The organism is Kurthia sp. FSL E2-0154, assembly GCF_038003625.1.
Taxonomy (GTDB): domain Bacteria; phylum Bacillota; class Bacilli; order Bacillales_A; family Planococcaceae; genus Kurthia; species Kurthia gibsonii.
Genome location: NZ_JBBOPO010000001.1, coordinates 2,627,501 through 2,685,000 on the forward strand (window position 1 = coordinate 2,627,501; position 57,500 = coordinate 2,685,000).

Below are 57,500 nucleotides of genomic sequence, written 5' to 3' on the forward strand. Positions count from 1 at the left end.
AGGGGGAAACCCTTGAAAAGATTTAAGGAGGATTGCCAAAGAACACGACATCCTGTCGTAAAGGCAATCCGCATCGCATCCAGCGACGCGCCTGTGAGAGTAGGACGTTGCTATGCAAGCTAAGGTAATCACTCGTCTGAGTGGTTACTTTTTTTATGTTCTAAAAAGGGGGAAACCCTTGAAAAGATTTAAGGAGGATTGCCAAAGAACACGACATCCTGTCGTAAAGGCAATCCGCATCGCATCCAGCGACGCGCCTGTGAGAGATAGTAGTGTAATGAACAATTGCTTATCCAAATTGATAAAGGGTATTTTAAAAATCCTTATAATTACATTTTATTAACAGAAACGTTACAAAGGTTTTATTTTATGTTTAGTATGGTATTATATAAACAACCAAGTAAGGAGTTGAATGTACATGAGAAAAAATTATCGTTGGATTGCAATCGCTGTAACAGTCATCTTTACTTTATTAAAACGTGCTAGAAAAGCTAAATGAGATCATTTAGCTTTTCTTTTTTGTTATAATAGATATTATTCGCTACAGAGGAGTTTACATAATATGAGTAAATCATTATTTATTACATTTGAAGGTCCAGAAGGTGCTGGTAAAACAACAATTTTAAAAAAAATTGTTGAAAGGTTCCAAGAACAGGGGATAGATATACTAGCTACACGTGAACCGGGTGGTAGCTATATTGCAGAGCAAATTCGTCAAGTTATTTTAAATCCTAATCATACAGAAATGGATGCTAGAACAGAGGCCTTGCTATATGCAGCAGCTCGAAGTCAGCATTTTGCTGAAAAGATAGAACCAGCTTTAGCAGAGAGCAAAATTGTTTTATGTGATCGTTTTATTGACTCTTCCTTAGCTTATCAAGGTGTAGGTCGTTCTTTAGGTATTAATAAAGTATATGATATTAACGTATTCGCAATCGGTAATAAGATGCCAGATTGTACAATTTTATTTGATTTAGAGCCTGAAGTTGGTTTAGCACGTATTCATGCGCATTCAGAGCGTGAAATTAATCGTTTAGATGTTGAAAGTTTAACTTTCCATCAAAGTGTAAGAGATGCATACTTACAATTAGCAGAAAAATATTCAAATCGCATCCAAATCGTGGATGCAAACCGTCCAATTGAAGTGGTCGTTGAAGATGTATGGCGTATTTTACAAACATCTATAGCAAAGTAAAGGTCGTAAAATAATTCTTATGTTATAATTTAAAGAAAGAACCAATACCTAGTGAGGTGGATCCGAATGAAATTAGTGGTAGCAGTAGTGCAAGACCAAGATAGCAATCGACTTTCCAATGCTTTAACGAAATATGATTTTCGCGCAACGAAGTTAGCCAGTACAGGTGGATTTCTTCGTTCTGGAAATACAACATTTTTAATAGGTACAGAAGATTCATTAGTTCCAAAAGCTTTAGATGTCATTCGAGAAAATTGTCGTGCAAGAGATCAAATGGTTGCACCAATTTCTCCAATGGGTGGTAATGCAGATTCTTATATTCCTTACCCAGTAGAAGTAGAAGTTGGTGGAGCAACAGTATTCGTTCTACCAATTGAACAGTTCCATCATTTCTAGAGTGGAGGCGTTCGTCTTTGAAGATTAATCAAGATCTTCGAATCGGTAATAACCAAGCAAGAAAACCTTTGCCTATGCAGCAGCCTAATACCCGTTTTGGTGATATGGTTGTTTCACAAGGTCAAAAAATGCAAACTGAGCAAATTACAAGGTTATTAGGCGATATTTCAACAGCAGGAGATCGTATAGCAAAGTCGCGTAATTTAAGAGATTTAGCGAAATTTAAAATGCTTGTAAAACGTTTTTTGAAAGAAGCTGTATCTTATGGTATGGAATTAAAACAATCTCATACATGGAATCGCTTCGGAGAAGGAAGACGTTTGAAAATTGTTGATACAATTGATGGAAAATTAGTTGAATTAACAGAAGATATGTTAGATGAAGAAAAAAGTTCAGTTGATTTATTAGCTAAGATTGGTGAAATTAAAGGTTTATTAATTAACTTATACACGTAGCTCCCGTGTTTTTCGGTAGGACCGGAACACGGGTTTTTTTAAAAGAGGTGAAATGATGCAAGTCGATTTAACAATGTTGGAACAGACTCAACCATATGTTTTAAAACAACTTCAAACAATTTTTGACCATCAAAAAGTAGGGCATGCCTATATTTTTGAAGGAACTAGAGGTTCTTTAGTAGAGGAAATGATGTTCTATTTTACAGAATTGTTACTTTGTGAACATCCAAATGGTCATGTTCCATGTGAAACATGCAGAAGTTGTGTGCGACTGCACTCAGGAAACCATCTGAATTTTCATGAAGTTTTTCCAGAAGGGCAGTTTATTAAGGTAGATGCAATCGAACGTTTACTAGATGAATTAAGTAAAAAGGGTGTCGAAGAAGGCAGAAAAATTTATGTAATTCATGATGCAGAGCGTTTGAATGTAAAATCAGCTAATAAACTTTTAAAATATTTAGAAGAGCCGGATGGTACAGTTACAGCAATTTTTTTAACGAATAATATAAATGCGATTATTCCTACAATTCGTTCGCGCTGTCAGCAGATTAAATTCCAGCCAGCGTCTAAAAAACTTCTAGTAAAACAATTACAAGAACACCAAGTTACATATTCAAGTGCATCGACGTTAAGTATGATTACAGCTAATTTAGATGAGGCACTTCATTTATCAAATGATGATGCGTTTGCACATGCAAGAAAAACAGTGTTAAAATTGGTAGAGGCAGTTTCAAAAAATGTACATGAGTCATTGTTAGTTGTACATGAAGAATGGTTGCCTGCCTTTAAAGAAAAAGAGCAGATGGAATTGGCATTAGACCTACTATTATTTGCAATTCGTGATATAGTAGCAATAAAGGCAAACCCAGAGGCAGAGCTAACTTATCCAGATCAAAAACAGTTGTGGAGTATGCTAGCTTTACGTTCATCATATCAGCATTTATCTGTACAGTTGGAAGCCGTCCTACGTGCACGTCAACAGCTACAGAGTAATATGAATCGAACGTTGCTGATGGAGCAGTTAATGCTGAACCTTCAGGAGGGGAAATCCTTTGTATAAAGTTGTCGGTGTCCGCTTTAAGAAAGCGGGTAAAATATATTATTTTGACCCTGGTGCTTATCAAATCGAAAAAAATGATTATGTAATTGTAGAAACAGCAAGAGGCGTTGAGTATGGTAAGATTGTTGTGCCAATTCGCGAGGTAGGGGAAGATGATGTCGTACTTCCTTTAAAACAAGTGGTTCGACCAGCTGATGAACAAGATCGTTTTCAAGTAGAGGAGAACACAAGGGATTCAAGAAAAGCATTTGATTTAGCCACTGAAAAAATTGTGGAGCATCAATTAGATATGAAGCTTGTAGACGTTGAATATACCTTTGACCGCAATAAAATTATCTTTTATTTTACAGCGGAAGGTCGTGTTGATTTCCGTGAACTTGTAAAAGATTTAGCTGCTGTTTTCCGTACACGAATTGAATTAAGACAAATCGGTGTGCGTGATGAAGCAAAAATGTTGGGTGGTATCGGTCCATGTGGTCGTATGTTATGTTGCTCAACATTCTTAGGTGATTTTGAGCCTGTTTCAATTAAGATGGCAAAAGATCAAAATTTATCATTAAATCCAACAAAAATTTCAGGTTTATGTGGTCGTTTGATGTGTTGTTTAAAATATGAAAACGATGAATACGAAGAAGTTCGGGAAAAAATGCCTGATATCGGTTATACAGTAAATACACCCGATGGAAAAGGGAAAGTAGTTGGCTTAAATATTCTTGAGAGAATGTTACAAATTGAATTATTTGAGCATAAACGTGTTTTAGATTACACATTGGACGAAATTTTACAAAGTATGGGTAAGAGCGTTCAATAGATCAATAATGAGGTGGCTTGAGTGAAGGACCGTAATTTTTTAGATACTGTTATGGAGTTCGAACAGCAGCTTGAGTTGATGCAAAAGCAATTTGAGGTCTTGAAAAATTCAGTAGCATCGATGATGGAGGAACATCAAGCGCTCCAAATGGATAATCATCACCTACGTACAAGATTAGAAAAGGTTCTAGCGAGTAATGAATCAATTGGGATTCAAGAGAAGCCAGATCGTACAAAGAAAGAACTTTTTGATATTGGAGAGGGTTATGATAACTTAGCTCGTCTGTATCAAGAGGGTTATCATGTTTGTTCGTTAAATTTTGGAAGCTCAAGAAAAGGCGAAGAATGTTTATTCTGTCTTACGTTTTTTGATAAAAAAGGTGAGAAGCAAAACGGCTAAAAGACTGATTCCACATGTATGTGTGGCTCAGTCTTTTGCTATGTTGGAGGGATATTAAAGTATGGAAGAATGGTTAAAAGATGATGAGAGGTTAGATTATTTATTAGCAGAGGAATTGCGTATTATTCAGAGTCCATCTGTTTTTTCATTCTCTTTAGATGCAGTTTTACTATCGCAATTTGTGAATGTTCCACATCACAAAGGAAGTATAATTGATTTATGTGCTGGAAATGGAGCGATTCCTTTATTTTTAAGTAAACGAACAAAAGCACATATCACAGCAGTGGAATTACAAGAAAAACTAGTGGATATGGCGACGCGTAGTATTCAATATAACAAACTAGAAAATCAAATTAAAATCATGCAAGGTGATGTTAAAACGATTAGTAGTGTATTAGGAAACGAAAAACACGATATTGTGACATGCAATCCACCATATTTTTTAGCGCATGAAGCAAGTGATAAAAATTTAAAAGAGCATGTCGCAATCGCACGTCATGAAATTCATTTGAAATTAGAGGAGATGATTTATACAACGGGCAAGTTATTAAAGCAAGGTGGTAAGGCAGCATTTGTACATCGGCCAGGACGTCTATTAGATATTGTGACAGCTATGCGTGCAAATCGAATTGAGCCAAAGCGTATTCAGTTCGTCTATCCAAAACAAGGGAAAGAAGCCAATACACTTTTAATAGAAGGAATCAAAGATGGAAAACCAGATTTAAAAATTCTACCCCCTCTTTATGTATATGATGAGAATGGGGAATATACAAAAGAAGTACATGAGATGCTATATGGAAAAGAGTCTTAACCATTGTATGTATGTACTTCGTTGTGCAGATGGTACGTATTATACAGGTTATACAAATCATTTAGAGCAGAGAATTAAAACACATAATGCAGGAAAAGGGGCGAAGTATACGCGATGTCGCTTACCTGTGGAATGTATGTATTATGAAGTTTTTGAAACAAAGTCAGAAGCGATGTCTGCTGAGTATTATTTTAAAAAGAAAAGTAGATTAGAAAAAATAAAATATATGCGAGAAAGAGGTGTCGAATTTGATTCAGACACAGATGAGTAGCCAATACGAAAAAGGTCCATGTCTTTATTTAGTAGCTACCCCGATTGGAAATTTAGAAGATATTACAATGCGTGCAATTCGTATTTTAAAAGAAGCAGATTACATTGCGGCAGAAGATACACGTAATACGAAAAAGTTATGTAATTACTTTGAAATCGACACACCACTTATTAGTTACCACGATCATAATCAAGAAGTTGGTGGTGAAAAGTTATTAAAATTACTACGTGATGGAAAGACGATTGCACTTGTAAGTGATGCTGGTTTACCTGCAATTTCAGATCCAGGAGCAGATATTGCGATGAAAGCAATTCAAGAAGATTTTGCAGTTGTGCCACTTCCAGGTGCAAATGCAGCAATTACAGCGCTTATTGCTTCGGGATTACCAACACAACCTTTTTATTTTCATGGATTTTTAAGTCGTTATAAAAAAGAACGTCGTGAGGGGCTAGAGGCTTTACGTAATAAGCAAGAGACTATTTTGTTTTATGAAGCACCACATCGTTTAAAAGAGATGTTAAAAGATGTTCAACTCGTTTTAGGAAATCGTCAAATTGTATTAGCTCGTGAACTGACAAAGAAATTTGAAGAGTTTATTCGTGGAACAGTAGAAGAAGCACTTGAATGGACAAATACGAATGAAGTACGTGGTGAGTTTGTAGTTATAATAGAAGGAACTCAAGAAAAAATTGTAGAAGAAGCTGCAATTTGGGAAGCTTTATCGATTAAAGAACATGTACAACAATTAATGGATGAACAAGCAATAAGCTCAAAAGAGGCGATTAAAGAAGTATCAAAATTACGCAAGTTATCAAAGCGTGAAGTGTATCAAGAGTATCATATAGATGCATAAAGAAGAAAAGCCCTATGAAACGGCGAAATTTCATAAGGGCTTTTCTATATATTATAGATCACATATTAAAACAAGGTTAGGTTTATGGTTTAATAAATTGTTACTCTACACTACTAAAATGATTATTTTGAAATTTTAGATTGAATTTCTTTTACTAAAATTTGTGCGCCTTCTGGGCTAAGGATTAAATTACCGCCAGCAAGACGGAAGTTATCGTCTGATACTTCACCTGTTACCATGCAAGTCATGTTAGGCATATATTTTTTTAAGATGATTTTATCATCATCAACATAAATTTCTAAAGCGTCCTTCTCTGCAATACCTAATGTGCGGCGAAGTTCGATTGGAATAACCACGCGGCCTAGTTCATCAACTTTACGTACAATACCTGTAGATTTCATTAATAATCTACCTCCTAATTTAAATTTTATATATTATATATTTCGTCAAAATTCGACATTAATTCTTCATCTGTGAATTATCATACCAACTAATTACATATACGTCAATTATTTTACCTGATTATTTTAATTTTTTTTTGAAAAAAAATCCATTTTACAAGTGAAATAAGCATATATTTTTGATTGAAATAGCCAAAATGTGTTGAAAAATCCAGTTTTTACGTCTGTAATAGTGCTTTAAAGTTAAAATGTTTTTTTCGACAAAATAAGACAAAAAGACAAATTTCATTTTTACTGAGATTTGCAAAAATGTTGAATTACAGATAAATACCCTGAATTCAAGGGAATTAAGCTAGGTTCTTTTTCCATTAGAAAATAAGTCTTGTAGAGTTCACTTGAAAGGAGTAGGGTACTCCTATAAAATAAGGTTTAAACAAATTAGACAATGGAGGAAGTTTTCGTGAATAATGAAAAGAAAACGTTCTATATAACTACACCTATTTATTACCCGAGTGGCCGTTTCCATATTGGTACAGCTTATACAACAGTGGCAGCAGATACAATGGCTCGCTATAAAAGATTAAGAGGCTTTGATGTACGCTTCCAAACAGGAATGGATGAGCATGGTCAAAAGATTCAAGAAAAAGCACAAGAAGCAAATAAATCACCTAAAGATTATGTAGATGAAATTGCGGCATCTGCAAAAGAACTTTGGAAGATGATGGACATCTCGTATGATGACTTCATTCAAACAACAGAAAAACGTCATACTGAAGCGGTTGAGAAAATTTTCCAAAAGTTTTTAGATAATGGCGATATTTATAAAGGTGAATATGAAGGATGGTACTGTACGCCTTGTGAATCATTCTTTACAGAAATGCAATTAGTAGACGGCAACTGTCCAGATTGTGGTCGCCCAGTAAATAAAGTAAAAGAAGAGTCTTACTTCTTTAATATGAAGAAATATGCAGATCGATTATTACAATACTATGAAGCAAATCCAGAATTCATTGAGCCAGAATCACGCAAAAATGAAATGGTGAATAACTTCATCAAACCAGGATTAGAAGATTTATCTGTATCACGTGCTTCATTCGATTGGGGCATTCGTGTTCCTGGAGACCCACGTCACGTTATTTATGTATGGGTAGATGCACTAACAAACTATATTACAACTTTAGGATACCCAATGGATGATAATGGTGACTTCAGTAAATACTGGCCAGCAGACGTACATGTAGTAGGTAAGGATATCGTGCGATTCCACACAATTTACTGGCCAATCTTCTTGATGGCACTAGACTTACCATTACCGAAAAAAGTATTTGCGCATGGATTTATTATGATGAAAGACGGTAAAATGTCTAAATCAAAAGGAAATGTTGTGTATCCTGAAATGTTAATTGAGCGCTATGGACTTGATGCAACGCGTTACTTCTTATTGCGTGAGTTACCATTCGGTTCAGATGGCGTATTCTCTCCAGAATCATTCGTAGAGCGTACAAACTTTGATTTAGCAAATGACTTAGGAAACTTATTAAACCGTACAATTTCAATGATGAATAAATACTTTGATGGTGTGATTCCAACAGAAAATTTACAAGCAACTGAATTTGACGCGGCATTACAAGCACAAGCAGATGAAACGATTGCGAAGTACGAAAAAAATATGGATCAAATGCAATTTAGCGTCGTGTTATCGGATGTTTGGGCACTTGTATCACGTACAAACAAATATATTGATGAAACATCACCATGGGTTCTTGCAAAAGATGAGGCGTTAAAACCACAACTTGCAATGGTTATGTATAATTTAGCAGAAAATTTACGTCGTGTGGCAGTATTATTACAACCATTCATGACAAAATCACCTGTGGAAATTATTCGTCAATTAGGCTTATCAACAGATGTACTGGTTTGGGAGACATTAACACAAACGCATGTTATTCCAGCAGGTACAAAAGTGATTGAAAAAGGTGAACCAATCTTCCCACGTCTTGAACAAGAGGTAGAAGTAGAATATATTCGTGAACAAATGAGAGGTTCTGTTAAAACATTAGAAGTAACAGAAGAAGCAGATGTCTATGATGAAGAAGCACCTGAAATCTCAATTGATGACTTCATGAAAGTAGATTTACGTGTAGCAACAGTAACTGCAGCAGAAAAAATGCCAAAAGCAGACAAGTTAATGAAGTTACAAGTAGATTTAGGTTATGAACAACGTCAAGTTGTATCGGGGATTGCAAAATTCTATACAGCTGAAGAATTAGTTGGACGAAAAGTGATTGTTGTAGCAAATTTAAAACCTGTGAAACTTCGTGGTGAATTATCACAAGGAATGATCTTAGCAGGAAGTAAAGATGACGTACTTGTTTTAGCTAGTGTAGATGAAAAATTAGCAAATGGTGCAAAAGTAAAATAAGAAAATACAAAAACTGGAGATGATTTTATAACATTTCCAGTTTTTTTATAAAAAACATTCTTTTTGATTTGGTAATCAAAGAAAAAGTTAGAATTTCATGATAGTCAAATTTACTACTTAAACACTATTTAAACATTATTTAAAGAGGACTAATTCCAATTTAATATGTAATTAGTATTATATTAATAAATTTTAAATTGGAAAAATTAATTTATGTAATAAATTTGTAATATACAGGTTATATATGAAATATTAAAACGGATAAAATAAGTACAGTGAAGGAGGAAGCCATGATGTTAATGGATACACATGTGCACCTAAACGCAGAACAATATGACGAAGACATAACAGAAGTAATTCAACGAGCTTTGGATGCGAATGTTCAAAAAATGATTGTAGTCGGATTTGATCGTCCGACTATTACGCGCGCCATAGAGTTAGTTGAAGAATACGAATTTTTATACGCAGCAATTGGTTGGCATCCAGTCGATGCAATTGATTGCACAGACGAAGATTTGCAGTGGATTGAAACACTTGCCACGCATCCAAAAGTGGTTGCCATTGGTGAAACTGGACTGGATTATCATTGGGATAAATCACCGAAGGATATTCAAAAAGAGATTTTCCGAAAACAAATCGCTCTAGCAAAAAGAGTAAAACTACCGATTGTCATCCATAATCGGGATGCAACAGAAGATTGTATTTCAATCTTGGATGAAGAAAATGCGAAAGAAGTCGGTGGTGTTATGCATAGTTTTAGTGGAAGCGTGGAAACAGCCGAATTTTGTATTAATAAACTTAATTTTATTATCAGTTTAGGCGGTCCTGTTACATTTAAAAATGCGAAAACACCGAAAAAAGTTGCTGAAGAAATTCCGCTGAAATACATCATGTTAGAAACAGACGCGCCATATCTTACACCACATCCATATCGTGGCAAGAGAAATGAACCTTCTTACATCCCTCTCATTGCAGAACAAATCGCAGCATTGAAAGGCATTACAGTGGAAGAAGTAGCGGAAATTACAACAGAGAATGCACATCGTCTTTTTTATAAAATTAAGTAGAAAGCCCTAAATTCCTTATGAACTCAAATGATTGATTCTACAGGATTTGTTAAAAATAGGTATTTTTTCTACTGTTGACAGTCCAAAAAAGAGTCTTTATAATCCAACGAGTGAATAAGGAGGTATTTTCATGTCAAATCATCCCATGAAAAAACTGTTCCCGGAATCATTAAAAAATTCGAAAGTGAAAATTGTTTTTACAACTCTTTCACTGATGATTGCGTTTGTAGTAGCTGCAGTATTTGGCTCTACAACTAATGAACAGGTAAGTAACACAGAAGCGAAATTAACGACTTCAAATACATCAGTAGATGCAAATCGTTTTGCAGGTGAAAAAATTGCGACAGTCGCATCTAAGAAATACAGAACAACAGCAGCATTAAATATGCGTAAAGGTGCAAGTACAAAATTTAAGCACATTGCGGTATTACCAAAAGGTGCTACAGTCACATATGTAAGTAAAAAAGGTGGCTGGTATAAAGTTTCGTATAAAGGTAAAAAAGGTTATGTATCATCAAAATATTTAAGCCGTACGAAAAAAGCATCAGGTTCAAATTATAGTTCAGGTCGTACAATGTATGTAGAAGCAACAGCCTATACAGCATATTGCTACGGATGTTCAGGTATTACAGCAACAGGCATCAACCTGCGTAAAAATCCGAATAGGAAAGTAATCGCAGTTGATCCTCGTGTCATTCCTTTAGGTTCTAAAGTATATGTACAAGGTTATGGTGTAGCGATTGCAGGAGATACAGGTGGCGCAATTCGCGGTAACCGTATTGATGTATTCTTAAAATCAAAAACAGCGATGCGTAACTGGGGTCGCCGTACAGTGAAAATTACTGTATTATAAATAGTAAAGAGGGAAGCATAGATATAATATGCCCCCTCTTTTTTTTTGAGAAAAACGCATATTTTCACTATAGTTCAACTTCGTGTATAATAGGAATATTGCAAACTGAGATGAAAAGAGGATTTGAACGTACGTGAAAATCAAAGAAGTCATTGTAGTAGAAGGAAAAGACGACACAACAGCGATTCGGAAAGCAGTAGAGGCTGATACGATTGAAACAAATGGTTCAGCTATTTCAAAAGAATGTTTAGAAAGGATTCAACATGCGCATGAAGTAAGAGGCGTGATTGTTTTAACAGATCCAGACTATCCGGGGCGTCGTATTCGCGCTTTAATCGAACAACAGATTCCAAATGTTAAACACGCTTTTTTACCTAAAAAACAAACGATTGCGAAGAATGGCAAAGGGTTGGGGATTGAACATGCTAGTCCTGAAGATATCAGAACAGCTTTGCAAAATGTTTATACAGTTGCAGATGATAAGTTTGTTTCGACAATTACATCAGAAGATTTAATCGCAGCTCAATTATTATCACATCCAGCTGCCAAAAAGCGTCGTGAACGTTTAGGTGAACTTTTAAATATTGGTCCAACGAATGGAAAACAACTAGTAAAAAGACTAGAAATGTTCCAAATCACAGAAGAACAGTTTGGTGCAGCAATTGCACAAATGAATCAGGAGGAAAAACATGCATAAAGATATTGCGACACCCGTTCGCACACAGGAGATTTTAAAAAAGTACGGCTTTTCATTTAAAAAGAGTTTAGGGCAGAACTTTTTAATCGATCCAAATATTTTAAGAAACATTGTAGGACATGCAGATTTAACGAAGGATAGCGCCGCCATTGAGGTGGGCCCAGGGATCGGTGCTTTAACAGAACACTTAGCACGCCAAGCAGGTAAAGTGGTATCGTTTGAGATTGACCAACGTCTATTACCTGTATTAGAAGATACACTTTCTCCATACGATAATGTCGAAATCATTCATTCAGATGTTTTAAAAGCAAATGTAAAAGAAGTGATTGATACGCAATTAGCAGGTTATGAGGATATTATGGTTGTAGCAAACTTACCTTACTATGTAACAACACCAATTCTTATGAAATTATTATTGGAAGGTCTACCGTTACGCGGAATGGTTGTCATGATGCAAAAAGAAGTAGCAGACCGTATTTCTGCAAAACCAGGCACAAAAGCGTATGGTTCACTTTCAATCGCTGTACAGTACTATATGCAAGCTGAGATTGCGATGATTGTACCGAAAACTGTATTTATGCCACAACCGAATGTTGACTCGGCTGTATTGCGTCTGATTCGTCATGACACACCACCTGTACAAGTAAAGGACGAGGACTTCTTCTTTACAGTTACAAAAGCTGCATTTGCACAACGTCGTAAAACGCTGTTGAATAATTTACAATCGCAATTGCCAAATGGAAAAGCACGCAAAGAAGAAATTTTAGTTGCGCTTGAAGAAGCAGGTATTGAGCCGACAAGACGCGGTGAAACCTTATCAATAGAAGAATTTGGTAAGCTGTCAGACCATTTGTTACCAATTTTTCATTCTTAGAAAAAAATATAGAAAATCATATAAAAAAGAATTGACATAAGAATTGCTGCTTGATAAAATATTTATTTATGTATTGACAAACGTAGGTATTTTTGCTATGCTTGTATCTAGTGAGGTGTAAGCGAAATGCCAAAAACATTAGCCGACATTAAAAAGTCGTTAGATTGTCATTTGGGTAAACGTCTGCAATTAAGAGCAAACGGTGGACGCAAGAAGACCATTGAGCGCGTTGGAACATTACGTGAGACTTATCGCGCAGTATTTGTAGTGGACTTAGATCAAGATGAAAATGCGTTTGAACGCGTTTCATACAGCTATACAGATATTTTGACAGAGGCAGTAGAAATTACATTCGATGAAGAACCTAAAACTGCAGTAATTGATTAGTATTTATAATTTTTATGATTTTTTGAACACTTATCTTATAACTAGATAAGTGTTTTTGTTATGACAAATTTCTAACTCTCCTACTTATGTGGTAGTTATGATAAAATATAAAACAGTAATCAAATGAGCGAAATTCGCAACAAGGAAAGAAGTGGAGGATCTTTATATGCTTTATGTAAAAGCACCCGCTAAGATTAACTTAACATTAGATGTTTTAAATAAGCGTCCTGATGGCTATCATGAGGTAGAAATGATTATGACAACGGTAGATTTAGCCGATCGTATTGGACTAGAATTACGTGAAGATGATGCGATTCATATTTATTCTTCAAATAACTTTGTACCAAATGATCATCGTAATTTAGCTTATCAAGCAGCAGCTATTTTAAAAGAACGTTTTAAGATTCGAGAAGGCGTAAATATTACAATTGATAAACAAGTACCGATTGCAGCTGGTTTAGCAGGTGGTAGTAGTGACGCAGCAGCTACATTAAAGGGTTTAAATAATTTATGGAATTTACAGCTTACATTAGATGAAATTGCAGAAATCGGTTCAGAAATCGGCTCAGATGTTCCATATTGTGTATATGGGGGGACAGCTATTGCAAGAGGTCGTGGTGAAAAGATTGAGCGTATTGAGGCGCCACCGAATTGTTGGGTTGTATTAGCGAAGCCATCAATTGGCGTTTCAACAGGTTCAGTATATGGTGATTTACAATTAGATTCGATTGAGCATCCAGATACACAGAGAATGAGGGATGCGATTGCAAATGGTAGTTATGAAGAAATGTGCGCGAGTGTGGGGAATGTTTTAGAGAGCGTTACATTAAAGCTTCATCCAGAAGTATCGAGCATTAAGGAACAAATGAAGCGTTTTGGTGCAGATGCGGTATTGATGAGTGGAAGTGGCCCGACAGTATTTGGACTTGTATCAAATGAAACGCGTACAACACGCATTGTAAATGGTTTAAGAGGTTTTTGTGACGAAGTATATGCGATACGAATGTTAGGCGAACGCGAGTCGCTTGATTAAAGGCGTATGTTTATGGTAGATTTTGTATAGAATATTCGTGTTCAGGAGTGAATCACATGAAATGGAAGCGTAGTGAGCGTCTTGTAGATATGACGCATTATTTAATGGAGCATCCACAACAATTAATTCCACTTACTTTCTTTGCGGAATCATATCAATCGGCTAAATCTTCAATTAGTGAAGACTTAACGATTGTGAAAGAAACGTTTGAAGAAAGAGGAATTGGTTTATTGGTAACTGTTCCAGGAGCAGCTGGTGGCGTAAAGTATATTCCAAAAGTGCCAGATACAGCAGTAAAGAAGATTATTGAAGAATTAAAACAAGAATTAGGGCATTCGGATCGTTTATTACCGGGTGGCTATCTGTTTATGACAGATTTATTGGGCAATCCAGATTTGATGAATCGTGTAGGGAAAGTATTTGCATCTGCATTTTGTGACCAAAAAATCGATGTTATTATGACAGTAGCAACAAAAGGTATTTCGATTGCTCATGCAATTGCACGACACTTGAACGTACCTGTTGTTGTCGTACGACGCGATAATAAGGTAACAGAAGGTTCTACCGTAAGTATTAACTATGTGTCAGGGTCTTCTCGTCGTATTCAAACGATGGTATTATCAAAACGTAGTATGCAAAGCGGTCAACGCGTACTTATTACAGACGACTTCATGAAAGTTGGCGGTACGATGAATGGTATGAAGAATCTTTTAGAAGAATTCGACTGTACATTAGCAGGGTGTGCTGTGTTAGTTGAAGCAGAGCATCCGGATGAGCGTCTAGTCGACGATTACTATTCACTTGTGAAGCTAAAAGAAGTCAACGAAAAAGACCGTACAATTGTTTTAACAGAGGGAAATTACTTTACGAAAGGTGGAAATTAGGGTGAAAGAAGTTTCGACAACAAAGGCTCCAGCAGCGATTGGACCATATGTACAAGGTATGATTGTAAACAATATGTTTTACAGTTCAGGTCAAATTCCATTGACTGCAGAAGGTGTTATGGTTGAAGGTGATATTGTCGCACAAACACAACAAGTTTTTGAAAATTTAAAAGCTGTACTTGCAGAAGCGGGTACATCATTAGATCGTGTTGTAAAAACAACTGTTTTTATGGCAGATATGAATGATTTTGCAGAAATGAATGTGATTTATGCAAACTATTTTGGAGAGCATAAACCAGCACGTAGCGCAGTAGAAGTAGCACGCCTACCAAAAGATGCGCGTATTGAAATTGAAGTAATCGCATTAGTATAATCTTATAAAATAAAACACCTCTTAGTATTTTTGGAACTGACCTAAATTAATGAGACAAATAAAAACACCTTTCGTTGAAAAACGGGTATTAAACATAGTAAATCAACGTGGAGGTGTTTTTTGATTTAAAACACCAAATAAATGAACTTTTTGATATATATTTCTTTTATACATAAAAAATTCTAAAAATTTAAAAAAGTAAGAAGGGATTGGGTAATTTTTGAAGAATAAAGAAAGTGGATAGGATTAGCTATGCAACTAAGATGAGAGGTGGTGAAAAAATGGAAGTTACAGATGTGAGATTGCGCCGTGTTCAAACAGACGGCCGTATGAGAGCAATCGCTTCCATCACACTGGACAACGAATTCGTCGTACATGATATTCGTGTAATCGATGGGAATACAGGGTTATTCGTAGCAATGCCAAGTAAACGTACGCCAGATGGTGAGTTCCGAGATATTGCACATCCAATTAACTCTGGTACAAGAACAAAGATTCAAGAATCAGTGTTAAAAGCTTACGAGGAATCAAGCGAGGAAGAAGCTGTTGTACTAAATGAAGTCGAAGTTGAAGTATAAGACGTAAGCGCGGAGCCACCTAATTCACCATAGGCAGGCTCTTTTTTTATGGGGAAAATAATAAAGAGATTTCGGTCGTTTGACATACTATACCGAAATCTCTTTAATTTATGTGTTTTGTAACATTCGTTCTAGCGACTGTAAGGCATATTTCGTCGTTTCATCATCTACTGTAATTTGATGCATCGTCTCACCTGCAACGACTTGATCTAATTGCCAAAGTAGATGCGGTAAGTCGATTCGGTTCATTGTTAAACAAGGACACATATTTTCATTTAATGAGATGATGTGTCGCTCAGGATATTGTTTGATGATTCGTTTGACTAAATTCATCTCTGTTCCAATTGCGAAACTTATATGGGGATCAGCCTGTGCAATTGTATCAATAATATATTTTGTTGAACCAGCGTCATCAGAAGCTTGTACGACTTCATGGCTGCATTCTGGATGAACAATCACTTTCATGTCAGGATAATTTTTGCGTACTTGTTCAATGTGTTGAACAGTAAATCCTTCATGCACAGAGCAATGTCCTTTCCATAGGATGACAAGGATATCTTGTTTGTCGCCTTCAAAAATTAGATTACGTTTAATTGGATCCCAAATTGCCATTTGTTCTAGTGGGATCCCCAAGTCGAACGCAGTATTTCGACCAAGATGTTGATCTGGTAAAAAGAATAGACGTTGTTTTTGTGTAAATGCCCATTCGACCATTTTTTTAGCATTTGAAGAAGTCACACAAGCTCCACCGTGACGACCTGTAAATTCTTTAATGGCAGCAGTTGAGTTCACATATGTTAATGGGATAATCGTATCATCAAAAATCTCCTGTAAAATATCCCAAGCCTGTTCGGTTTGATGAATGTTTGCCATATCAGCCATTGAACATCCCGCACGTAAATCCGGTAGGTAAACACGCTGATGTGCTGACGTCAACATGTCAGCTGTTTCTGCCATAAAATGTACGCCGCAAAAGACAATATGCTCCGCTTCGGTATTTGCTGCACATATTTGAGCTAGTTGTAAAGAATCTCCTGTCACATCAGCAAACTGAATTACTTCATCTTTTTGATAATGATGCCCTGGAATTAAAAGCTTTGTACCAAGTTCTTTTTTAATGTTATGAATACGATTTTCAATTTCTACAGTTGATAAAGTTAAATATGTTTCCGGTATTTTTGAGATTTGTGTTAGTAAATTCACGTTTAAACTCCTTTCAATTGAACGAGTGCGCTCATATCTAATGAATGAATCGAATGTGTTAATGCTCCGAGTGAGATGTAATGTATTTCAGTAGCTGCATATTCAGGTAAGGTATCAAGCGTAATACTGCCAGAAGCTTCCGTTATGATGTGAGGTGGAATAAGTGGTAACCACGACTCAATTTCCTCTGGTGTACGATTATCAAGTAGTAGAAGATCGACACCTGCTTCAATCGCTTCAATTAATTGTTCCTTTGTTTCGACTTCGACTTCAATTTTGGTTGTGTGACCTAATTGTTGTTTCACATGGTTCACAGCTTTTGAAATGCTCCCGGCAAATTCAATATGGTTATCTTTTAACATGACACAGTCATACAGTCCGTTGCGATGGTTAAAGCCGCCTCCTACACGTACAGCATATTTTTCAAACATACGTAAGCCAGGTGTTGTTTTACGTGTGTCACAAATACGTGTACGCGAATTTGTAGTTGCGGCTACTGCTAGAGCTGTTTTGGTGGAAATCGCTGACATACGCTGAATTAGATTCAAAATGACGCGCTCTCCACTGAGAAGTGTTCGAATAGGTCCTTCAATACGTGCAATTAAATCACCTTTTTGAATTGCTGTACTATCTTGAATCAATTCATGAACTTGAATTGATTCATCGGTTAGTAATTGAAAACCGATTTGAATAATTTTTTCGCCACAAAAGATCCCATCTTCCTTTGCGTAAAGTGAAAATTCACCTCTCTGTTTCTCATCGAATAGTAATTCGGAAGATAGATCTGTATCACCGATGTCTTCATTGAAAAATTCCGTAAGTTGTTGCTTGAGTTTGAGTAAATTCATACCATGTCCCCCTATAAATTGGCTGGTCTTTTTGTTGAATAAATAATGTTTGTGTTAAAGAATTATCACTTTGTGGATAGTCACTTCGAATATGTCCCCCACGCGATTCTTTTCTTACAAGGGCAGCTTGTACAATTAATTGAGCAGTTATGTGCATAAAATAATGTTCTATATCTAGCTGCGTCAAGTGGCGAACATCTTGTAGAAGTGGTTGTTGTAACTGCGTGCTTAATTGATCTAAATCATGTTCATTTCGAATAATACCTACTGTATGCATCATATGTTGTTGCAATACACTCGGTGTCATGAGTGATGGAAGTTGCTTCTTCTGTGTTGTAATCGCATTTTCTGTGTAGTCAATCTCGCGTGATGTATGTAAGTGCTTCGCTAAACGTTTTCCAAAAGCTAACCCTTCTAATAGAGAATTACTAGCTAATCGATTTGCACCGTGGATGCCATTACAAGCAACTTCCCCAATTGCATACAATCCGGGCAACGATGTTTCACTGTTTACATTAGTCATAATTCCACCCATTAAAAAATGACTTCCTACAGTAATCGGAATACGTTGAGTTTCTAAAGAAATGCTCAAATCACTACATTTTTTAGCGATGCTCGGAAATCGAGTTGTGAAATTTTCAACGCATGAAATATCTAAAAAAACGGTATGCCCTTGTTTTATTTGATCGTAAACTGCTTTTGCTGTAATGTGTCGCGGTGCTAAATCACGTTGTGGATGATCTTCCATAAAATAATGTTGCTGTTCATTAACGAAACGTGCACCAGCACCTCTCACAGCTTCTGATACAAGACCATGCGTCTTTCCTTCATGGAAAAGTAACGTAGGATGAAATTGAATAAATTCTAAATCAGCTACAGTTGCACCAGCCAAGTAAGCCAAAGCAATCCCATCGCCAAAGCTATTTTCGCAATTTGAAGTTTGCGGGTACAGTGATCCAATGCCTCCTGTTGCTAGAATGACAGCTTCACCTGTGTAACGACATAATGCACCCTCCACATTCTTTGTATAAACACCGATTACACGTTGTTCTGGATTCTTAATTAATTGAATGGCACATTCTTGTTCATGCACGATGACGTTTGATGGGAGTGTTTTGTATAAAAATTCAATTGTATTTTTGCCTGTCGCATCACCGCCACTATGGATAATTCTGTGATGGGAATGGGCGCCTTCTAAACCAAGTGAAATCTCACCATTGCTTGTCCGGTCTACAGGTAAACCAGCTTGAATTAATTCTTTCGTAGCGATGTGACCTTCTCTTACGAGGAGTTGTACCATCTCATGATTCGTATGATTAACACCTGCTTCATGTGTATCTTGTTCATGTGAGGAGAAGGAGTCTTCGTGATGCCAAACCGTTGCAATGCCACCTTGTGCATAATAAGAACTGCTTTCATAAATTTCTCTTTTTGTAATGAGGTGAATTGTTTTATGAGAGGGTAATAGGCGAGCGCATTGAAGTGCGGCAATCCCACTACCGATAATCAAAATATGATTTTTCATTTTACTTAACCTTCTTTACAGTTGTCTTGTCACATATATTTACATAAAATATGAAATAAAACAAGTTTTGTTTATGGAAAGAGGTTTTCGTATGGTGTACCTAGATTATGCTGCTACAGCGCCTATGAGCGATGAAGCCATTCGTATGTACGGGGAAGTTGCAACTACTTATTATGGAAATGCGTCTAGTTTACATGAAGCGGGTTGGTATGCGGCACAAATTTTACAACTAACAAGAGAACAAATTGCTTCAATTTTATCAGTTTCTTCAGACGGTATTTATTTTACAGGTAGTGGTACGGAAGGGAACTTAATCGCAATCCTATCCATTGTGTTAGGGCAAAAAAAAAGGCAAATTATTACGACGATGGCAGAACACACTTCTGTTCATGCGGCGATGAATACATTGACAAGATGGGGCTATGAAGTTATCAAATTACCTTTAATGCCATGTGGACAAATTAATTTAGAAGAGTTAGAAATGCTGATTACAGAAGATACTGCACTTATTAGTGTGCAGCATATCAATGCAGAAATTGGTGTCATTCAACCGATTGAAGCAGTATGTGAAATTGCGAAAAAATATCAAATCCCTGTTCATACAGATTGCGTACAATCCTTTGGGAAAGTCCCTTTACATGATATTGCTAAAATAGTCGATAGTTTGACAATTTCAGCGCATAAAATTGGTGGCCCGAAAGGAATGGGGGCAATTTATATTCATCCTAAAAGAATCATTGAACCTTTATTTCCTGGTGTGACACATGAGAAAGGGGTGCGTGGTGGGACAGTAGATATTCCGTCTGTAGCAGCTTTTTCAGCGGCACTGAATCAGTTATTTACAAAACAAGACCTTGTAAAGTTAACACAGTTACGGTATTACATATTGTCAGAACTTCGTACATTACCGATTAAAGTAGTTGAATCGTCAAAGGAACAATACCCTGGAATTATTGGCATGATGGCGAAAGGGATGGAAGGTCAATTGATGATGTTGGAATTAAGTGAGAAAGGTTTTTATATTTCAACGGGAAGTGCATGTGATGTAGAGCAAGATGAAGGTACAAAAACAGTTCTCGCAATGGGTTATACACCATCACAAGCGCGTCAATTTTTCCGTGTATCATTACATCCTAAAAATACATTGGAAGAAATAGAAGAATTCGTAGGAGAAATGGGTAATATTATAAAAAAACATGAATTTTCTATGAACAAGTAAATGTGACTTTTCGAGCAGAATAAAGAGGAACTGTCTAAACAATAGCTTTTATGCGAATAAAAAAGGCAAAGATTTCTAATCATAAGTTGTATGACCTCTTTTTGTCAAGTCATGTACCCTTGAAAAATGCTTACATTTACTATATAGTCATAATAGAAAATCAGCTAAATGGAGGACTTGCGAAATGACAAAAATTTATGCGGTAGTTTTGGCTGCTGGTCAAGGAACGCGTATGAAGTCCAAATTATATAAAGTTCTTCATCCGGTTTGTGGGAAGCCAATGGTTGAGCACGTTGTCGATCATATTCGTGATTTAGACGTAACAAAGATTGTATCAATTGTTGGTCACGGCGCTGAGAAAGTAAAAGAGCAGTTAGGTGACAAAAGTGAGTATGTGTTACAAGAAGAACAACTTGGAACAGCTCATGCAGTTCAGCAAGCTGAAACTTTACTAGGCGACCTAGAAGGCACAACCATCGTTATTTGTGGAGATACACCATTAATCCGCCCTGAAACGATGAAGGCATTACTAGAGCACCACCAGCAACAAGCTGCAAAAGCAACTATCTTAACAGCTGTCGCTGAAAATCCTACAGGTTATGGTCGTATTCTTCGTAATGAAGAAGGACATGTTGAACAGATTGTAGAGCAAAAAGATGCAACAGTTGAACAACAAAAAGTAACCGAAATTAATACAGGCACATATTGTTTCGATAATAAAGCACTATTTGAAACATTAAAACTTGTTAAAAACGATAATGCACAGGGTGAATACTATTTACCAGATGTTATTGAAATTTTAAAACAACAAGGTGAAATCGTATCCGCGTATATTTCAGACGATTTCTCTGAAAATTTAGGAGTCAATGATCGTGTAGCTCTTTCTCAAGCAGAAGAAATTATGCGTGCGCGTATTAACGAAGCACATATGAGAAATGGTGTAACAATCATTAATCCAGCAAATACGTATATTGGTGCAGATGTTACAATTGGTAGCGATACAATTGTTTACCCAGGTACTTTACTTGAAGGTCAAACGGTGATTGGTGAGGATTGCTATATTGGCCCGAACAGTCATATTGTAGATAGCCAAATCGGTCATCGTACAAAAATTGATGCATCTGTTGTGGAAGAAAGTATGATTGGTGAAGATGTCACAGTCGGACCTTATGCACACATTCGTCCAGCTTCAAATGTTTTAAATCGCGCAAAAGTAGGCAACTTTGTTGAGTTGAAGAAAACAACTTTAGGTGAAGGAAGCAAAGCTTCACATTTAACTTACTTAGGTGACGCTGAAATCGGTGCAGACGTTAATATTGGCTGCGGGACGATCACAGTAAATTATGACGGTGTTAATAAATTTAAAACGACAATCGGTGATCGTTCATTCATCGGCTGTAACGCAAATTTAGTAGCACCTGTAACAATTCATTCAGACACATATGTAGCGGCTGGAACAACAGTTACAAAAGAAGTTCCGCCATTCGCACTTGCCATTGGACGTTCTCGTCAAGAGAACAAAGAGAATTACGTTAACAAATTAAATTCTAATAAATAATTAATATTTAACAGGAGGCCATCATGCCGTATCAATATGCTAACTCAAAATTAAAAATCTTTTCTCTGAATTCTAACGAACCACTTGCAGCTTCGATTGCAAAAGAAATGGGAGTAGAACTTGGTAAAAGTTCTGTAAAACACTTCAGTGATGGAGAAATTCAAATCAGTATTGAGGAAAGTATTCGTGGTTGTGACGTATTCATCGTGCAGTCAACTTCCGCTCCAGTAAACGAAAACTTAATGGAGTTATTAATTATGATCGATGCTGTTAAACGTGCTTCAGCTCGTACAGTAAACGTAGTAATGCCATACTATGGTTATGCTCGTCAAGATCGTAAAGCACGCTCACGTGAACCAATTACGGCTAAATTAGTGGCTAACCTACTAGAAACAGCAGGTGCAACACGCGTTGTACTTCTTGATTTGCATGCTCCACAAATTCAAGGTTTCTTTGATATCTTAATCGACCACCTTGTTGGTGTTCCATTAATCTCTGATTACTTCAGTCAAAAAGGTTGGAACCCAGAAGATATCGTCGTAGTATCACCAGACCACGGTGGTGTAACACGTGCACGTAAAATGGCAGAACGCTTGAAAGCACCAATCGCGATTATCGATAAGCGTCGTCCAAAACCAAACGTAGCAGAAGTTATGAACATCGTTGGTAATGTAGAAGGTAAAATTTGTATCTTAATCGATGATATCATTGATACAGCTGGTACAATTACAATCGGTGCGGATGCATTATTAAAATCAGGTGCAAAAGAAGTATATGCTTCTTGTACACACCCTGTATTATCAGGCCCAGCGATCGAGCGTATCGATAACTCTGTAATTAAAGAGTTAGTAATTACAGATTCAATCCAATTACCAGAAGAAAAGAAAATCGCGAAAATTACACAACTATCAGTTGCAAAATTGTTAGCAGATGCAATCGTTCGCATTTACGAAAACAAATCAGTATCAAAATTATTCGATTAATCATTCGAATGAGAGCAGGTGGGGTTCATCCTCATCTGTTCTTTTTTTATGCAACAAATTATCATGTGAAGCGTCCTAGTATTGTAAGAATGCCAAACGCATTCATTTGCTCCATGTTTATAGCACTTAAAACAGGGTATGTGTATTAGGTGTAACTATGAGACGGAAGGGGAAATGAAACATGCCAGAAACTTTACAAGTAAAGAAAAGACAAGCACATAAGAATTCAGTTTTAAGAGAATTAAGACAGGATGGTTTTGTGCCAGCAGTTGTGTACGGCTATCAAGTAAATACCACTCCAATCGCAGTAAACGAACGAGATCTTGAGAAGAAATTACGTGAAGAAGGCAGAAATGCAGTCTTATCTTTAGACTTAGATGGGAAACACGTAAATGCTATATTATCAGAAGTTCAAAAAGATCCATTAAAAGACACATTGATTCATTTAGACTTTTTAGCAGTTAATATGAATCGTAAAATTGAGATGGAAGTGCCAGTTCTGATTGTTGGTGAATCAGTTGGTGTAAAAGAGGGTGGCTCATTACAACAGCCAAATCGCGAAATTACTTTATTCGTTGAACCTTCAAATATTCCAGAATCAATCGAAGTAGATATTACAGAGCTTGGTATTGGTGATTCACTTGCTGTAGTAGATATTCGTGAACAAGTAGACTTTGATGTCCTACATGAAGATGATTTTGTACTTGCTACAGTTTTACCGCCAGTATCTGACAAAGACTTAGAACCTTCATTAGAAGAAGGAGAAGTAGAAGCAGATAATGGTAAGGAAGTTGAAAATCCATCACCACTAGAAAATTAAATAGATATGAATTAAATAAAAACAAAACGCAACGATTTTAGTAGAGTCGTTGCGTTTTGTTTCTGTTTAAACGTTCGAAGTATTCGTATTTTGTTTAAAAAGATGGGGTATGTTAAAATAACAAGGATTAGTACAGAAAAGGATGTAGTAGATATGAAATTAATCATTGGATTAGGGAATCCAGGTAAGCCATATGAACATACACATCATAACGTAGGTTTTGACACAATTGATGTATTGGCAGACCGCATGGGAATTACATTAAACCAAACGAAATTTAATGGTATCTATGGTACGGCACATCGTCCAGAGGGTAAAGTCATTTTATTAAAACCATTAACATATATGAATCTATCAGGAGAATGTGTACGACCACTGATGGATTATTTTGATATTGATATAGAAGACATTGTCGTAATATATGATGACCTTGATTTAGAAAAAGGTAAATTACGTTTACGTCAAAAAGGTAGTGCAGGTGGACATAATGGGATTAAGTCTTTAATTCAACATTTAGGAACACAGGAATTTAATCGCATTCGCATTGGCATTAATCGCCCACCACAAGGTATGAAGGTGTCAGACTATGTACTAGCACGTTTTTCAAAAGAAGATCAGCCATTAATGCAAGAGTCCTTTGAAAAAGCAGCCGATGCAAGCATGTATTGGTTAGAGAAGCCATTCGTAGAAGTCATGAATAAATTTAATCAAAAGTAAAAAGAATAGATGCGTGTAGCTTTGGTAAACAACTTACCAAAGCCTTTTTCTATATGAAGAATAGGAGGAAAACATGGAAATCTTACGTCGGTTATTGATGAAAGACATGGAAGTAGCAGCATTAATTGAAGATATAAGAAGAGAACAACCTGCACAACTTGTAACAGGATTATCCGGAAGCGCAAGATCGGCTTTCATCGCTACAATGTATGCAGAAACAAAAAAATCAATCTACATGATTGCACCGAATATGTTGCAAGCACAGTCTTTGTATGAGGACTTATCAAAATTAATTGGTAGTGATGAAGTACATTACTACCCAGCAGATGAGTTTATCGCGGCAGATATGGCTTTAGCAAGTCCCGAATTACGTGCACAGCGTATCGCAACACTGGATCATATGATTCATGATGTACAAGGAATCTATATTATCCCTGCTGCTGGTATGCGTAAAGTAATGACACCGAAAGAGCAGTGGTCATCATTACGTTATACGTTAAAACTCGGTGATGATTTAGATACACAAGAGCTACTGAAGCAATTAGTCATGATGGGCTATACGCGAAATGGTATGGTGACAACTCCCGGCGAGTTCGCTGTTCGAGGTGGAATTATCGATATTTATCCGCCATATGATGATCATCCTGTTCGAATTGAGCTGTTTGATACTGAGATTGATTCGATTCGTACGTTCTCAGCAGATGATCAGCGCTCAATTGCGAAATTACAAGAGATGGTGATTTTACCAGCGATGGAGTTTGTGTTATCAACAGATGAACGACATGCACTTGCAGAACGTTTAGAAGCTGGTTTAAGTGAAAGTTTAAAAAAGGTAAAAACAGATGCAGTAAAAACAGCACTTTATGAAAATGTACAAGCAGATATTGCGCTATTACAACAAGGTGAATTACCTGAGTACGTAAATCGCTATGGTTCTTTATTATATGAAAATCCAACTTTTTTAGGTGATTATTTCAAACGAGATGGCATTGTAATTTTTGATGAATTAACACGAATTCAAGAAACAATGGAAGCATGGGATTCTGAAGAAAAAGAATGGCTGCTTGAAATGATTGAGCTCGGTAAGATGTTGCACAGTGTGAAACCATCTTTCAGCTTTAAAGAATTACTTGCGAATATTGAGCAACAAAAAATCTTCTTTGCATTATTTGCGCGCGGATTTAAAGGAATGACGTTTACAACAACACGTAATTTTTCATGTAAACCGATGCAACATTTCCACGGACAGATTGCTCTGTTGAATAGTGAAATTGAACGTTGGGTGTCAAGTGACTTTACAACGCTATTTTTAACAGAAAATGAAGAACGAATTGATATATTGCAAAATCTATTGGCAGACCACGGCGTAGAAGTACAACTCGGTGAACCGAATGGACCGGGTGTCTTCATTATGTCTGGTGCTTTAACTAATGGTTTTGAGATGCCGATTCCGAAATTAGCAATCGTGACAGAAGATGAGCTGTTTAAGCAACAAAAGAAACGTAAAGCACGTCCTAAAACGATGACCAATGCTGAACGAATTAAAAGCTATACAGAGATTAAACCAGGGGATTATATCGTCCATGTACATCATGGTATTGGTAAATATATTGGCATTGAAACACTCGAAATTAACGGGAACTATAAAGATTATTTGCATATTCGTTATCGTGCAGATGATAAGTTATATGTACCAGTCGATCAAATTGACTTAGTTCAAAAATATGTAGGTTCAGAAGATAAAGAACCAAAGCTTCATAAATTAGGTGGAGCAGAGTGGAAAAAGACGAAAACGAAAGTATCAAAAGCAGTTCAAGATATTGCGGATGATTTAATTAAGCTATACGCTGAACGCGAAGCAGCAAAAGGTTTTGCCTTCTCTCCTGATGGTGATGAGATGCATCAATTTGAAGCTGCCTTCCCATATGAGGAAACAGAAGACCAACTACGTACAATTCAAGAAGTGAAAATGGATATGGAGCGTGAACGTCCAATGGATCGCCTTGTTTGTGGAGATGTAGGTTATGGAAAGACAGAAGTAGCCATTCGTGCAGCGTATAAAGCGATTTTAGATGGTAAACAAGTCGCTTTCTTAGTGCCAACAACGATTTTAGCACAGCAACATTACGAAACAATGCTTGACCGATTCCAAGACCTTCCGGTTAATATCGGTTTACTTAGCCGCTTCCGTACACGTAAACAACAAACGGAAACATTAAAAGCCTTGAAAGATGGACAAATAGACATTTTAATCGGGACACATCGTATTTTATCAAAAGATGTGATTTATAAAGATTTAGGGTTATTAATTGTTGATGAAGAGCAGCGTTTTGGTGTCACACATAAAGAGAAAATTAAGACATTGAAAACAAATATTGATGTGCTAACGTTAACCGCAACACCGATTCCACGTACGCTTCATATGTCGATGGTCGGTGTGCGTGATTTATCGGTTATTGAAACACCTCCTGCAAACCGTTTCCCAGTACAAACGTATGTCATGGAACATAATGGCGCACTTGTACGAGAAGCGATTGAGCGTGAGATGTCGCGTGGTGGACAAGTCTTCTACTTACACAATCGTGTAGAGGATATGGCAAAACAAGTCGATCAAATTCAAACACTCGTACCTGAAGCACGTGTTGCGTATGCGCATGGGAAGATGACGGAGAATGAGTTAGAATCAATCATCTTAGGCTTTTTAGAAGGCGAATTTGATGTATTAGTTACAACAACGATTATTGAGACAGGAATTGATATTCCAAATGTTAATACGCTCATTGTGAACAATGCAGACCGTATGGGGTTATCACAGCTCTATCAATTACGTGGACGTGTAGGGCGTTCTAATCGTGTTGCCTATGCATACTTCATGTATCAACGTGATAAGGTGTTAACAGAAGTTGCAGAACAACGTTTACAAGCCGTAAAAGAATTTACGGAACTTGGTTCTGGTTTTAAAATTGCGATGCGCGATTTATCCATTCGCGGTGCAGGTAATTTACTTGGTGCGCAGCAACATGGCTTTATTGATTCAGTTGGTTTTGACTTGTATTCACAAATGCTTGAAGATGCCGTAACTGAAAAACAAACAGGCGAGAAGAAGACAGAAGAAAAAGGAATCGAGATTCTTCTTCCGTATGATGCCTATTTACCGGATACGTATATTCCAGACGGTTATCAAAAAATTCAAATGTATAAGCGTATTAAAGCGATTGAAACAGAAGAAGCTTATCATGAAATTTCCGAAGAATTAGTAGACCGTTTTGGTGACTTGCCAATCGAAGTGGACCGCTTAATGCGTATTGCACGTATGAAAGCATGGGGATTAGAAGTTGGCTTAGAGTCCATCAAACTAAAAAATAAAATGTATCGTATTACACTATCAATGGAGGGTACACAACGAATTGATGGTAGTAAGATGGTTTCTGATTCAATGGTTTTAGGACGAGCAGTTGGTTTTACATTAGAAGATGGAAAACTTGTTTTAACAATTGATGAACGAAAGATGTCAAAAGATCAAGATGTTTTTGATTTGGTTGAAGCGGTTGTTCAATTATTACCAGCTTCACTAAAAGAAGAGAATCCTGCATAATTTTTGTGAAAGGAGGAACTAAAGAAGTAGTTTCTCCTTTTTACATAAGTATTCAAAAAAATGTAGTAATGGAAAGAGGATGCGAATGACAAAAGTAAAAGGCTATGCAAAAGGAGTTGCCCTTTTAACGATGGCAGCCCTTTTTGTAAAAGTATTAAGTATGGTCTATCGTGTCCCCTTTCAAAACTTAGTGGGGGACCAAGGATTCTTTATTTATCAACAAGTCTATCCGTTTGTGGCTGTTTTCATGACATGGACATCGAGTGGTCTAGCGATTGCTGTTTCGAAGATGATTGCAGATGAGCTTGGTCAACCGTTGAAAAGACAACAAGCGATATCGCAATTGTTATATCGCGCGCTATGGGTATTTTCAATTCTTTTATTTATTGGCATGTATAGTGCCTCAGATTTTTTTGCGCGTGCAATGGGTGATGAACAGCTCGGCTTTTTATTGAAAATTGGTTCACTTGTTATTTTTACAGTACCGACATTATCTATGTATAAAGGGAAGTTACAAGCACATGGTAATCTACAAACCGTCGCTGTGATGCAAGTGATTGAACAAGTTGTACGTGTAACCGTTATTTTAGGCGGTACAGCTTATGTTATGGCTACTTCGCAGTCATTATATACAGCTGGAGCAGTCGCTGTTCTAGGGACAGTTAGTGGCGAATGGATGGGTGTCCTACTTCTAATGTTATATATGAGAAAAAAGCGTCAGTCGATTTATTTACTTAACAAAGAAAATACAGTTGTTCGAAAGCGTGAATTTTTAAAGAAGATGCTCGTTGTGAGTGTCAGTGCGAGTATGAGTAGTCTGCTGTTGATTTTCTTTCAAATTGTCGATGCGTTTACCGTATTTGATACGCTCGTTCAGTATATTGAACAACCAATTGATGCGATGAAAGAGAAGGGGATTTATGATCGTGGTCAACCACTTGTACAAGTTGGATTAGTCATCGCTACATCATTCTCTATGGCCATTGTACCGATGATTGCAAGTGCAATGAAAAAAAGAAAAGGGGAGCAAATGCGCCAACTCATTCGTGTTACTTTTCAAGCAACACTTCTTTTTGGTGTAGCAGCAACAGTTGGTTTAATGCTCATTATGCCTTATTTGAATAAAGCTTTATTTGAAACAGCTGATTTATCAGATGTACTGTCGGTCTATGTTATTCAAATTATTATGCTTTCAATGATTATGGCAATTACAGCGATTTTACAAGGTTTAGGGTATCGTAAAGGTCCTACGTACATTTTAGCAATCGGCTTGTTGATCAAAATACTAATTACAAAACCATTCGTACACTATTTTGGAATAGTAGGTGCAGCATGGTCGAGTAATCTAGCTCTAATCGTAGGTGCGTGTAGTTTAGTGTATTATTTAAAAAAGAAACAAGATATTCAGTTAGCCAGTCGTCTGTTTTATCAAATCACCGGTTATGCAACAGTTTGTATGATCTTCGTTGTAGGCGGTATTCGCATATTTGACGAGATTTTAGCAATTGATAGTCGTTTATATGCAGCAATTATGATGCTTTTCTTAGTCATCATTGGTGGGAGTATCTTTATTTTATGTATTACACGTTATCGAATTTTTACAGTAAAAGAATGGTTGTTATTACCGCTTGGCAGTAAGATGGCGGCATTACAATTATTTTTAAATCGAAAATAGGTGGGTTAAAAATGAAAGAAATTACAGTTGTAGGTTTAGGTGCAGGTGACTTTGAACAGTTACCGATGGGTGTTTATCGAACATTAAAAAATGTAAAAAAAGTATATATGCGTACATTAGATCATCCTGTTGTCGCGGAATTGCAAAAAGAGGGTGTATCATTTATCAGTTTTGATGAAGTGTATGAAAAGCATGATGAATTTTTACCCGTATATCAAGAAATTGCTTCTACATTAATTGAAAAAGCTGAAAAGGAATCTGTTCTTTATGCAGTTCCAGGTCATCCACTTGTTGCGGAAATGACGATTCAACTATTAATTGAAGCGGAGAAAAAAGGCGAGATTCAGTTATCGATTGAAGGCGGGCAAAGCTTTTTAGATGCGATGTTTACAACGCTTAAAATTGATCCGATTGACGGTTTCCAAATGGTAGATGGTGCAACGTTCTCAGTTCATCACGTGCATATGCAAAATCATTTATTAATTGCACAAGTGTATGACCAAATTAGTGCTTCGCATGTAAAATTAACGTTGATGGAGAAATATCCAGATGATTATGAAGTAACGATTGTAACAGCAGCAGGTTCAAAAGAGGAAGTCATTAAAACGGTACCATTATATGAATTAGATCACGTTGCGGAAATTAATAATTTAACAACTGTCTATGTTCCACCTGTTCAAGATGCAAAAGAGGCATTAAAGGAGTTTTCAACATTGCGTGAAATCATTGCCACACTTCGTAGTCCAGAAGGGTGCGAATGGGACCGTGCGCAAACACATGAAAGTTTAACACGTTATTTACTTGAAGAAGCACATGAAGCAATCCAGGCAGTAAATGAACAAGATGATGATCATATGATTGAGGAATTTGGCGATTTGTTAATGCTTGTTTTAATGAATGCACAAATTGGTGAAGATGAAGGCTACTTCAACTTAGAAGATATTATTCAAGCGATTAATGAAAAAATGATTCGTCGTCATCCTCATGTTTTTGGTGATGTACAAGTTGAAAATGTTGCGGAAATTAATGCGAATTGGGAAAAAATTAAAAAAGAAGAACACCAGAACTATGAAGATGAATCTGTACTAAAAGGTGAGTATCGTACAGCTTCATCGTTACAAACTTCATATAATTATCAAAAAAAAGCAGCAAAATTAGGGTTTGAATGGGGTACAACTGAAGCTTTTTGGGGTAAAGTGGAAGAAGAGTTGGCTGAATTACGAGAAGCAATTGAAAAAGGAACAAAAGAGCAACAAGTTGAAGAGTTCGGTGATGTACTAACAACTCTTGTGAATGTAGCACGTCATTATAAGATTTCTGCTGAAGAAGCGATGGTATTAGCAAATGCAAAATTTGCAAAACGTTTCGGGTATGTAGAGCAGCAAGTGAAGAGTAAGTGGGAAGATTATTCAGTAGAGGCATTATTACAATTTTGGCAAGAAGCTAAAGATAAAGAAGGAGAATCATTATGAGATTAGATAAATTTTTGAAACTCTCACGTTTAATCAAGCGCCGTACATTAGCAAAAGAAGTAGCTGATCAAGGACGGATTGAAATCAACGGGAAAGTGGTAAAAGCAGCGAGTAAAGTAAAGGTGGGTGATGAATTAGCGATTCGCTTCGGGCAAAAGATTGTTACTGTAAAAGTAGAATTATTAAAGGACGTCGTTCGCAAAGAAGAAGCAAGTACAATGTATACAATCTTAAAAGAAGAAAGACTTGAAAAAATTGAGCCACAATTCATTGATGACGAAGAATAAGTAGAAAAAAGAACTATTTTTTGTTAATTTATTGAAAAAATATAGTTTACCAATACAATATTTATCGATTTTCCTTTATAATGAACAAATAGATTGGTCAAAAAAAGGAGGAGAGATTGTGTCTGAAAGAAAGCGTAATACAGTAAGTCGTATTCATACAGAATTTGCAAAACAAGAAGAGCTTCGTGAAAAAAGACTACATAATAAAAAAGTTTCACTGTATCGAAATCTCGCTATTATGGGTACAGTTTTCTTCTTAATTATGGGTACATTAGTATTTACAATTATAAATCAGCATCAAGTACTGAAAAAAGAACAGCAGGAACAAGTAGCATTAAAAAAAGAAAAGTTAGAACAAAAGCAATATAAGAAGGAATTAAATACGCAACTCGTAAAATTAGATGATGATGATTACATCGCTAAGATTGTACGAAAAGATTTATTTTTATCTAAAAAAGGTGAGAAAATATTCCATTTACCAGAAGACTCAGAAGACGACGAAGGAATAGATCTTACGGAAAATGAAAAGAAGTAGTGTTGTTGACACGTGTTTTTTCATCGTTATAATAAGAGTAAGTCATAAGCAAGTTTAAAGTCATTGGAACTTTAAATATGTTCATCTGACGCGTCTTATTGTAAAATAAGAATAAGCAATACAGATGAATGAGCGATTGCATATCATTCCCGTCGGACTACGGCTGAATTACTTGCAGTGGATATTCATATAGTGTATATGGGTAGAACAATGAAGTATTGAAGAAAAGTACCACACAATATGGTTATTGACTAGAGATAGTCGCTTAAATTCTAAGGAGGAGCATTTTTTTTATGGCAATTGAAGTAGGCAGCAAAGTGCAAGGTAAAGTAACAGGTATTACAAATTTTGGAGCATTCGTTGAATTACCAGATAACTCAACAGGTCTTGTGCATATTAGTGAAGTTGCTGATAACTATGTAAAAGATATTAACGATCATTTAAAAGTTGGAGAAATGGTTGAAGTTAAGGTAATGAATGTGGAAGCTGATGGTAAAATTGGACTTTCAATTCGTAAAGCAAAACCTCAAGCAGAACGTCCAGAGCGTCCAGAACGCCCGCAACGTCCTCGTCATAACAATAATCGTGGTGGCGGAAATCGTGGCGAGAGCCGTCAACCGCAAGAGAACTTCGAACAAAAAATGGCACGTTTCTTAAAAGACAGTGAAGACCGTCTAACAACATTAAAGCGTGCAACTGAATCAAAACGCGGTGGCCGTGGAGCAAAAAGAGGTTAATTTGCAAACTCTTTGGTCATAGAAAAAGTGTTTGAATAGATCTTAAAAGGTGAGAGAATTCTTGGTTAAGAATTCTCTCACCTTTTTATAGTTATCGAAAATAGCCATTTTAAAACGATTGTTTATAATAATTGCAATAAATTCCTTATATAGCATGATTCAATTAGTTTATTATTATCGTAAAAAAACAAAAAAAGAAACTTTCCTAATTGGAAAGCTTCTTTTAATATGACCCCTACGGGATTCGAACCCGTGTTACCGCCGTGAAAGGGCGGTGTCTTAACCGCTTGACCAAGGGGCCGATTATGGCGACCGAGGGGATCGAACCCCCGACCTTTCGGGTATGAACCGAACGCTCTAGCCAGCTGAGCTAGGTCGCCGTTAGTTGCTATCTTTTTGACAACATAGATTATATTACAAGAGGATTGTGATACCGTCAACCCATTTTTGAAAAAAAAATAATACTTTGCAAAAGTATTTGTTTTTCTACAATATTTATAGCATTTTTTAGAAAAAAATGGGTATTAAATAAAGAATGAAAAATAATACCATCTTATTTGGTATTGATTTATAAAATATTTGATAAGAAGAGGGATTTCAATACTTTATTCTATTACTTCTACCTCTGTAAAATGCTATGATAAAGCTAAGAGGTGAAAGAGATGGTCAAATTTGAGCAGGAAGTGAATGAATATATTCAAACTCATGTGTTGATTCAATCTGGAGATCGCATTTTAGTTGCATGTTCAGGTGGAATTGATTCGATTGTCCTTTTACACTTTCTACACACTTATCAAAAACATTATGCAATTGATTTAGCAGCTGTACATGTAAACCATATGTTACGCGGTGAAGCGTCGTATGAAGATCGACAGTTTGTAGAAGATTTTTGTAAGGAAAGAGAAATCCCTGTTTTCTCTACAGATATTCCAATTTCTGAAATTTTGAAAAGAGAGAATGGTAATTTACAAGACACTTGTAGAAGAGAACGGTATCACTATTTTGAACAAGTGATGAAGCAACATCATTACAATAAATTAGCTGTGGCACACCATGCTGATGACCAAATGGAGACGGTATTAATGGCTCTTATAAAAGGAGCTCATATCCAAGGGGTTCTAGGTATGTCTGCTGAGAAATCTTGGCGCTCATTTAAAATTATTCGTCCTTTTCTAAGTGTAACAAGAGAACAACTCGTCGCGTATTTAAATAGCCAATCTTTAATGTATAGAGAAGATGCAAGTAATGCAAAAGACGATTATTTACGAAATCGTATACGCCACCATGTCGTTCCTTTTATGAAGAAAGAGAATCCACAAGTTGCAGCAGCTTTTCAGTATTTTACCGAAAAAGAGCAAGCAGAAGATGTTTATTTAAACGAGCAAGCAGAAAGTGTTTTAAAACAGTGTGAAATACAAAAAAATGATGATGAGATTTATCTGCGAATTCTTCCGTTTCAAAAGCAGTCACTTGCTTTACAAAGAAGAGCCATTCTACTACTATTAAAATATCTTTACAAAGATACAATCGTTGCGCAAAGTCATGCACTGTGGACAGCTATTTTAGAGCTTATTCAAAAAACAGATGGACATAACGAAATTTCACTGCCTTTAGGAGGAAGAGCGATTCGCACATATGATGTTTTGGTTTTAACAAAACGTCCACAAGTACAGCAAGTCGTCCAACCACTTCAGCTGCAATTAGGTGAATGGGTCACCTTAATAAATGGTTGTAAAATAGGAGTGTTCCAAAAAAGTTCAGCGCCACAAGTAAGTAAATACGTTAAAAGTTACATACTGTCTACACAACAACTTCCTTTAACCATTCGAACAAAAGAAGTTGGTGATCGTATGTACTTACCAGGTGTGAATGGTTCTAAAAAGGTATCACGCATTTTAATTGATGCGAAAATACCGCAGTCAAAAAGAAGTACATGGCCTATTCTTGTGGATGCAAAGAATCAAATTTTAGCGATTCTAGATTTACGAGTGAGTCGTCTTTTACAAGAAGATATGCGTTCAATAGATGATGGTGTAGTATTAATGATAGATACCGCTCCAAAGCAGTAATCTATTTATATTTAAGGAGGATACAAATATGCTTCAAAAGGACATCGAAGAAGTATTAATTTCTGAAGAACAATTACAAGAAAAAATGAAAGAACTTGGTGCACAGTTAACAGCTGATTATCAAGACAAATTCCCATTATTAGTGGGTGTTTTAAAAGGTGCTATGCCTTTTATGGCAGATTTAATGAAGCGTATTGATGCATACATCGAAATTGATTTCATGGATGTAACAAGCTATGGTAACGCAACGGTATCTTCGGGTGAAGTAAAAATCGTAAAAGATTTGAATACAAGTGTTGAAGGTCGCGATATTATCATCATTGAAGATATTATCGATTCAGGTTTAACACTAAGCTATCTAGTAGATTTATTTAAATATCGTAAAGCAAAATCAATTAAAATCGTAACATTATTAGATAAGCCATCAGGACGTAAAGTGAAGCTAGAAGCAGACTATGTAGGCTTCGACGTACCAGATGCGTTCGTTGTTGGTTATGGTTTAGACTACGCAGAAAAATATCGTAACTTACCATATATTGGCGTGCTGAAAAAATCAGTTTATTCATTTTAAAATAATGTGACAAATTTCACTTGAAATTTGTTTAAAACAAAGCTTTTAAATTGTACGCGCAAATAGTCATATGATAAGATTTATTATAGTTTTTCTGTTTACCTTGTGAGGAGGCTGGGGATGAATCGAGTATTTCGATACGCCATATTGTATTTATTGATTTTCCTCGTGATTGTAGGGATTTTTGGCACATTCAATGGCAAAAATAAACCGACAAAAGAATTGAATTATCACGAGTTTGTAACAGCGTTAGAAGATGGACAAATTACAGAGGCGGATATTCAACCTGAAAGGTTAGTATTCGTTGTAAAAGGTAAGTTAGAAGGTTATAAACAAGATGAATCGTTTATTACGAATGTACCACAAGATGATCAGGAATTATTAAACTTAATTCGTAAAGCAGCGCAAGATAATAAGAACAATATTAATTTCTTACCTGCACAAGAATCAAATGGTTGGTTATCGTTATTAACAGGGATTATCCCATTCATCATTATTTTCATTCTCTTCTTCTTCTTATTAAATCAATCTCAGGGCGGTGGAAACCGTGTAATGAGTTTTGGTAAGAGTAAAGCAAAATTGTATGATGACCAAAAGAAACGTGTACGCTTCACAGATGTAGCTGGTGCTGATGAAGAAAAGCAAGAGCTTGTAGAAGTAGTAGACTTCTTGAAGGATCATACGAAATTTGAAGAGATTGGTGCACGCATTCCGAAGGGGATTCTATTAGTAGGTCCTCCTGGAACAGGTAAAACATTGTTAGCGCGTGCGGTAGCCGGTGAAGCAGGCGTACCATTCTTCTCGATTTCAGGTTCTGATTTCGTAGAGATGTTTGTCGGTGTCGGTGCATCACGTGTACGTGATTTATTTGAAAATGCGAAGAAAAATGCGCCATGTATCATTTTCATCGATGAAATTGATGCAGTAGGTCGTCAACGTGGAGCTGGTGTTGGTGGTGGTCACGATGAACGTGAACAAACATTAAACCAATTACTTGTTGAGATGGATGGTTTCGGAGCAAATGAAGGTATTATTATCATTGCTGCCACAAACCGCCCAGATATTTTAGACCCTGCATTGTTACGTCCAGGTCGTTTTGACCGTCAAATTACAGTAGGTCGTCCAGATGTTAGAGGTCGTGAAGCTGTATTAAAAGTTCATGCACGTAAAAAACCATTAGATGAATCAGTAGATTTAAAAGCAATCGCACAACGTACACCAGGATTCTCTGGTGCCGATTTAGAAAACTTATTAAATGAAGCTGCACTTGTTGCTGCTCGTTCAAATAAGAAGAAAATCGATATGGGTGATATTGATGAAGCAACAGACCGTGTAATCGCGGGTGTTGCGAAAACAAGCCGCGTAATCTCTGAGAAAGAACGTAACATCGTTGCTTACCATGAAGCAGGTCACGTTGTTGTTGGTTTAACACTTGATGAAGCTGAAAAGGTTCATAAAGTAACCATCGTACCACGTGGACAAGCAGGCGGTTATGCAGTAATGCTTCCAAAAGAAGATCGTTACTTTATGACAAAACCAGAACTTCTTGATAAAGTAGCGGGCTTACTTGGTGGACGTGTAGCAGAAGATGTCGTATTTGGCGAAGTATCAACAGGTGCGCATAATGACTTCCAACGTGTTACAAGTATTGTTCGTTCAATGGTTACAGAATACGGTATGAGTGATAAGTTAGGTCAATTACAATTCGGCGCAAATCAAGGTGGTAATGTATTCTTAGGGCGCGATATGTCTTCAGAACAAAACTACTCTGATAAAATCGCATATGAAATTGATCAAGAGATGCAATCAATGGTTGCAGAACAATATCAACGTACAAAAGATATTCTGACTGAACGTCGTGAATTATTAAATCTGATCGCACAAACGTTATTAGAAGTTGAAACACTAGATGCAGAACAAATCGAACACTTAGAGAAGTATGGTAAGTTACCGGAACGCTCATATGAAAAGAAAAAAGTAGACGATGATTCAGAAGCACTTGTGTTAGATGAAACATTTGGAGGAGACCCTGATCCATCGACAGCGGATCTTCCAAAACCAGATTCATTAAGTAAAAATAAAGACGGTATTCAAGAAGAACGTGAATAAAAAAGTTTGACCGACTCTCCGAGTCGGTCAACTTTTTTTTATAGGAGTACCTGTGTTATGATGTCGAAAGATGTTTTAATTATGCTTATAAAGAAAAGAGGATATAATACATGTCAGATTATTTAGTAAGAGCAATTGGTTTTAACGGAAGTGTGCGTGCATTCGCTGTAAGCTCAACAGAAACAGTAGGTGAAGCACAACGTCGACATGATACATGGCCAACAGCTTCAGCAGCACTTGGGCGTACAATGACTGCTGGTGTCATGATGGGTGCTATGCAAAAAGGTGACGACCAATTAACGATTAAAGTTCAAGGTGACGGTCCTATTGGTGCGATTATCGTTGACGCAAACGCAAAAGGTGAAGTACGTGGTTATGCAATGAATCCGCACGTGGATTTTGAATTAAATCAATTCGGTAAATTAGATGTACGCCGTGCTGTAGGTACACAAGGTTCGTTATCTGTTGTAAAAGATGCTGGATTACGTGATTACTTCACAGGACAAGTTGAATTAGTATCAGGTGAACTAGGCGAAGATTTCGCATATTACTTCACAAAATCGGAACAAACACCGTCAGCAGTTGGTTTAGGAGTACTAGTTAATCCAGATTATACAATTAAAGCAGCAGGTGGTTTTATTGTCCAAGTTATGCCAGGTGTAGATGATGAGACCATTACACAAATCGAAGAAGCACTATCTAAAATCGAACCTGTTTCAAAAATGATTGAAAAAGGTTTCACACCAGAAGAAATTTTAGAAGCAGTATTAGGTAAAGAACATGTCGAAATTTTAGACCGTCAAGATGTTACATTCTCATGTAACTGTTCAAAAGATCGTTTTTCAAATGCTTTAATTGGACTAGGTGAAGACGAATTACAAGCGATGATTGAGGAAGATCATGGTGCAGAAGCTGAATGTCATTTCTGTATGGAAAAATACAGTTATTCAGAAGACGAACTACGTGATATTATCGAAGAAGTACGCGCTCAAAAATAGTACAAAAAAGCTTTCCGCTCAGGTTTGGAGTGGAAAGCTTTTTTATTTAAGTCATTTAACGATTTAAAATATTTTTTAATTTTTTCACTGCATATGGGATTTCATGCAATTGTAAACTAGCAAACCCTAGAATAAAATAATGCTCATCATCCTCTACAGGCGTAAGGTAAAATCGTTCTAAACTAAAAATTTCAAGACTTTCATTTTTGGCACATTCTAAGATCTCTGCATAAGATTTTTCTGTATTGTAATGAATAATAAAATGCAGTCCAGCTGGCACATCGATAATATTTAAGTCCTCGTCAAAAGTCTCTTCTAGTGTATGAATTAAGCATTTTCGTACTTCTTCAAAATGTTCAGTCATGGTTGATAAATGTTTTTGGTAATAACCATCTTTCATAAAAAAATGTAAAGTATATAAGTTTAATGTATTACAAGACGGAATTAAGTGATTGAATTTTTCTTTATACTTTTTTAAGAGGTTAGGTGGCAGCACCATATAACTAATACGAATACCAGGAAACAATGTTTTGGAGAATGTACCCATGTAGATAGTACGTTGACTACGATCCAAACTTTGTAGAGAGGGAATATGCGCTGTTTCATATTTATATTCACTATCATAATCATCTTCAATGATATAACGCTCTTGCGGAACGTTCACCCAGTTTAATAATTCAAATCTTCTAGAGATAGGCATAATCATCCCCATAGGAAATTGATGTGCAGGTGTGACACATACGAGTTGGACATCTTGATTTTGAAGTAGTTCTACATCAAACCCCTTTTCATCCAGAGGTACCGTTAATACATTCCATCCATGATCTTCAATTAAAGCTTTATAACGTGCGTAACCTGGATTTTCTAATGCGATTGTATACGGTGCATCGTCAAATAATTCGAGTATTTGGCTCATTAAAGCCTGACTAGAAGAATGAAGCACTACTTGCTCTGGCTCACAACGTACACCTCGTTTAAAGTTCAAATGTTGTGCTAAAGTCTGACGCACAATGTAAGGTCCTTGCTGGTGAGATAAGTGAGATAGCTCGTTATTGAATTGCTGAATCGCTTTTTGCTCACACTTTAACCATTCGTTATAAGGAAACAGGCTCATATTCGAAGCCATATGTGAAAATGAAGTTTGATAAGGACGCTCAATTGGATGTTCTTTTAATTCAGCAGGTAGCCCACTCCATTCTTGATTATCTAAATCATACCTTGTAATGTCCTCTACAAAATATCCTTTTCTTTCTAAACTATAAACATAACCTTCTACAATAAGTTGATCGAGTGCGACAATGACGGAGTTAATACTCACATTGAATTGTTCGGAAATTTTTCTTTTAGATAATAATTTCTCATGAGGTTGATAATTCCCAGCTAAAATTTGTTCTTTGATGCGTTCATATACAAGTTGATATTTATATTTTTTATCTTTTAGCATCCTATGTCACAACTCCTTTTTGAAAGTGGTTCTTTTCTTTTTTTACAAATTGGCATACTTTTAATAAACTAGAAAATTAATATTTTTTATAGCGTAAATAGGATTAAACGAGAAAAAATTATGTAAAAATATGTATATTTCAATCACCCTGAAAAATCTCAGGATAAGTGTAACATATTCTTACTTTTCTGAAAACATATGGAGTGTACCTGAAAATGGATATCCATAAGTAAATCAATCATTCTTGATCAAATTAAAGAACATGAAGGAGAGACTTCTTATTAAAAAGGTACGTGCAGGTATCACATATGTGAATGATTATCATCGAACATATGTGGAAGCGCCATGTGGTGGGTATAAACAATCGGGTATTAGTCGAAGTTTAGGTAAATACAGTTTGGAAGAATTCCAAGAAATAAAACAGATTAATATTCGTTTGAATGTAGAGCCAAATGGTTGGTTCCCAACGAATTAAATAAAAGAATGAGAGAGTCGTTTCATATAAGAAGCGGCTATTTTTTATGAAAATTTAGAAAAATACATTTTTTGTCACATTTTAGGGTATCTTTTGATTGACATTCATAAAATGCGCGCGTATTATTAAATTAATAAAACATACAAAATTACTAGGGATTAGGAGTGGGATTGCATGACAAATCAAATTGTACAATCAGTAACAGATTTAGTAGGTAATACACCAATCGTTAAATTAAATAACTTAACAGGACCAAATGACGCAAACGTATACGTGAAATTAGAATATATGAACCCAGGAAGTTCTGTAAAAGATCGTCTAGCTTTAGGTATGGTAGAACAAGCTGAAAAAGACGGTATTTTAAAAGAAGGTAGTACACTAATTGAGCCAACTTCAGGCAATACAGGAATCGGTTTAGCGATGATTGCTGCTGCAAAAGGTTATAAATCAGTCATCGTAATGCCAGATACAATGTCAATGGAACGTCGTAACTTATTACGCGCATATGGTGCAGAATTAATCTTAACACCAGGTGCAGAAGGTATGAAAGGCGCTATTGCAAAAGCAGAAGAACTTGCAAAAGAAAATGGTTGGTTCTTACCGCAACAATTCGAAAACCCTGTAAATGCTGTTGTTCATCGCGAAACAACAGGTCCAGAAATCGTTGATGCATTCGAACAAGCTGGCTTAACATTAGATGCATTCATCGCAGGTGTTGGTACAGGCGGTACAATTACAGGTGCAGGTGAAGTGTTAAAAGCAAAATTCCCTGAACTAGAAGTAATCGCTGTAGAACCAAAAGATTCACCTGTATTAGAAGGTGGAAAACCAGGTCCACATAAAATCCAAGGGATTGGTGCAGGTTTCGTACCAAAAGTATTAAACACAGAAGTGTATGGCTCTGTTTTCCCAGTAGAAAATGAAGCAGCATTTGATACAGCACGTAAAGTAGCAAAAGAAGAAGGTATTCTAGGTGGTATTTCTTCTGGAGCAGCAGTATATGCAGCACTTGAAACAGCAAAACGTCTTGGAAAAGGCAAAAACGTACTAGCTATTCTTGCTTCAAACGGAGAACGTTACCTATCAACACCACTTTATCACTTTGATGACTAAGGAATATGATGGTTAAAATAAGAGAGGCTGGGACATAAATAGCTCTCAGTTACACAAAAAGGAGATTGCGCAGGCAATCTCCTTTTTTGTGTGATTTTTTTCATAAGTGATGGGAGGGTTTTACCCTCTCATCGCATACTTTCTTAGGTTGGTCGCCATTAAGGCAAGTCCGATTTCATTTCGGACCTTCGATTTTCCACGAAGTGAAAATCGAGTGAAACCTAAATTCGCCTTCAAAAATCCAAAAACTGGTTCCACATCGATTTTTCGTTTTCGATAAATGGCGCCTGTTTTTGCTTCTGAAAGCGTCGCTTGAATCATTTTCTTCTGTTCTTCCCAATGCGTATTGATGGCCAATCTTCGATTGTTTCCTTCACGTGCTTTTGTACAAGATGAACGGAAAGGACATCCTGAACAGTCTTCACATGTATAGATTTTAAAATGACGTGTAAATCCTGTCTTATCCGTACGTGTTGAATCATATTGGTACTTTACTAATTGTCCATTCGGGCAAGTATAACAATCGGTCGTTGCGTCATATGCCCAATTGCTTGTTTTAAAAGGATCTTTAAGATATTTTCGTTGCTGTTCTTTGCGATACATACCATATGTAATTAATGCTTTACGTTGGAGTGTTTCTACCACGTATTGATAGTTCGGTTCACTACCATAACCTGCATCGGCGACAATATGTTCAGGTAATTCAAAATAATGAGTTTGAATATCTTGTAAAAAGGGCACGAGTGTTTTCGTATCTGTTGGAAGTGAATTTATTGGCATTCGCTTCAATTTTTGTACCATCAATGAAAATCGCTTGTTGGTCGATGCATTTTTCTTCAATTAATCGACAACGGAATTGGATAAAGCATTGTTTTAGAAGTTCTTGCATCTGTGGGTGAACGCGAAAACGATTAATCGTACGGTAACTTGGTTCGTAACCTTGTGCTAACCACATCATACGTACACGATCTTTTGTTAAATCTTCAATCCGGCGACCTGAAAAAATAGATTGTGTATAACCCACTAGCGTTGCATTAAAATAATCGCACACCTTTAATTAAACTGAATTTTCTGTAATATAATCCAAGCACAAAAAAAGCCTTTATAATGGTTGGGTGGTAGTAAACCATCCAAATCCAAAATAAAGGACATAAGCATGGATAATTTTACACGAAAAACATCATTTGAACAATGGTTTTCTCCAATTTCCTCGACAAAATTAGAGGAATGGGTCGAATCCCATCAATTAAATTACTATACAAAGAAGCTACGCATCGCTTCTTTCTTGAAATTACTGCTGTTTGCGCAACTGAATGAAACCGAAAGCTTACGTGCAGTCAGCGAAACTCTGTTTTCAGACGACCTTCAAAAAGCAACCGATTTACAATCGATTAGCTTTTCACAGCTCGGGCGCCGGTTAAACCAAGTGCCGACTGAAGTGTTCCAACAAGTATTTCTGGATTTAGTCGCTCAAATTCATGAAAAGTCGTACTATGAACAGCGCCGAAACATGACAACACCACTGAAAATTATTGATTCGAGCACGCTTCCTTTAAACCTAAACAATCACAAATGGGCTGAATTCTGTAAAACAAAGTCGGGCATCAAGCTTCATTTGCGGTTAGTTTACACAGAAAAAGGCTGTTCGTACCCAGACAAGGCGGTGCTGACAAACGCGAAAGAGCATGATTGTGGCCAGCTGGAAGTACTCGTTGACGATAAGGAATGCCTATACGTTTTTGACCGCGGTTACTTGGATTATGAGCGATTTGATCGCATGACAGACGCCGGTTATTTCTTCGTCTCACGCTTGCGAAAAAACGCTGTCCTCCGTGTCATCGAGCCATTTAAACTGCCGACCGATTCAACTGTACTTTCGGATGAAATGATGTTGATTGGCACAACGCAAAATCGTGCAGAAAATGTCTTTCGTCTCATCAAAGTGCTTGATTCAAAAGGAAACGAGCTGCATCTGATTACGAATCGATTTGATTTAAGTGCAGATGAAATCGCTGAATTGTACAAATCACGCTGGGCAATCGAGCTATTTTTCAAATGGCTGAAGCAACACTTGAACATCAAGAAGTTTTACGCACAAAGCGAACAAGGCGTGCATAATCAGATGTACATCGCGATGATTGTGTATTGTCTACATGTGCTGGCGCAGTTAAACACGAACAGCTCCCAAACGTACTTGAAGATCAGTCGTTTATTGAGAGCATCCCCTTGGAAATCAGCTCATCTGTTTTCTTTAATTTCATGACATCACTTACTCTTAACAAGGTCGCTTTCCCAACTTGGAAAATTGTATAGTTGCGACGACCAGCACGAAAACTATCAAGTAGTGTATCCTGCACCATTTGTAAGATATTTGATAAAGATAAAGAATGCTCCATTGATTTTAGTTTTAAAAATCGATTAGAAGAAAAACTAAGTGATTACGTCGTAATTTTAGAACCTGGAAAATTGGCAACAATGGGAATTATTAATGCTCATAAAGAATTAGCTATAATTGGAAGTGACGTTAAAGACTGGTCTACTTACTCTTCCAGTAATTTACCTGAAATAAAATTCAAAATCGAAACATTTAAAAAATTTGTAGAATTAAACCTAGCATTTAAACAGTGTAAATTTACAGTAAACTTCATTGATATATAAGCGTTTGTGATGATTTGGTTTACAGTTAGATGAAAATAAAACAAAATCAAAACTATATAAAAAGTCACTAAAAATGAGTTCAGCAGGCAAGAAACGGCACCTTAAGTGGCGCTTATTTTTTTTAAAAATTTTTGTACATTTTTGAAGTTAGGTCAAGTAATACTCCAAGAAGTTCATTATGATCACCAATCATATCAAATAATTGGTCTTCTGTTAAAACACCACATTTTACTGGGATTTTTTCAATTTCCATATATTCAAACCATTTTTCACTACCATAAAAATTTTTTAATTCAATATAGTTATTGTAAATTGAGTTAAATTTTTCAACACTATCAATTAAATTAGTTAAGACTGGCATAAAAGTGTCATATTTGTTTTCCATTTGTTGAATCAGCTCTATATCTTTGTTATCCATTTGAGAATCCTCTCTTTTTTAGCAATTATCTCAAAAAGCAATTTTTAATGCAATCATTAGTATTTAATAAAGGGTTCTGTTGCGAAGTTTGAAAATCAAACGCGCCCTCTCTGAACTCCAAATATCTTAGGCTGTTATTCCTATTAATACCTTGATTTCAGTAGAAACTGAAAAGCCGAAGAGTGTTCCATTTCTTCGGTTCTTTTTATATATTCCTCGAATGGTCTCCATCCCCTTAATCGTGGATGAGGCAGTCCGGAGACTTCGATAAAATTTATTCCGTCGCTTAATTGGCCTATGATCTTGTTCTATTAAATTGTTCAGATACTTCACGTTTTTAAGCACTATTATACCATATAAATAAAAAAACAAGGCTGGGACATAAATAGCTCTCAGTTACACAAAAAAGGAGATTGCCTACGCAATCCCCTTTTTTGTGTGATTTTTTTCATAAGTGATGGGAGGGTTTTACCCTCTCATCGCATACTTTCTTAGGTTGGTCGTCATTAAGGCAAGTCCGATTTCATTTCGGACCTTCGATTTTCCACCAAGTGAAAATCGAGTGAAACCTAAATTCGCCTTCAAAAATCCAAAAACTGGTTCCACATCGATTTTTCGTTTTCGATAAATGGCGCCTGTTTTTGCTTCTAATCAAAATAATGAGCTTGAATATCTTGTAAAAAGGGCACGAGTGTTTTCGTATCTGTTGGATTCGGATACACCTCATAAGCAAGGACATATTGGTTTTCTGTTGCGATTTGAACATTGTAACCGGGTTTCAGTTGTCCATTCTTCATATGAATCACTTCTTCTAATGTCGAAGCGACTTGTTCTAGCTCTTCACTAGACAAAGCATCGTCTTGTTCCTTTTGAATGGCAGGCAAAATACGTTCTTCTACGAGTTGCTCGTATAAGGCATTAGACTTTTCAATCATACTAGCTTGATAGTTTTCAACCGACTTCTTCCATACAAAAGTGAACTTATTGGCATTCGCTTCAATTTTTGTACCATCAATGAAAATCGCTTGTTGGTCAATGCATTTTTCTTCAATTAATCGACAACGGAATTGGATAAAGCATTGTTTTAGAAGTTCTTGCATCTGTGGATGAACGCGAAAACGATTAATCGTACGGTAACTTGGTTCGTAACCTTGTGCTAACCACATCATACGTACACTATCTTTTGTTAAATCTTCCATCCGGCGACCTGAAAAAATAGATTGTGTATAACCACATAAAATAATTTTCAACATCATTTTAGGGTGATAAGAAGGACAACCTGTCGCTTTGTAGAAAGGAGCGAAAGCTTCTTCTGGAATACTTTCAACTAAATGATGGATCGAAAAAGCAATATCCTTTTCAGCTAGTTTCATTTCAAAATCTAATGGTAAAATCACTTGATTCATGTTATAGTTTTTATACATAAAGAGCACTTCCTTTTATTATTTTTGTGGTGAGATACTTAAATTTTAACAGGAAAGGCTCTTTTTTTGTATCCATTTTTTTATTTTGGATGGGCGTGTGGGCGTGACTTCTGCGGGAACAGCACGAGCGGAATATCCATGTTGGCGATGCATCGCCAACATGAGATGAAGCCGTGCCCGCGAAAAGCATCGCCCAAAACGAACATCCGCAGACAGACCAAAAAGAGCTTCGGCATTTTCATGTGCCGAAGCTCTCTTACTTTTAACTAGGGTTTTGTCCCAGCCTCTTCTTACGATTAGTCAAGTGTATTTAATTCATTTCTTTTGTTTTTATGATTTAGTTTTATGGTGGAGGGGTACCTCTCCACCATAAAACTAAATTTTCACAAGCCAAAAAGACCTGACGATTTTATTTTTTTCGAAAGGTCTATATGGTATAGTTGAGCTACATTTCATTATGATTTCTGAGCTGGTAGTGCGGACTCATAATCGTATAGAATACCCCGTGTCAGTAACTGAAATGTCACTTTCAGAAATTTATTGACGCAGGCGATGATCGCGACCTTATGAGGCTTTCTCTGAGGTTGCGTTTTTAATTTATAATAGTAATCCACAAAATGATTTGGCTTCTCCTTTAACATAAGCATACCTTGAATCATGAAATATAAAATTTTTCGCAAATGCTTATTGCCACGTTTATTGATACGATACGATCACGATATTGTGTATTACCAGATTGATACCGCATGATATCTATACCTGCGTAGGCGTTTAATTGTTTCGCATTTTGGAAACGACGAATATCACCGATTTCACCAATTAGACGACAAGCAGTTGAATCGCCCACACCAGAAATCGAACGCAATACATGATATTCTTGACGTTCTTTTGATAGCTCTGTCATCTGTTGGACGAGTGCTTCTTTCTTTTCCTTTAATTCCGCAATACGAATGGCGTAATCCTTTACTTGATCACATCGAACATCTGTCGGCTTAATTGCGGGATAACTATTTTGAGCTGCTTCTATTAGTTCAATCGCCTTTTTCTCCGCACAAGTAAGTGAAAGGTTCTTTTTCGTATTCGCTTTCAAACGATTTTTAATGATGGTTTTGGAATGGACTAGTACAAGTGCTGGATGTGGATACAGCTGCACAATATTTAAAAATAAAGCAGAACTTGGTGTAATCAATTTTTCAAGCTCTGGAAAGCTCATATGTAAAATCGCGTGCATCCGACTTTTTAATAAAATCATTTCTTCATCCACTTCGTCGTAATAACGTGTGATTGCTCGCATCTGTTCGTAATAATCATCTTGAACGTAAGTCGATTCACGCTCCATTTTAAAGTGCGTTTTCGCTAATTCGTGTGCATCGCTTACATCTGTTTTATGACGCCGCATTTTCGCCATTTGTAGGTTCGCTTCCAATGGATTCATGCGACTATAGGTATAACCATGTTGTTTGAAAAACGCTTCTACTGATTTAGAATAGACGCCGGTTGCTTCAAATACAATATGAGGGGCTTGTGCATCCAGCTTCGTGATTTCTTCCATACGCTCACGTAATCGTTCAAAGTCAATTCGGGTATGATTTAGTTCTCCTTCAAATTCACATTGTCGATACCGATCATAGATAACGATGGAACTTTTACCTTTACTCACATCTAACGCAATGACATGTTTCATGGTGTTTCTCTCCCTTTTAGCCAGTCATAGAAGTCTTCACAATACCTTATCGATTCCACTTTCTTATACACAATCTCTTGGACCCAACAGACTAAACTGATTCATATAAGGGTGTGAAGTTAGCCGGTTTATAATACGGACTCTCAAATGGTCCCAGAGGCTGGTCGGCTTTTCTTCACTTCTACTATAAAAAAATAGTAGCACAAACCATGGCCTTGGTTTGTACTACTAATCTTAGTCTGTTTTTTGTGTTTAAAATGTAGTCACTTTTGCGAAAACTTCCAACATTTCATATACTAGGGACAACAGTGAAAATACATACAGTGGGGGAATTACTTTGACGAATCAGCTTTTTCAAACAGATGCGTTTCCGATGACGAAGGACGCATTTTTTTATCGCTATAAACGACAGACACAGCAAGAAGCACATCATATTCTATTAGAGAGTGGACGAGGGGGAAAGCAGTCGATTGCTGCTTGGAATCCACTAGCAATTATTTCATCACAAGATAATGGTATTCGTATTGATTGGCGAGATGGTTCAGTAGAAGAGCGCGTGGGGGAATCACTTCATTTAATAGAAGAACTAACAAAAGAATATGCACTGCCACCAAATGGTGAATTTTTTACAGGTGGTGTAATAGGGGCAATTTCATATGACTATACACGTAAAATTGAAAAATTAGCTGAAACAGCAGAAGCAGATGTACGACTACCAGACCAATACATGTACTTAGTGGATGCTTGGGCAGTATATGACGAGACGAATCAAATGGTGACACTGATGAAAACTTCAACAAGTGAAGTAGATTTAGAAAAGTGGCAAGAAGAATGGGAAGTAGAAGGTTTTGAACGAATCTTTTCTGCAGATACATTAAGTGTGCAACATCAGATGGAACCACGAAATGTATCGATGACAGGTGAACAGTTCGAACAAGCTGTACGAAAGATTCAAGAATATATTGCACAAGGTGATGTATTCCAAGTGAATTTATCTGTGCGTCAGTCGAAAGAGTTCACAACAGATGCGATTGTTTTATATGAAGCGCTTCGTACATTTAATCCTTCACCATACATGGCATTTATTCAATCACCCGATTTTGCGACTGTATCAGGATCACCAGAATTACTTGTAAAAAAAGAAGGAACAGCTCTATCAACACGTCCGATTGCGGGAACGCGTCCACGTGGTGCGAATGATGCGGAAGATTTAGCGCTCGCAAATGAGCTAATAGAACACCCAAAAGAACGTGCAGAACATGTTATGTTAGTTGACTTAGAACGCAATGATTTAGGAAAAGTATCAGCTTACGGTACTGTTCATGTTGATGAATTTATGGTTATCGAGAAGTACTCACATGTGCAGCATATCGTATCCAATGTTCGAAGCAAATTAGATCCTTCTAAATCGAATGCCGATGTAGTACGTGCGATGTTCCCAGGCGGTACAATTACGGGGGCCCCGAAAATTCGCACAATGGAAATCATTGAAGAATTAGAACCAGTACGACGTGGTATTTATACAGGATCGATTGGTTGGATGGGTTATAATGGCGATTTAGATTTCAATATTGTGATTCGAACAGCTTTCATTCAAGATGAGCGTGTACATATTCAAGCAGGAGCAGGAATTGTTATTGATTCGATTCCGGAGAAAGAATATGAAGAATCACTGAATAAAGCGAAATCAATGTGGCAAGCAGTTCAGATGGTAGAGGAGTTGACGAAATGATTTTAATGATTGATAACTATGATTCATTTATCTACAATATCGTGCAGTACTTTGGTGAGTTAGGCGAAGAATTATTTGTAAAACGAAATGATGAAGTGACCATTGCTGAAATTGAAGAATGGAATCCGAAAATGATTGTCATCTCTCCAGGACCTTGTTCACCGAATGAAGCAGGCATGAGTTTAGAAATCATCCAGCATTTTGCAGGGAAGATTCCGATTTTAGGTGTATGTTTAGGTCATCAATCGATTGCGCAAGTATTCGGAGGAGATGTCATTCGTGCTGAACGTCTCATGCATGGTAAAACATCGCCTGTCTATCATGAGAACAAAGGGATGAACCAGAATATGCCGAACCCATATATTGCTACACGTTATCATTCTTTAATTGTTGACCCAAAAACATTACCTGACTGTTTAGAAGTTACATCTTGGACAGAGGAAGGCGAAATTATGGGGTTACGTCATAAACAATATGCTGTAGAAGGTGTCCAGTTCCATCCTGAATCGATTATGACTGAAAAAGGGCTTATGTTATTAGAAAACTTCATTAAAACATATTGCTAGGAGGAAAGTGTATGTGGTGCTTTAAAGATGGTGAATTTGTAAGAGCAGAAGATTTATGTATTTCACCCTTTGATCATGGTTATTTATATGGGCTTGGTTTTTTTGAGACGTTTCGTACATATGATGGGGAACCATTCCTATTCGCAGAGCATATGCAGCGTATGAGAGCAGCACTTGCTACGTATCGCATTCAATTACCTTATACAGATGTGGAATTAAAAGAAGTCATTCGAGAGTTAACAGCTAAATCGAACGGTGAAGACGGTTATTTTCGTTTGAATGTCTCTGCTGGAGATGAAGGACTTGGATTACAAGCGAGAACATATGAAAATCCAACAGTTATCATTTTTCGTAAGGAACTACCACCTGTTTGCCGAGAAAAGTCAGCTGTTTGGCTTGATACAATCAGAAGTCAACCAGAACAGGCAATACGCTTTAAATCACATCACTATGCGAATAATATTTTAGCGCGCCAAGAAGTACCTTCACTAAAAGATTTAGAAGGTTTTTATGTGACAGAAAAGGGCAATGTAGCGGAAGGGATTACATCAAATATCTTTTGGGTAACCAATGGTCGAATCTATACACCTTCTTTAGAAACGGGTATTTTAAATGGGATTACAAGACAATTTGTAATGGAATTAGCGCGTAGCTTGGAAATTCCTTTAATTGAAGGTCTCTATCGAAAAGAAGATGTAGAACAAGCAGATGAATGTTTTGTAACAACTTCTATTCAAGAAATTGTAGCGATACGAAAGTTGGATGCTAAGGAATTTAAAGGTTGTGATGGTGAAGTGTATAAACAATTATACGAAGCTTATCAAAAGAGAATTGAGGGGTTACGTCTATGATGTTAGAACATTATAAAGAAAAGCCAATCGGGAACCATACATTATATTTTGGAAAAGAAACATATGTGATGGGTATTTTAAATGTGACACCAGATTCATTTTCAGATGGTGGGCAATTTAATTCAGTAGAACGAGCAGTTGCTCATGCAAAAGTGATGGTAGCAGATGGTGCTAAGATTATCGACATTGGCGGTGAATCAACGCGACCAGGTTATACGCCTGTATCAATTGAAGATGAGATTCAACGTGTTGTGCCTGTTATTCGTGCCATTCGTAAAGAATTAGATGTATTGATTTCGATTGATACATTCAAATCAGAAGTAGCAGAGGCGGCATTAGAAGCAGGAGCACATATTGTGAATGATATTTGGGGAGCGAAGCATGATGCGAATATTGCGAAGGTAGCAGCTAAGTGGGATGCGCCGATTATTCTGATGCATAACCGACAACAAGAATATGTAGGTGATGCTTTTTTCCAAGCAGTACGTGAGGATTTAGAAGAAAGTATTCGAATTGCTTTGGAAGCAGGAGTGCCACATGAAAACATTTGGCTCGACCCGGGTATTGGTTTTGGAAAAACACATGAGCAAAATATTGAGATGATGCGTCATTTAGCTGAACTTGTTGATTATGGTTATCCTGTACTACTTGCGACTTCAAGAAAGCGCATGATTGGTCATATTTTAGATTTACCGGTAGAGGAACGAATGGAAGGAACAGGTGCTAGTTGTTGTTACGGTGTAGATAAGGGCTGTCACATGGTGCGTGTACATGATGTCAAGCCGATTGCCCGTATGATGAAAACAATGGATGCTTTACGATAGGAGAGAGAGAATTGGATTATATTCATTTAAGAGATGTAGAATTTTATGGTTATCACGGTGTATTAGAAGCAGAAACAACATTAGGACAACGTTTCCGAGTGACATTAAAATTGGCTGTGGATTTAAAAGAAGCAGGTCAAACAGATGATTTAAATAAAACAGTGAGTTATGCAGAAGTATATGAGTTAACGAAAGAGATTGTAGAAGGTAAACCATACAAACTAATTGAGGCTGTAGCTGAGAAAATTGCACAAACAATTTTAAGTACATTTATGAATCAAGTAAAAGGCGTGCAAGTCGAAGTGATTAAACCAGATCCACCAATTCCAGGGCATTATCGTGAAGTGGCTGTTGAAATTACACGAGGTGAGGGAATATGACGCGCGCTTATATCTCATTAGGTTCTAATATGGGGGATAAAGTAGCGTCTCTAAAGCAAGCAGTTGAACTTTTACAAGCACATGAACACATCCAAGTTATTCGAGTTTCTTCTATATATGATACGGATCCTGTTGGATATGAAGATCAGGATGTATTTATGAATATTGTGGCGGAAGTAGAGACTGAGCTAACAGGAGAAGAATTACTAATTGTCTGCCAATCAATTGAACAAGAATTGAAGCGCGTAAGAGTAGTGCGTTGGGGCCCACGTACGATGGATTTAGATATTATATTATATGGTGATGAAGTAATCGATACACCCATATTGACTGTACCGCACCCACGAATGCATGAGCGAGCTTTCGTATTAGTTCCATTGGTTGAACTGAACGCAGAAGTTATACATCCTGTACATCAAAAAAGTGCAGAAGAACTCCTTTCTGAGAATGGACATGAGGGTGTACGATTGTTTGAAAAATGGACATAGGCACTTTCAATCAAAAGAAAATGAGAGGAAAGGCATGAATTGTATGCTAAAATTGTGTACAATAAATACATTATGGACTGCTATGAGCGGAACAATTATAAGGAGTGAAAGATGTGTCAGAAGAATTAAATGACCAAGTTTTGGTGAGACGCCAAAAGATGGATTCAATCAGAGAAGCTGGCCTAGATCCATTCGGTCAACGCTTTGAAAGAACGCACTTAACAAATGAATTACATGAACAATTTGAAGCTGTTTCAAAAGAAGATTTAGAAGAAAGAGAAGCAGTAGAGGTAGTTGTAGCTGGTCGTATCATGACAAAGCGTAGTAAAGGTAAAGTAGGCTTCGCAAACATTCAAGATTTAGGTGGCCAAATTCAAATTTATGTACGTAAAGATGCGATTGGTGAAGAAGCTTATGAAATCTTTAAACGCGCAGACTTGGGTGACATTGTTGGGATTAAAGGAACGCTCTTTAAAACAAACGTGGGTGAATTAACAATCAAAGCATTAGAGTTCACTTTCTTAACAAAGTCATTACGCCCAATGCCTGAAAAATTCCATGGTTTACAAGACGTTGAACAACGTTACCGTCAACGTTACTTAGATTTAATGACAAATGATGAAAGCAAAAAAGCATTCATTACACGTAGCCAAATCATTCGTTCGATCCGTAACTTCTTAGATAACAAAGGTTACTTAGAAGTAGAAACACCAATGCTAAACTCTGTAGCAGGTGGAGCAGCAGCACGCCCATTCGTTACACACCATAATGCATTAGATGCACAAATGTATATGCGTATTGCGATTGAGCTTTACTTAAAACGTTTAATCGTAGGTGGATTAGAGAAAGTATATGAAATCGGTCGCGTATTCCGTAATGAAGGTGTATCAACTCGTCATAACCCTGAATTTACATTATTAGAGTTATATGAAGCATATGCAGATTACGAAGATATCATGAATCTAACTGAAGACCTATTCGTTCACGTAGCACAAGAAGTCCTTGGTACAACACAAGTTCAGTACGGTGAAGATGTAATTGATTTATCTAAAGGCTGGAAACGTATGCATATGGTAGATGCTGTTAAAGAAGCAACAGGTGTAGACTTCTGGAAAGAAATGACGAAAGAAGAAGCACAAGCTCTAGCAAAAGAACACCATGTAGAAATCAAAGATACAATGGAAGTAGGACATATCATTAATGAATTCTTCGAACAAAAAATTGAAGAATCATTAGTTCAACCTACATTTGTATACGGTCACCCAGTTGAAATTTCACCATTAGCGAAGAAAAACCCAGAAGATCCTCGTTTCACAGATCGTTTTGAGTTATTCATCGTGCGTCGTGAGCATGCAAATGCGTTCACAGAGTTAAATGATCCAATTGATCAACGCGAACGTTTCGAATCTCAAATGGTTGAGAAGGAACAAGGAAATGATGAAGCGCATGAGATGGACGAAGACTTCTTAGAAGCTTTAGAGTATGGTATGGCTCCAACAGGTGGTTTAGGTATTGGTATTGACCGTCTAATTATGTTGTTAACAAACTCTCAATCAATTCGCGATGTATTATTATTCCCATTAATGCGTCAACGCGATTAATTATTTCTATATAATATTAAAAGGTATCGATCTTGAATCGATACCTTTTTTATATCCCGTATATTTACTACTTGTAATTTAAAAAGAGAAGATATACAATATAAAACATGTTGTTACGAAGAAGTAATGACATCAAATAATGTAAATAATCTTTTTTAAAAAAGGTGCTTGCAATATTTAAAGTATAGTGATATACTAATTAAGTCGTTAAGAGCTGATGAGAAAAACAAACAAAGTTTTTTGGAAAAGTTCTTGACTGTAAATGAATGCTCTGGTATAATAATTAAGTCGCTAACGAGTGACTAAAAAATATCTCAAAAAAAGAATTCAAAAAAGTTCTTGACAAGATAAAGTATCGTGTTATAATAATTAAGTCGCTAAGATAACTTGGTGAATGAACCTTGAAAACTAAACAAGCAAGAAGATAATCACAAACAAGTCTTATCACATTAAGTGAATAAGCAATTGTTATCAAAAGATAACGCTAGCAAAGCAAATGAGCTTTCAAACTACTTTTATGGAGAGTTTGATCCTGGCTCAGGACGAACGCTGGCGGCGTGCCTAATACATGCAAGTCGAGCGAATGACGAGAAGCTTGCTTCTCTGATTTAGCGGCGGACGGGTGAGTAACACGTGGGCAACCTGCCCTACAGATTGGGATAACTCAGGGAAACCTGGGCTAATACCGAATAATCCTTCGAATCACATGTTTTGAAGTTGAAAGGCGCTTCGGCGTCACTGTAGGATGGGCCCGCGGTGCATTAGCTAGTTGGTGGGGTAACGGCCTACCAAGGCAACGATGCATAGCCGACCTGAGAGGGTGATCGGCCACATTGGGACTGAGACACGGCCCAAACTCCTACGGGAGGCAGCAGTAGGGAATCTTCCACAATGGACGAAAGTCTGATGGAGCAACGCCGCGTGAGTGATGAAGGTTTTCGGATCGTAAAACTCTGTTGTAAGGGAAGAACAAGTACGTTAGGAAATGAACGTACCTTGACGGTACCTTATTAGAAAGCCACGGCTAACTACGTGCCAGCAGCCGCGGTAATACGTAGGTGGCAAGCGTTGTCCGGATTTATTGGGCGTAAAGCGCGCGCAGGTGGTTTCTTAAGTCTGATGTGAAAGCCCACGGCTCAACCGTGGAGGGTCATTGGAAACTGGGGAACTTGAGTGCAGAAGAGGATAGTGGAATTCCAAGTGTAGCGGTGAAATGCGTAGAGATTTGGAGGAACACCAGTGGCGAAGGCGACTGTCTGGTCTGTAACTGACACTGAGGCGCGAAAGCGTGGGGAGCAAACAGGATTAGATACCCTGGTAGTCCACGCCGTAAACGATGAGTGCTAAGTGTTAGGGGGTTTCCGCCCCTTAGTGCTGCAGCTAACGCATTAAGCACTCCGCCTGGGGAGTACGACCGCAAGGTTGAAACTCAAAGGAATTGACGGGGGCCCGCACAAGCGGTGGAGCATGTGGTTTAATTCGAAGCAACGCGAAGAACCTTACCAGGTCTTGACATCCCAATGACCGTCCTAGAGATAGGATTTTCCCTTCGGGGACATTGGTGACAGGTGGTGCATGGTTGTCGTCAGCTCGTGTCGTGAGATGTTGGGTTAAGTCCCGCAACGAGCGCAACCCTTATTCTTAGTTGCCATCATTTAGTTGGGCACTCTAAGGAGACTGCCGGTGACAAACCGGAGGAAGGTGGGGATGACGTCAAATCATCATGCCCCTTATGACCTGGGCTACACACGTGCTACAATGGACGATACAAAGAGTCGCAAACTCGCGAGGGTAAGCTAATCTCATAAAATCGTTCTCAGTTCGGATTGTAGGCTGCAACTCGCCTGCATGAAGCCGGAATCGCTAGTAATCGCGGATCAGCATGCCGCGGTGAATACGTTCCCGGGCCTTGTACACACCGCCCGTCACACCACGAGAGTTTGTAACACCCGAAGTCGGTGGGGTAACCGTAAGGAGCCAGCCGCCTAAGGTGGGATAGATGATTGGGGTGAAGTCGTAACAAGGTAGCCGTATCGGAAGGTGCGGCTGGATCACCTCCTTTCTAAGGAATATAACGGAAAAGACCTTGGGTCTTATACAGATTATCTTACTTGCTGTTTAGTTTTGAAGGCTCATGCAAATGATCTTCAAACCTTGCTCTTGCGATTACTTGTCGCAGAGTAAAACTTGTTCTTTGAAAACTGGATAAAACGACATTGAAAGTAACACAAACACAAATTTCTTTTATAGATTTTGAATTATTAAGTTTTAATTTTTTAGGCTTAATGACTTATGTGAAAATTATTTCAAGATGCAAGTAAGACGCGAAAGCAAACGCAGTGAGAAGCGGAGTGTACATACGTACATGAGCATTCGAACAAGTGTAGCTGACAAAGTATTACGCAGCAGATTGGAATCAATTAGGTTAAGTTATTAAGGGCGCATGGCGGATGCCTTGGCACTAGAAGCCGATGAAGGACGGCACTAACACCGATATGCTTCGGGGAGCTGTAAGTAAGCTTTGATCCGGAGATTTCCGAATGGGGGAACCCACTGTTTTTAATCGAACAGTATCCTAACGTGAATTCATAGCGTTTTGATGGCAGACTCAGGGAACTGAAACATCTAAGTACCTGAAGGAAGAGAAAGAAAATTCGATTCCCTTAGTAGCGGCGAGCGAAACGGGAAGAGCCCAAACCAAGAAGCTTGCTTCTTGGGGTTGTAGGACACTCTACACGGAGTTACAAAGGAATGAGTTAAATGAAGCGGCTTGGAAAGGCCTACCATAGAGGGTAACAGTCCCGTAGTTGAAAGTTCATTCCCTCCAGAGTGGATCCTGAGTACGGCGGAACACGTGAAATTCCGTCGGAATCTGGGAGGACCATCTCCCAAGGCTAAATACTCTCTAGTGACCGATAGTGAACCAGTACCGTGAGGGAAAGGTGAAAAGCACCCCGGGAGGGGAGTGAAAGAGATCCTGAAACCATGTGCCTACAAGTAGTTAGAGCCCGTTAATGGGTGATAGCGTGCCTTTTGTAGAATGAACCGGCGAGTTACGATTACATGCAAGGTTAAGTTGAAAAGACGGAGCCGTAGCGAAA

Annotated in this window: 51 protein-coding genes, 2 tRNA genes, 2 rRNA genes and 5 pseudogenes (1 of these 60 cut by a window edge); 47 read left to right on the forward strand and 13 right to left on the reverse strand. The window is 37.1% G+C overall.

What is annotated here, in order from left to right; all coding sequences use genetic code 11:
* Positions 1–562: 562 nt before the first annotated feature.
* The 9 genes from tmk (at position 563) to rsmI (ending at position 6,251) form a co-directional block, all read left to right on the forward strand.
* Positions 563–1,195: a dTMP kinase gene (gene tmk, locus MHB75_RS13085; protein WP_340998192.1), complete on the forward strand. Its 633-nt coding sequence runs from the start codon at positions 563–565 to the stop codon at positions 1,193–1,195.
* 66 nt (positions 1,196–1,261) lie between these two features.
* Entirely contained in the window at positions 1,262–1,591 is a 330-nt protein-coding gene (locus MHB75_RS13090; RefSeq protein WP_141274451.1) for a cyclic-di-AMP receptor, read from the forward strand.
* A 17-nt stretch (positions 1,592–1,608) separates the two neighbouring features.
* Positions 1,609–2,046, forward strand: a complete 438-nt coding sequence (locus MHB75_RS13095) for a YaaR family protein (RefSeq protein WP_340998194.1) — start codon at positions 1,609–1,611, stop codon at positions 2,044–2,046.
* A 55-nt stretch (positions 2,047–2,101) separates the two neighbouring features.
* Positions 2,102–3,106, forward strand: a complete 1,005-nt coding sequence (locus MHB75_RS13100; protein ID WP_340998641.1) for a DNA polymerase III subunit delta' C-terminal domain-containing protein — start codon at positions 2,102–2,104, stop codon at positions 3,104–3,106.
* A complete protein-coding gene (locus MHB75_RS13105) occupies positions 3,099–3,917 on the forward strand; it encodes a PSP1 domain-containing protein (RefSeq protein WP_068456798.1) in 819 nt (272 codons plus the stop codon). Before MHB75_RS13100 ends, MHB75_RS13105 begins: the two co-directional genes overlap by 8 nt.
* Before the next feature lie 21 nt (positions 3,918–3,938).
* Positions 3,939–4,316 carry a DNA replication initiation control protein YabA gene (gene yabA / locus MHB75_RS13110; protein ID WP_340998197.1) on the forward strand — a complete coding sequence of 126 codons (378 nt, stop codon included), beginning with the start codon at positions 3,939–3,941 and terminating at the stop codon, positions 4,314–4,316.
* A gap of 61 nt (positions 4,317–4,377) precedes the next feature.
* A complete protein-coding gene (locus MHB75_RS13115; RefSeq protein ID WP_340998198.1) occupies positions 4,378–5,127 on the forward strand; it encodes a tRNA1(Val) (adenine(37)-N6)-methyltransferase in 750 nt (249 codons plus the stop codon).
* Positions 5,111–5,398 (forward strand): GIY-YIG nuclease family protein, encoded by a 288-nt coding sequence (locus MHB75_RS13120; RefSeq protein WP_141274454.1) that lies wholly within the window; start codon positions 5,111–5,113, stop codon positions 5,396–5,398. The genes MHB75_RS13115 and MHB75_RS13120 overlap by 17 nt, the downstream gene beginning before the upstream one ends.
* Complete coding sequence (gene rsmI, locus MHB75_RS13125) at positions 5,379–6,251, forward strand: 16S rRNA (cytidine(1402)-2'-O)-methyltransferase (RefSeq protein WP_340998644.1); 873 nt, start codon at positions 5,379–5,381, stop codon at positions 6,249–6,251. Before MHB75_RS13120 ends, rsmI begins: the two co-directional genes overlap by 20 nt.
* A 122-nt stretch (positions 6,252–6,373) precedes the next feature.
* Here rsmI and MHB75_RS13130 read toward each other — a convergent pair whose 3' ends face one another.
* On the reverse strand, positions 6,374–6,652 hold the full coding sequence (locus MHB75_RS13130; protein ID WP_068456783.1) for an AbrB/MazE/SpoVT family DNA-binding domain-containing protein: 279 nt from the start codon (positions 6,650–6,652) through the stop codon (positions 6,374–6,376).
* Between the two features lie 445 nt (positions 6,653–7,097).
* On the opposite strand from MHB75_RS13130, the gene metG reads away from it, so the two are divergent.
* The 10 genes from metG (at position 7,098) to spoVG (ending at position 15,820) form a co-directional block, all read left to right on the forward strand.
* Positions 7,098–9,074: a methionine--tRNA ligase gene (gene metG, locus MHB75_RS13135; RefSeq protein ID WP_141274455.1), complete on the forward strand. Its 1,977-nt coding sequence runs from the start codon at positions 7,098–7,100 to the stop codon at positions 9,072–9,074.
* A gap of 293 nt (positions 9,075–9,367) precedes the next feature.
* Positions 9,368–10,141 (forward strand): TatD family hydrolase, encoded by a 774-nt coding sequence (locus MHB75_RS13140; RefSeq protein WP_141274474.1) that lies wholly within the window; start codon positions 9,368–9,370, stop codon positions 10,139–10,141.
* A gap of 130 nt (positions 10,142–10,271) precedes the next feature.
* Positions 10,272–10,994 (forward strand): 3D domain-containing protein, encoded by a 723-nt coding sequence (locus MHB75_RS15145; RefSeq protein WP_141274456.1) that lies wholly within the window; start codon positions 10,272–10,274, stop codon positions 10,992–10,994.
* Positions 10,995–11,127: 133 nt separating this feature from the next.
* Positions 11,128–11,691 (forward strand): ribonuclease M5, encoded by a 564-nt coding sequence (gene rnmV, locus MHB75_RS13155; RefSeq protein ID WP_340998200.1) that lies wholly within the window; start codon positions 11,128–11,130, stop codon positions 11,689–11,691.
* The gene (gene rsmA / locus MHB75_RS13160; protein WP_141274457.1) at positions 11,684–12,565 is read left to right on the forward strand and encodes a 16S rRNA (adenine(1518)-N(6)/adenine(1519)-N(6))-dimethyltransferase RsmA; all 882 of its coding nucleotides are present in this window, start codon (positions 11,684–11,686) and stop codon (positions 12,563–12,565) included. Before rnmV ends, rsmA begins: the two co-directional genes overlap by 8 nt.
* A 126-nt stretch (positions 12,566–12,691) precedes the next feature.
* Positions 12,692–12,952 carry a biofilm formation stimulator Veg gene (gene veg / locus MHB75_RS13165; protein ID WP_068456765.1) on the forward strand — a complete coding sequence of 87 codons (261 nt, stop codon included), beginning with the start codon at positions 12,692–12,694 and terminating at the stop codon, positions 12,950–12,952.
* A gap of 166 nt (positions 12,953–13,118) precedes the next feature.
* On the forward strand, positions 13,119–13,985 hold the full coding sequence (gene ispE / locus MHB75_RS13170; RefSeq protein ID WP_141274458.1) for a 4-(cytidine 5'-diphospho)-2-C-methyl-D-erythritol kinase: 867 nt from the start codon (positions 13,119–13,121) through the stop codon (positions 13,983–13,985).
* 56 nt (positions 13,986–14,041) lie between these two features.
* Positions 14,042–14,869, forward strand: a complete 828-nt coding sequence (gene purR, locus MHB75_RS13175; protein ID WP_340998203.1) for a pur operon repressor — start codon at positions 14,042–14,044, stop codon at positions 14,867–14,869.
* Between the two features lies 1 nt (position 14,870).
* The gene (locus tag MHB75_RS13180; protein WP_141274460.1) at positions 14,871–15,242 is read left to right on the forward strand and encodes a RidA family protein; all 372 of its coding nucleotides are present in this window, start codon (positions 14,871–14,873) and stop codon (positions 15,240–15,242) included.
* A 281-nt stretch (positions 15,243–15,523) separates the two neighbouring features.
* Positions 15,524–15,820 carry a septation regulator SpoVG gene (spoVG, locus tag MHB75_RS13185; protein WP_068456752.1) on the forward strand — a complete coding sequence of 99 codons (297 nt, stop codon included), beginning with the start codon at positions 15,524–15,526 and terminating at the stop codon, positions 15,818–15,820.
* A 108-nt stretch (positions 15,821–15,928) separates the two neighbouring features.
* Here spoVG and nadA read toward each other — a convergent pair whose 3' ends face one another.
* The 3 genes from nadA to nadB are packed head-to-tail and all read right to left on the reverse strand — an operon-like array spanning position 15,929 to position 19,396.
* A complete protein-coding gene (gene nadA / locus MHB75_RS13190; protein ID WP_340998205.1) occupies positions 15,929–17,023 on the reverse strand; it encodes a quinolinate synthase NadA in 1,095 nt (364 codons plus the stop codon).
* A gap of 2 nt (positions 17,024–17,025) precedes the next feature.
* Complete coding sequence (nadC, locus tag MHB75_RS13195; RefSeq protein WP_141274462.1) at positions 17,026–17,871, reverse strand: carboxylating nicotinate-nucleotide diphosphorylase; 846 nt, start codon at positions 17,869–17,871, stop codon at positions 17,026–17,028.
* Complete coding sequence (gene nadB, locus MHB75_RS13200; RefSeq protein WP_340998207.1) at positions 17,825–19,396, reverse strand: L-aspartate oxidase; 1,572 nt, start codon at positions 19,394–19,396, stop codon at positions 17,825–17,827. Before nadB ends, nadC begins: the two co-directional genes overlap by 47 nt.
* Before the next feature lie 91 nt (positions 19,397–19,487).
* Here nadB and MHB75_RS13205 point away from each other — a divergent pair, with 91 nt between their 5' ends.
* From MHB75_RS13205 to MHB75_RS13255, 11 genes are all read left to right on the forward strand, one after another.
* Positions 19,488–20,615, forward strand: a complete 1,128-nt coding sequence (locus MHB75_RS13205; protein WP_340998209.1) for a cysteine desulfurase family protein — start codon at positions 19,488–19,490, stop codon at positions 20,613–20,615.
* A 184-nt stretch (positions 20,616–20,799) separates the two neighbouring features.
* The gene (glmU, locus tag MHB75_RS13210) at positions 20,800–22,173 is read left to right on the forward strand and encodes a bifunctional UDP-N-acetylglucosamine diphosphorylase/glucosamine-1-phosphate N-acetyltransferase GlmU (RefSeq protein WP_340998210.1); all 1,374 of its coding nucleotides are present in this window, start codon (positions 20,800–20,802) and stop codon (positions 22,171–22,173) included.
* 23 nt (positions 22,174–22,196) lie between these two features.
* Positions 22,197–23,156, forward strand: a complete 960-nt coding sequence (locus MHB75_RS13215) for a ribose-phosphate diphosphokinase (RefSeq protein ID WP_068456734.1) — start codon at positions 22,197–22,199, stop codon at positions 23,154–23,156.
* A gap of 181 nt (positions 23,157–23,337) precedes the next feature.
* Positions 23,338–23,976 carry a 50S ribosomal protein L25/general stress protein Ctc gene (locus MHB75_RS13220; protein ID WP_141274466.1) on the forward strand — a complete coding sequence of 213 codons (639 nt, stop codon included), beginning with the start codon at positions 23,338–23,340 and terminating at the stop codon, positions 23,974–23,976.
* 153 nt (positions 23,977–24,129) lie between these two features.
* Positions 24,130–24,693 carry an aminoacyl-tRNA hydrolase gene (gene pth, locus MHB75_RS13225; RefSeq protein WP_141274467.1) on the forward strand — a complete coding sequence of 188 codons (564 nt, stop codon included), beginning with the start codon at positions 24,130–24,132 and terminating at the stop codon, positions 24,691–24,693.
* A 73-nt stretch (positions 24,694–24,766) separates the two neighbouring features.
* A complete protein-coding gene (gene mfd, locus MHB75_RS13230; protein WP_141274468.1) occupies positions 24,767–28,288 on the forward strand; it encodes a transcription-repair coupling factor in 3,522 nt (1,173 codons plus the stop codon).
* An 85-nt stretch (positions 28,289–28,373) separates the two neighbouring features.
* The gene (locus MHB75_RS13235; RefSeq protein ID WP_340998215.1) at positions 28,374–29,963 is read left to right on the forward strand and encodes a putative polysaccharide biosynthesis protein; all 1,590 of its coding nucleotides are present in this window, start codon (positions 28,374–28,376) and stop codon (positions 29,961–29,963) included.
* Between the two features lie 11 nt (positions 29,964–29,974).
* Positions 29,975–31,435: a nucleoside triphosphate pyrophosphohydrolase gene (mazG, locus tag MHB75_RS13240; RefSeq protein WP_340998217.1), complete on the forward strand. Its 1,461-nt coding sequence runs from the start codon at positions 29,975–29,977 to the stop codon at positions 31,433–31,435.
* Entirely contained in the window at positions 31,432–31,722 is a 291-nt protein-coding gene (locus MHB75_RS13245; RefSeq protein WP_141274471.1) for an RNA-binding S4 domain-containing protein, read from the forward strand. The genes mazG and MHB75_RS13245 overlap by 4 nt, the downstream gene beginning before the upstream one ends.
* A gap of 118 nt (positions 31,723–31,840) precedes the next feature.
* A complete protein-coding gene (locus MHB75_RS13250; protein ID WP_340998219.1) occupies positions 31,841–32,257 on the forward strand; it encodes an FtsB family cell division protein in 417 nt (138 codons plus the stop codon).
* Between the two features lie 293 nt (positions 32,258–32,550).
* On the forward strand, positions 32,551–32,994 hold the full coding sequence (locus MHB75_RS13255; protein WP_068456711.1) for a S1 domain-containing RNA-binding protein: 444 nt from the start codon (positions 32,551–32,553) through the stop codon (positions 32,992–32,994).
* A gap of 229 nt (positions 32,995–33,223) precedes the next feature.
* Here the strand turns inward: MHB75_RS13255 and MHB75_RS13260 are convergent.
* Together MHB75_RS13260 and MHB75_RS13265 are read right to left on the reverse strand one after the other, a co-directional pair.
* Positions 33,224–33,295: transfer RNA gene (locus MHB75_RS13260), tRNA-Glu, on the reverse strand.
* 5 nt (positions 33,296–33,300) lie between these two features.
* Positions 33,301–33,374, reverse strand: a tRNA-Met gene (locus MHB75_RS13265).
* A 282-nt stretch (positions 33,375–33,656) separates the two neighbouring features.
* Between MHB75_RS13265 and tilS the strand changes: the two genes are divergently transcribed.
* From tilS to hslO, 4 genes are all read left to right on the forward strand, one after another.
* Positions 33,657–35,063, forward strand: a complete 1,407-nt coding sequence (tilS, locus tag MHB75_RS13270) for a tRNA lysidine(34) synthetase TilS (RefSeq protein WP_340998223.1) — start codon at positions 33,657–33,659, stop codon at positions 35,061–35,063.
* A gap of 28 nt (positions 35,064–35,091) precedes the next feature.
* On the forward strand, positions 35,092–35,634 hold the full coding sequence (gene hpt, locus MHB75_RS13275; protein WP_068456705.1) for a hypoxanthine phosphoribosyltransferase: 543 nt from the start codon (positions 35,092–35,094) through the stop codon (positions 35,632–35,634).
* A gap of 120 nt (positions 35,635–35,754) precedes the next feature.
* The gene (gene ftsH, locus MHB75_RS13280) at positions 35,755–37,743 is read left to right on the forward strand and encodes an ATP-dependent zinc metalloprotease FtsH (protein ID WP_141275102.1); all 1,989 of its coding nucleotides are present in this window, start codon (positions 35,755–35,757) and stop codon (positions 37,741–37,743) included.
* 110 nt (positions 37,744–37,853) lie between these two features.
* Positions 37,854–38,741: an Hsp33 family molecular chaperone HslO gene (gene hslO, locus MHB75_RS13285; protein WP_141274945.1), complete on the forward strand. Its 888-nt coding sequence runs from the start codon at positions 37,854–37,856 to the stop codon at positions 38,739–38,741.
* Between the two features lie 55 nt (positions 38,742–38,796).
* Here hslO and gabR read toward each other — a convergent pair whose 3' ends face one another.
* Positions 38,797–40,185 (reverse strand): MocR-like transcriptional regulator GabR, encoded by a 1,389-nt coding sequence (gene gabR, locus MHB75_RS13290; protein WP_340998226.1) that lies wholly within the window; start codon positions 40,183–40,185, stop codon positions 38,797–38,799.
* Between the two features lie 280 nt (positions 40,186–40,465).
* Here gabR and MHB75_RS13295 point away from each other — a divergent pair.
* A pseudogene (locus tag MHB75_RS13295) lies at positions 40,466–40,660 on the forward strand (aldehyde dehydrogenase family protein); the annotation flags it as partial.
* A 174-nt stretch (positions 40,661–40,834) separates the two neighbouring features.
* Entirely contained in the window at positions 40,835–41,773 is a 939-nt protein-coding gene (gene cysK / locus MHB75_RS13300) for a cysteine synthase A (protein ID WP_340998227.1), read from the forward strand.
* 135 nt (positions 41,774–41,908) lie between these two features.
* Here cysK and MHB75_RS13305 read toward each other — a convergent pair.
* A pseudogene (locus MHB75_RS13305) lies at positions 41,909–42,800 on the reverse strand (transposase); the annotation flags it as partial.
* A gap of 129 nt (positions 42,801–42,929) precedes the next feature.
* Between MHB75_RS13305 and MHB75_RS13310 the strand changes: the two are divergent.
* Together MHB75_RS13310 and MHB75_RS13320 are read left to right on the forward strand one after the other, a co-directional pair.
* Positions 42,930–44,036, forward strand: a complete 1,107-nt coding sequence (locus tag MHB75_RS13310) for an IS4 family transposase (protein WP_340998228.1) — start codon at positions 42,930–42,932, stop codon at positions 44,034–44,036.
* Positions 44,037–44,086: 50 nt separating this feature from the next.
* Positions 44,087–44,431: a hypothetical protein gene (locus MHB75_RS13320; RefSeq protein WP_340998663.1), complete on the forward strand. Its 345-nt coding sequence runs from the start codon at positions 44,087–44,089 to the stop codon at positions 44,429–44,431.
* A 121-nt stretch (positions 44,432–44,552) separates the two neighbouring features.
* Here MHB75_RS13320 and MHB75_RS13325 read toward each other — a convergent pair whose 3' ends face one another.
* The 5 genes and pseudogenes from MHB75_RS13325 to MHB75_RS13345 form a co-directional block, all read right to left on the reverse strand.
* On the reverse strand, positions 44,553–44,849 hold the full coding sequence (locus MHB75_RS13325) for a DUF4298 domain-containing protein (RefSeq protein ID WP_003107891.1): 297 nt from the start codon (positions 44,847–44,849) through the stop codon (positions 44,553–44,555).
* Positions 44,850–44,975: 126 nt separating this feature from the next.
* A pseudogene (locus MHB75_RS13330) lies at positions 44,976–45,188 on the reverse strand (DDE-type integrase/transposase/recombinase); the annotation flags it as partial.
* Between the two features lie 144 nt (positions 45,189–45,332).
* A pseudogene (locus MHB75_RS13335) lies at positions 45,333–46,273 on the reverse strand (transposase); the annotation flags it as partial.
* 80 nt (positions 46,274–46,353) lie between these two features.
* The gene (locus MHB75_RS13340) at positions 46,354–46,515 is read right to left on the reverse strand and encodes a hypothetical protein (protein ID WP_340995838.1); all 162 of its coding nucleotides are present in this window, start codon (positions 46,513–46,515) and stop codon (positions 46,354–46,356) included.
* 213 nt (positions 46,516–46,728) lie between these two features.
* Positions 46,729–47,957: pseudogene (locus tag MHB75_RS13345) on the reverse strand (IS110 family transposase).
* Positions 47,958–48,330: 373 nt separating this feature from the next.
* Here MHB75_RS13345 and MHB75_RS13350 point away from each other — a divergent pair.
* The 9 genes from MHB75_RS13350 to MHB75_RS13390 form a co-directional block, all read left to right on the forward strand.
* Positions 48,331–49,689 (forward strand): anthranilate synthase component I family protein, encoded by a 1,359-nt coding sequence (locus MHB75_RS13350; RefSeq protein ID WP_141274954.1) that lies wholly within the window; start codon positions 48,331–48,333, stop codon positions 49,687–49,689.
* Entirely contained in the window at positions 49,686–50,255 is a 570-nt protein-coding gene (pabA, locus tag MHB75_RS13355) for an aminodeoxychorismate/anthranilate synthase component II (protein WP_141274949.1), read from the forward strand. Before MHB75_RS13350 ends, pabA begins: the two co-directional genes overlap by 4 nt.
* 11 nt (positions 50,256–50,266) lie before the next feature.
* Complete coding sequence (pabC, locus tag MHB75_RS13360; RefSeq protein ID WP_340998230.1) at positions 50,267–51,106, forward strand: aminodeoxychorismate lyase; 840 nt, start codon at positions 50,267–50,269, stop codon at positions 51,104–51,106.
* Positions 51,103–51,930: a dihydropteroate synthase gene (gene folP, locus MHB75_RS13365; protein ID WP_411286291.1), complete on the forward strand. Its 828-nt coding sequence runs from the start codon at positions 51,103–51,105 to the stop codon at positions 51,928–51,930. Before pabC ends, folP begins: the two co-directional genes overlap by 4 nt.
* An 11-nt stretch (positions 51,931–51,941) precedes the next feature.
* Positions 51,942–52,310, forward strand: a complete 369-nt coding sequence (folB, locus tag MHB75_RS13370) for a dihydroneopterin aldolase (protein ID WP_141274951.1) — start codon at positions 51,942–51,944, stop codon at positions 52,308–52,310.
* Positions 52,307–52,798, forward strand: a complete 492-nt coding sequence (gene folK, locus MHB75_RS13375; RefSeq protein WP_141274952.1) for a 2-amino-4-hydroxy-6-hydroxymethyldihydropteridine diphosphokinase — start codon at positions 52,307–52,309, stop codon at positions 52,796–52,798. Before folB ends, folK begins: the two co-directional genes overlap by 4 nt.
* A gap of 104 nt (positions 52,799–52,902) precedes the next feature.
* On the forward strand, positions 52,903–54,399 hold the full coding sequence (gene lysS, locus MHB75_RS13380; protein ID WP_174795814.1) for a lysine--tRNA ligase: 1,497 nt from the start codon (positions 52,903–52,905) through the stop codon (positions 54,397–54,399).
* Positions 54,400–54,913: 514 nt separating this feature from the next.
* Positions 54,914–56,461: ribosomal RNA gene (locus MHB75_RS13385) — 16S ribosomal RNA — on the forward strand.
* 361 nt (positions 56,462–56,822) lie between these two features.
* Positions 56,823–57,500 (forward strand): 23S ribosomal RNA (locus MHB75_RS13390) (it continues 2,252 nt past the right edge of the window).
* Together the 16S and 23S rRNA genes form the textbook arrangement of a ribosomal RNA operon.

Bases quoted from the DNA above. Each gene is read 5' to 3' on its own strand.
- MHB75_RS13090 (WP_141274451.1), top strand. From the start codon at position 1,262: ATGAAATTAGTGGTAGCAGTAGTGCAAGACCAAGATAGCAATCGACTT.
- mazG (WP_340998217.1), top strand. From the start codon at position 29,975: ATGAAAGAAATTACAGTTGTAGGTTTAGGTGCAGGTGACTTTGAACAG.
- nadC (WP_141274462.1), bottom strand. From the start codon at position 17,871: ATGAATTTACTCAAACTCAAGCAACAACTTACGGAATTTTTCAATGAA.
- MHB75_RS13130 (WP_068456783.1), bottom strand. From the start codon at position 6,652: ATGAAATCTACAGGTATTGTACGTAAAGTTGATGAACTAGGCCGCGTG.
- folK (WP_141274952.1), top strand. From the start codon at position 52,307: ATGACGCGCGCTTATATCTCATTAGGTTCTAATATGGGGGATAAAGTA.
- nadB (WP_340998207.1), bottom strand. From the start codon at position 19,396: ATGAAAAATCATATTTTGATTATCGGTAGTGGGATTGCCGCACTTCAA.
- MHB75_RS13245 (WP_141274471.1), top strand. From the start codon at position 31,432: ATGAGATTAGATAAATTTTTGAAACTCTCACGTTTAATCAAGCGCCGT.
- pabC (WP_340998230.1), top strand. From the start codon at position 50,267: ATGTGGTGCTTTAAAGATGGTGAATTTGTAAGAGCAGAAGATTTATGT.
- mfd (WP_141274468.1), top strand. From the start codon at position 24,767: ATGGAAATCTTACGTCGGTTATTGATGAAAGACATGGAAGTAGCAGCA.
- spoVG (WP_068456752.1), top strand. From the start codon at position 15,524: ATGGAAGTTACAGATGTGAGATTGCGCCGTGTTCAAACAGACGGCCGT.
- MHB75_RS13215 (WP_068456734.1), top strand. From the start codon at position 22,197: ATGCCGTATCAATATGCTAACTCAAAATTAAAAATCTTTTCTCTGAAT.
- MHB75_RS13120 (WP_141274454.1), top strand. From the start codon at position 5,111: ATGGAAAAGAGTCTTAACCATTGTATGTATGTACTTCGTTGTGCAGAT.
- MHB75_RS15145 (WP_141274456.1), top strand. From the start codon at position 10,272: ATGTCAAATCATCCCATGAAAAAACTGTTCCCGGAATCATTAAAAAAT.
- MHB75_RS13140 (WP_141274474.1), top strand. From the start codon at position 9,368: ATGTTAATGGATACACATGTGCACCTAAACGCAGAACAATATGACGAA.
- MHB75_RS13235 (WP_340998215.1), top strand. From the start codon at position 28,374: ATGACAAAAGTAAAAGGCTATGCAAAAGGAGTTGCCCTTTTAACGATG.
- veg (WP_068456765.1), top strand. From the start codon at position 12,692: ATGCCAAAAACATTAGCCGACATTAAAAAGTCGTTAGATTGTCATTTG.
- MHB75_RS13220 (WP_141274466.1), top strand. From the start codon at position 23,338: ATGCCAGAAACTTTACAAGTAAAGAAAAGACAAGCACATAAGAATTCA.
- ispE (WP_141274458.1), top strand. From the start codon at position 13,119: ATGCTTTATGTAAAAGCACCCGCTAAGATTAACTTAACATTAGATGTT.
- folP (WP_411286291.1), top strand. From the start codon at position 51,103: ATGATGTTAGAACATTATAAAGAAAAGCCAATCGGGAACCATACATTA.
- MHB75_RS13310 (WP_340998228.1), top strand. From the start codon at position 42,930: ATGGATAATTTTACACGAAAAACATCATTTGAACAATGGTTTTCTCCA.
- rsmA (WP_141274457.1), top strand. From the start codon at position 11,684: ATGCATAAAGATATTGCGACACCCGTTCGCACACAGGAGATTTTAAAA.
- tilS (WP_340998223.1), top strand. From the start codon at position 33,657: ATGGTCAAATTTGAGCAGGAAGTGAATGAATATATTCAAACTCATGTG.
- pabA (WP_141274949.1), top strand. From the start codon at position 49,686: ATGATTTTAATGATTGATAACTATGATTCATTTATCTACAATATCGTG.
- gabR (WP_340998226.1), bottom strand. From the start codon at position 40,185: ATGCTAAAAGATAAAAAATATAAATATCAACTTGTATATGAACGCATC.
- hslO (WP_141274945.1), top strand. From the start codon at position 37,854: ATGTCAGATTATTTAGTAAGAGCAATTGGTTTTAACGGAAGTGTGCGT.
- purR (WP_340998203.1), top strand. From the start codon at position 14,042: ATGAAATGGAAGCGTAGTGAGCGTCTTGTAGATATGACGCATTATTTA.
- MHB75_RS13350 (WP_141274954.1), top strand. From the start codon at position 48,331: ATGACGAAGGACGCATTTTTTTATCGCTATAAACGACAGACACAGCAA.
- pth (WP_141274467.1), top strand. From the start codon at position 24,130: ATGAAATTAATCATTGGATTAGGGAATCCAGGTAAGCCATATGAACAT.
- MHB75_RS13205 (WP_340998209.1), top strand. From the start codon at position 19,488: ATGGTGTACCTAGATTATGCTGCTACAGCGCCTATGAGCGATGAAGCC.
- tmk (WP_340998192.1), top strand. From the start codon at position 563: ATGAGTAAATCATTATTTATTACATTTGAAGGTCCAGAAGGTGCTGGT.
- cysK (WP_340998227.1), top strand. From the start codon at position 40,835: ATGACAAATCAAATTGTACAATCAGTAACAGATTTAGTAGGTAATACA.
- MHB75_RS13340 (WP_340995838.1), bottom strand. From the start codon at position 46,515: ATGAAAATGCCGAAGCTCTTTTTGGTCTGTCTGCGGATGTTCGTTTTG.
- MHB75_RS13325 (WP_003107891.1), bottom strand. From the start codon at position 44,849: ATGGATAACAAAGATATAGAGCTGATTCAACAAATGGAAAACAAATAT.
- glmU (WP_340998210.1), top strand. From the start codon at position 20,800: ATGACAAAAATTTATGCGGTAGTTTTGGCTGCTGGTCAAGGAACGCGT.
- MHB75_RS13100 (WP_340998641.1), top strand. From the start codon at position 2,102: ATGCAAGTCGATTTAACAATGTTGGAACAGACTCAACCATATGTTTTA.
- MHB75_RS13255 (WP_068456711.1), top strand. From the start codon at position 32,551: ATGGCAATTGAAGTAGGCAGCAAAGTGCAAGGTAAAGTAACAGGTATT.
- metG (WP_141274455.1), top strand. From the start codon at position 7,098: ATGGAGGAAGTTTTCGTGAATAATGAAAAGAAAACGTTCTATATAACT.
- hpt (WP_068456705.1), top strand. From the start codon at position 35,092: ATGCTTCAAAAGGACATCGAAGAAGTATTAATTTCTGAAGAACAATTA.
- MHB75_RS13115 (WP_340998198.1), top strand. From the start codon at position 4,378: ATGGAAGAATGGTTAAAAGATGATGAGAGGTTAGATTATTTATTAGCA.
- ftsH (WP_141275102.1), top strand. From the start codon at position 35,755: ATGAATCGAGTATTTCGATACGCCATATTGTATTTATTGATTTTCCTC.